General features: G+C 68.7%; 46 protein-coding genes and 1 pseudogene. 9 read left to right on the forward strand and 38 right to left on the reverse strand.

Translation table 11 applies throughout. From position 1 onward, the window contains the following. Positions 1–154: 154 nt before the first annotated feature. Positions 155–295: pseudogene (locus E3O48_RS18385) on the forward strand (hypothetical protein); the annotation flags it as partial. A 370-nt stretch (positions 296–665) separates the two neighbouring features. Here the strand turns inward: E3O48_RS18385 and E3O48_RS14050 are convergent. After that, the gene (locus E3O48_RS14050; RefSeq protein ID WP_134509216.1) at positions 666–1,148 is read right to left on the reverse strand and encodes a nitroreductase/quinone reductase family protein; all 483 of its coding nucleotides are present in this window, start codon (positions 1,146–1,148) and stop codon (positions 666–668) included. Between the two features lie 84 nt (positions 1,149–1,232). Here E3O48_RS14050 and E3O48_RS18200 point away from each other — a divergent pair, with 84 nt between their 5' ends. The 3 genes from E3O48_RS18200 (at position 1,233) to E3O48_RS14060 (ending at position 2,988) form a co-directional block, all read left to right on the forward strand. After that, a complete protein-coding gene (locus E3O48_RS18200; RefSeq protein ID WP_255453763.1) occupies positions 1,233–1,355 on the forward strand; it encodes a hypothetical protein in 123 nt (40 codons plus the stop codon). Between the two features lie 20 nt (positions 1,356–1,375). Then, positions 1,376–2,362: an NAD(P)-dependent alcohol dehydrogenase gene (locus E3O48_RS14055; RefSeq protein ID WP_241982550.1), complete on the forward strand. Its 987-nt coding sequence runs from the start codon at positions 1,376–1,378 to the stop codon at positions 2,360–2,362. 98 nt (positions 2,363–2,460) lie between these two features. Beyond that, a complete protein-coding gene (locus tag E3O48_RS14060) occupies positions 2,461–2,988 on the forward strand; it encodes a hypothetical protein (RefSeq protein ID WP_134509218.1) in 528 nt (175 codons plus the stop codon). A 40-nt stretch (positions 2,989–3,028) separates the two neighbouring features. Here E3O48_RS14060 and E3O48_RS14065 read toward each other — a convergent pair whose 3' ends face one another. The 7 genes from E3O48_RS14065 to E3O48_RS14095 form a co-directional block, all read right to left on the reverse strand. After that, positions 3,029–3,556, reverse strand: coding sequence for a GNAT family N-acetyltransferase (locus tag E3O48_RS14065; protein WP_134539717.1), 528 nt, complete (start codon positions 3,554–3,556; stop codon positions 3,029–3,031). Between the two features lie 49 nt (positions 3,557–3,605). Further along, the gene (locus E3O48_RS14070; RefSeq protein ID WP_134539723.1) at positions 3,606–4,595 is read right to left on the reverse strand and encodes a thioredoxin domain-containing protein; all 990 of its coding nucleotides are present in this window, start codon (positions 4,593–4,595) and stop codon (positions 3,606–3,608) included. A 35-nt stretch (positions 4,596–4,630) separates the two neighbouring features. Beyond that, positions 4,631–5,050, reverse strand: coding sequence for a transcription antitermination factor NusB (nusB, locus tag E3O48_RS14075; protein WP_134539725.1), 420 nt, complete (start codon positions 5,048–5,050; stop codon positions 4,631–4,633). Beyond that, complete coding sequence (gene efp, locus E3O48_RS14080) at positions 5,050–5,610, reverse strand: elongation factor P (protein ID WP_104100509.1); 561 nt, start codon at positions 5,608–5,610, stop codon at positions 5,050–5,052. Before efp ends, nusB begins: the two co-directional genes overlap by 1 nt. Positions 5,611–5,739: 129 nt before the next feature. Further along, complete coding sequence (locus E3O48_RS14085; protein ID WP_134539727.1) at positions 5,740–6,177, reverse strand: type II 3-dehydroquinate dehydratase; 438 nt, start codon at positions 6,175–6,177, stop codon at positions 5,740–5,742. A gap of 135 nt (positions 6,178–6,312) precedes the next feature. Further along, on the reverse strand, positions 6,313–7,293 hold the full coding sequence (locus E3O48_RS14090) for an SRPBCC family protein (RefSeq protein WP_134539729.1): 981 nt from the start codon (positions 7,291–7,293) through the stop codon (positions 6,313–6,315). Positions 7,294–7,377: 84 nt separating this feature from the next. Then, entirely contained in the window at positions 7,378–7,731 is a 354-nt protein-coding gene (locus E3O48_RS14095; protein WP_134539731.1) for a helix-turn-helix transcriptional regulator, read from the reverse strand. 167 nt (positions 7,732–7,898) lie between these two features. Here E3O48_RS14095 and E3O48_RS14100 point away from each other — a divergent pair, with 167 nt between their 5' ends. Further along, positions 7,899–8,615 carry a DNA alkylation repair protein gene (locus E3O48_RS14100; RefSeq protein WP_134509232.1) on the forward strand — a complete coding sequence of 239 codons (717 nt, stop codon included), beginning with the start codon at positions 7,899–7,901 and terminating at the stop codon, positions 8,613–8,615. 14 nt (positions 8,616–8,629) lie between these two features. On the opposite strand, the gene E3O48_RS14105 is transcribed toward E3O48_RS14100, so the two are convergent. The 16 genes from E3O48_RS14105 to E3O48_RS14180 all read right to left on the reverse strand — a co-directional run bounded on the left by E3O48_RS14105 (position 8,630) and on the right by E3O48_RS14180 (position 24,578). Next, positions 8,630–8,983 (reverse strand): zinc ribbon domain-containing protein YjdM, encoded by a 354-nt coding sequence (locus E3O48_RS14105; RefSeq protein WP_134539733.1) that lies wholly within the window; start codon positions 8,981–8,983, stop codon positions 8,630–8,632. 34 nt (positions 8,984–9,017) lie between these two features. Continuing rightward, complete coding sequence (locus E3O48_RS14110) at positions 9,018–9,422, reverse strand: hypothetical protein (RefSeq protein WP_134539735.1); 405 nt, start codon at positions 9,420–9,422, stop codon at positions 9,018–9,020. Between the two features lie 133 nt (positions 9,423–9,555). After that, on the reverse strand, positions 9,556–9,978 hold the full coding sequence (locus E3O48_RS14115; RefSeq protein ID WP_134539737.1) for a DUF779 domain-containing protein: 423 nt from the start codon (positions 9,976–9,978) through the stop codon (positions 9,556–9,558). A 97-nt stretch (positions 9,979–10,075) separates the two neighbouring features. Further along, entirely contained in the window at positions 10,076–11,599 is a 1,524-nt protein-coding gene (locus E3O48_RS14120) for an aldehyde dehydrogenase family protein (protein ID WP_134539739.1), read from the reverse strand. 81 nt (positions 11,600–11,680) lie between these two features. Then, positions 11,681–13,072 carry a transcriptional regulator gene (locus E3O48_RS14125; RefSeq protein ID WP_134539741.1) on the reverse strand — a complete coding sequence of 464 codons (1,392 nt, stop codon included), beginning with the start codon at positions 13,070–13,072 and terminating at the stop codon, positions 11,681–11,683. A gap of 110 nt (positions 13,073–13,182) precedes the next feature. Continuing rightward, positions 13,183–14,322 carry a 3-dehydroquinate synthase gene (aroB, locus tag E3O48_RS14130; protein WP_134539743.1) on the reverse strand — a complete coding sequence of 380 codons (1,140 nt, stop codon included), beginning with the start codon at positions 14,320–14,322 and terminating at the stop codon, positions 13,183–13,185. Continuing rightward, the gene (locus E3O48_RS14135) at positions 14,301–14,810 is read right to left on the reverse strand and encodes a shikimate kinase (protein WP_370250091.1); all 510 of its coding nucleotides are present in this window, start codon (positions 14,808–14,810) and stop codon (positions 14,301–14,303) included. Before E3O48_RS14135 ends, aroB begins: the two co-directional genes overlap by 22 nt. A 43-nt stretch (positions 14,811–14,853) precedes the next feature. Next, positions 14,854–16,062: a chorismate synthase gene (gene aroC / locus E3O48_RS14140; protein WP_134539745.1), complete on the reverse strand. Its 1,209-nt coding sequence runs from the start codon at positions 16,060–16,062 to the stop codon at positions 14,854–14,856. A gap of 4 nt (positions 16,063–16,066) precedes the next feature. Further along, positions 16,067–16,957 (reverse strand): shikimate dehydrogenase, encoded by an 891-nt coding sequence (locus E3O48_RS14145; RefSeq protein ID WP_134539746.1) that lies wholly within the window; start codon positions 16,955–16,957, stop codon positions 16,067–16,069. After that, positions 16,950–18,242 carry an endolytic transglycosylase MltG gene (gene mltG / locus E3O48_RS14150; protein ID WP_134539748.1) on the reverse strand — a complete coding sequence of 431 codons (1,293 nt, stop codon included), beginning with the start codon at positions 18,240–18,242 and terminating at the stop codon, positions 16,950–16,952. Before mltG ends, E3O48_RS14145 begins: the two co-directional genes overlap by 8 nt. 2 nt (positions 18,243–18,244) lie before the next feature. Next, the gene (gene ruvX / locus E3O48_RS14155; RefSeq protein WP_174774810.1) at positions 18,245–18,715 is read right to left on the reverse strand and encodes a Holliday junction resolvase RuvX; all 471 of its coding nucleotides are present in this window, start codon (positions 18,713–18,715) and stop codon (positions 18,245–18,247) included. 3 nt (positions 18,716–18,718) lie between these two features. Further along, positions 18,719–21,373 carry an alanine--tRNA ligase gene (gene alaS / locus E3O48_RS14160; protein WP_134539750.1) on the reverse strand — a complete coding sequence of 885 codons (2,655 nt, stop codon included), beginning with the start codon at positions 21,371–21,373 and terminating at the stop codon, positions 18,719–18,721. 51 nt (positions 21,374–21,424) lie between these two features. Next, the gene (locus E3O48_RS14165) at positions 21,425–21,679 is read right to left on the reverse strand and encodes a hypothetical protein (protein ID WP_174774811.1); all 255 of its coding nucleotides are present in this window, start codon (positions 21,677–21,679) and stop codon (positions 21,425–21,427) included. A gap of 162 nt (positions 21,680–21,841) precedes the next feature. Then, positions 21,842–22,216: a DUF948 domain-containing protein gene (locus tag E3O48_RS14170; RefSeq protein WP_134539752.1), complete on the reverse strand. Its 375-nt coding sequence runs from the start codon at positions 22,214–22,216 to the stop codon at positions 21,842–21,844. Positions 22,217–22,365: 149 nt separating this feature from the next. Continuing rightward, positions 22,366–22,995, reverse strand: coding sequence for a 30S ribosomal protein S4 (rpsD, locus tag E3O48_RS14175; protein WP_134509254.1), 630 nt, complete (start codon positions 22,993–22,995; stop codon positions 22,366–22,368). Positions 22,996–23,237: 242 nt separating this feature from the next. Further along, a complete protein-coding gene (locus E3O48_RS14180; RefSeq protein WP_134539754.1) occupies positions 23,238–24,578 on the reverse strand; it encodes a replication-associated recombination protein A in 1,341 nt (446 codons plus the stop codon). Between the two features lie 175 nt (positions 24,579–24,753). Between E3O48_RS14180 and E3O48_RS14185 the strand changes: the two genes are divergently transcribed. From E3O48_RS14185 to E3O48_RS14195, 3 genes are all read left to right on the forward strand, one after another. Further along, positions 24,754–25,554 carry a peptidylprolyl isomerase gene (locus E3O48_RS14185; RefSeq protein WP_134539756.1) on the forward strand — a complete coding sequence of 267 codons (801 nt, stop codon included), beginning with the start codon at positions 24,754–24,756 and terminating at the stop codon, positions 25,552–25,554. A gap of 89 nt (positions 25,555–25,643) precedes the next feature. Beyond that, complete coding sequence (locus E3O48_RS14190; RefSeq protein ID WP_134539758.1) at positions 25,644–26,876, forward strand: DUF349 domain-containing protein; 1,233 nt, start codon at positions 25,644–25,646, stop codon at positions 26,874–26,876. A 106-nt stretch (positions 26,877–26,982) separates the two neighbouring features. Further along, positions 26,983–27,549: a hypothetical protein gene (locus E3O48_RS14195; protein WP_134539760.1), complete on the forward strand. Its 567-nt coding sequence runs from the start codon at positions 26,983–26,985 to the stop codon at positions 27,547–27,549. Here E3O48_RS14195 and E3O48_RS14200 read toward each other — a convergent pair. The 14 genes from E3O48_RS14200 to E3O48_RS14265 all read right to left on the reverse strand — a co-directional run bounded on the left by E3O48_RS14200 (position 27,528) and on the right by E3O48_RS14265 (position 41,927). Then, complete coding sequence (locus E3O48_RS14200; RefSeq protein WP_134539762.1) at positions 27,528–29,807, reverse strand: bifunctional (p)ppGpp synthetase/guanosine-3',5'-bis(diphosphate) 3'-pyrophosphohydrolase; 2,280 nt, start codon at positions 29,805–29,807, stop codon at positions 27,528–27,530. The two genes, E3O48_RS14195 and E3O48_RS14200, sit on opposite strands and share 22 nt — an antisense overlap. Positions 29,808–29,905: 98 nt before the next feature. Next, positions 29,906–30,916, reverse strand: a complete 1,011-nt coding sequence (gene secF, locus E3O48_RS14205) for a protein translocase subunit SecF (protein WP_134539763.1) — start codon at positions 30,914–30,916, stop codon at positions 29,906–29,908. Further along, a complete protein-coding gene (gene secD / locus E3O48_RS14210; protein WP_134539765.1) occupies positions 30,916–32,637 on the reverse strand; it encodes a protein translocase subunit SecD in 1,722 nt (573 codons plus the stop codon). The genes secF and secD overlap by 1 nt, the downstream gene beginning before the upstream one ends. Before the next feature lie 62 nt (positions 32,638–32,699). Further along, positions 32,700–33,104 carry a preprotein translocase subunit YajC gene (gene yajC / locus E3O48_RS14215; protein ID WP_134539767.1) on the reverse strand — a complete coding sequence of 135 codons (405 nt, stop codon included), beginning with the start codon at positions 33,102–33,104 and terminating at the stop codon, positions 32,700–32,702. Between the two features lie 74 nt (positions 33,105–33,178). Further along, positions 33,179–34,258 carry a Holliday junction branch migration DNA helicase RuvB gene (ruvB, locus tag E3O48_RS14220; protein ID WP_134539769.1) on the reverse strand — a complete coding sequence of 360 codons (1,080 nt, stop codon included), beginning with the start codon at positions 34,256–34,258 and terminating at the stop codon, positions 33,179–33,181. Then, positions 34,255–34,878, reverse strand: a complete 624-nt coding sequence (gene ruvA, locus E3O48_RS14225) for a Holliday junction branch migration protein RuvA (protein ID WP_134539771.1) — start codon at positions 34,876–34,878, stop codon at positions 34,255–34,257. Before ruvA ends, ruvB begins: the two co-directional genes overlap by 4 nt. Continuing rightward, positions 34,875–35,477 (reverse strand): crossover junction endodeoxyribonuclease RuvC, encoded by a 603-nt coding sequence (gene ruvC, locus E3O48_RS14230; RefSeq protein WP_134509276.1) that lies wholly within the window; start codon positions 35,475–35,477, stop codon positions 34,875–34,877. Before ruvC ends, ruvA begins: the two co-directional genes overlap by 4 nt. A gap of 6 nt (positions 35,478–35,483) precedes the next feature. Continuing rightward, a complete protein-coding gene (locus tag E3O48_RS14235) occupies positions 35,484–36,248 on the reverse strand; it encodes a YebC/PmpR family DNA-binding transcriptional regulator (RefSeq protein WP_134539773.1) in 765 nt (254 codons plus the stop codon). A gap of 129 nt (positions 36,249–36,377) precedes the next feature. Continuing rightward, positions 36,378–36,920, reverse strand: a complete 543-nt coding sequence (locus E3O48_RS14240; RefSeq protein ID WP_134539775.1) for a DUF1697 domain-containing protein — start codon at positions 36,918–36,920, stop codon at positions 36,378–36,380. 9 nt (positions 36,921–36,929) lie between these two features. After that, the gene (gene pdxT / locus E3O48_RS14245) at positions 36,930–37,523 is read right to left on the reverse strand and encodes a pyridoxal 5'-phosphate synthase glutaminase subunit PdxT (RefSeq protein ID WP_134509282.1); all 594 of its coding nucleotides are present in this window, start codon (positions 37,521–37,523) and stop codon (positions 36,930–36,932) included. Positions 37,524–37,533: 10 nt separating this feature from the next. Next, complete coding sequence (pdxS, locus tag E3O48_RS14250) at positions 37,534–38,436, reverse strand: pyridoxal 5'-phosphate synthase lyase subunit PdxS (protein ID WP_134509284.1); 903 nt, start codon at positions 38,434–38,436, stop codon at positions 37,534–37,536. 71 nt (positions 38,437–38,507) lie between these two features. After that, entirely contained in the window at positions 38,508–39,116 is a 609-nt protein-coding gene (locus E3O48_RS14255; protein WP_134539777.1) for an HIT domain-containing protein, read from the reverse strand. Further along, the gene (gene thrS / locus E3O48_RS14260) at positions 39,117–41,063 is read right to left on the reverse strand and encodes a threonine--tRNA ligase (protein ID WP_241982551.1); all 1,947 of its coding nucleotides are present in this window, start codon (positions 41,061–41,063) and stop codon (positions 39,117–39,119) included. It abuts the gene before it with no gap. Positions 41,064–41,120: 57 nt separating this feature from the next. After that, on the reverse strand, positions 41,121–41,927 hold the full coding sequence (locus tag E3O48_RS14265; protein WP_134539780.1) for an HIRAN domain-containing protein: 807 nt from the start codon (positions 41,925–41,927) through the stop codon (positions 41,121–41,123). A gap of 164 nt (positions 41,928–42,091) precedes the next feature. On the opposite strand from E3O48_RS14265, the gene E3O48_RS14270 reads away from it, so the two are divergent. After that, positions 42,092–42,625: a hypothetical protein gene (locus E3O48_RS14270; protein ID WP_134539782.1), complete on the forward strand. Its 534-nt coding sequence runs from the start codon at positions 42,092–42,094 to the stop codon at positions 42,623–42,625. Positions 42,626–42,762: the final 137 nt, after the last annotated feature.

A 42,762-nucleotide genomic window follows, 5' to 3' on the forward strand; every position in this document is an offset into this window, starting at 1 on the left:
GACCGTGCTTGTGCACGTGAACGCCGCCGACCTGCAGGCCGGCACCGGCGTCGGCTGGATCGACGGAGTCCCCGCCCCGATCAACCTCACCACCGTGAAGCAACGCCTCTGCGCCGGCGGCTCCCAAACCGTGCTCTTCGGCCCCAACCAGGAAGTGCTCCGCCTCGGCCTGAACGAACGCTTCTTCAACCGCGCGCAACGCCGCGCCATCGCCGCCCGCGACGGCGGCTGCATCATCCCCGGCTGCACCTCCCCACCCCACTGGGCCGAACTCCACCACGTCATCCCCTGGTGGGCCGGCGGCCTCACCGACATCGACAACGGCGTCATGCTCTGCTGGTTCCACCACCACTACATCGANGTTCCACCACCACTACATCGACCGCGACGGCTGGAAAATCCGCATGGTCCGCGGCTCCCCCCAGATCAAAGCCCCACCCTGGTACGACCCGAAACAGAACTGGCACCCCGCCAACCAGAACCGCGCCCGCACCGCCACAGCCGCCCACCCCTGACCCGGCTCCCGGTCTCCGTGGTCACGACACGCTCGACCACCCGGTTCGTTCGACCGCCGAGTCCCGGGACCAGGTCTGGACAAGCTCGACCGCTGGGCGGCTCGACCACCGGGACGGTGCCGGCTCGGGCACCGGCGGCACCGGAACCGGTCACCTCACCGGTTCGAAGACCACCACGGCCGTCTCAGACGGGCGGCGGCTGGCGTACCCGTCGAGGTCCTTGTCCAGGACCCGCCACCGCTCCCACAGCCGCGTCCGTTCCGCTCCTGTCGCGGCGTGGGCGACGACCTCGCGCGTCCCGTCGGCGAGCTGCACCCGAGCCGTCGGGTGCGTCTGGAGGTTCAGCCACCATGCGGGCTCTGCTTCGCCCCAGCCGTTCATCGCCAAGGTCACCAAACTCGCACCATCCACGTAGTAGCCGAGGATCACCGACCGCTCCTGACCGCTGCGGCGTCCGACGGTGGTCAATCGCAGCGTGCCCCACCGCTGGGCCCGAGCCGGCCACAGCCCCAGACGCCCACCGGTGACCCGATAAAGGGTCCTGTGCACCCTCCAGGCCAGCACGACGAACCATCGCGGGGGCAACCGCGGTGCTCGCTCGCTCGCTCCCGGAGCACTGCTGGGGATCTCCATCTCGTTTCCACCTTTCGCGAAGCAGCCACCCACCAGGCACCGAACCCGCTCGGTGATTGTAGAGCCATATCCCCTTCGCGAACAGTGGCCGACCTCCCATTCAGCGCCTGGGCGGATGCCTCCGGCGGGAGTCGCCCGCTGCCACCTGACCGCGCCCGGTTGCGCGCCGTCACCGACACGGATGTCGACCGGATCGGCGGCGCCTGACCCCGCGTACACTGACCCGCATGTCCGCATCCTCTGGTTCAGCCGTTCCTGGTCGCATGCGGGCCGTCGTCTTCGACCGGTACGGTCCGCCCGAGGTGCTGAGGGTCGAGGACATTCCGGTTCCGGCGCCGGGTGCGAACCAGGTGCTGGTCAAGGTGGCCGCGACATCCGTCAATCTCACGGACTGGGAGGGGCTACGGGGCACGCCGATGTACGCGCGAATCGGCGGGCTGCGTTCCCCGGCCCGGCGGGTGCTCGGCTCCGATATCGCCGGCGTTGTCGCTGCCGTCGGGCCAGGCGTCACGCGGCTGCGCGTGGGCGACGAGGTGTACGGCGACAATCTGGGCCTCAAAGGGGGATTCGCCGAATTCGCGGTGGCGCCCGAATCGGCGCTCGCGCAGAAGCCGGCGGGGCTGACGTTCGCCGAGGCGTCGACACTTCCGCAGGCAGGCTCGATCGCGCTTCAGGGAACGGCCGACGCTCGGCAGGGCCAACGCGTGCTGGTCAACGGGGCAGGTGGTGGGGCAGGCTCGTTCGCAGTCCAGCTCGCCGCGCGTGCCGGAGCACATGTGACCGGCGTCGACAACGCGGGCAAGCTCGACTACCTGCGCGGGCTCGGCGCCGACGCCACAGTGGACTTCCACAGCACGGACTTCAGCCGGCTCGAGCCGTTCGACCTCGTGCTCGATCTCGTGGCACACCGTTCGGTGTTCGCCTACCGGCGCGCAGTGGCCAGAGGCGGCCGCTACCTCTTCGTCGGCGGCAACGTGCGCACGTTGCTGCGCGTTGTGACGGTCGGCGCTCTGCTCGGCCTGTTCAGCGGGCGCAGCCTGGGACTCCTCATCGCGAGGCAGGGGCCGGCATACTTCGAACCCGTTGCAGAGCGCTGTGTCGATGGCGATCTGCGCATCCACATCGATCGCGTCTTCTCACTCGATGGGGTAGCGGCGGCGCTCGCCTGCGTCGGCGAGGGTCGCGTCCTCGGCAAGGTGGTCGTCACGCCCTGACACCGGACGGGATGAACCGACAGCGCCTCTACGTCGTTGGTAACAGTAGCGGGCTTCGGATCCGGGCCTGCTCAGTGCAAGCGACAAAGGAGACGATTGTGCACCTCACTCGAACCGGCCGGCTACTCACCGCGGCCACCGCCACCGCTCTTGCCTTCACCGCTTTCTCGGTCGCACCGGCCTTCGCCGACGGCGGCGGCCACAGCCACGACGGCCATTCCGTCGTGCGTGTCCACCTTCTGGGAAGCCAGCCGGCTCCGGCGAGCCCGGTCATCGCCGGCATCAACCCTGGGACTGCGCCCTGGGTGAACGACCGGAGCACGGCACGCGTGCGTGCGGATGGGCGGATCACCGTCGACATTCGTGGTCTCGTGATTCCGCCGCCGCGCGGCACCGGAGTCAACCCCGTCGCATCCGTCATCGCCACCCTCGTCTGCGGCGGCGCCGTCGGTGACTCCACCGATCCCTTCGGCCTGAGCCCGGCGGGCGACGGGCGAACCCGCGACACCATCGCGGTGCCGGAGGAATGCGCGGACCCGACGGTGCTCATCCAGCCGGCGGCGAACCGCACGGTATACATCGCCTCCGGCGTGTCCAGCCGGCACGACGACCACCGCGACGACTAACACGCGAAGCGGCACCAGAACGGTGGTCCGCCGGGTCGGGTTACTGCAACTCGGCGGACACGCCGTCCGGCACCGCCGGTTCCCCATCAGTCAGGCTCCTGAACATGATGTGGAGCCCGACGAATCCCTGCTCCGGGTGCTCGAATGCACCGGGAACAGTGCCGATGACGTCGAAGCCGAGCGAGCGCCACAACCGCACCGCGGGTTCGTTCGTTTCGACCACGGCGTTGAACTGGATGCCTCGATAGCCGCGGGTCATCGCCCAGTCGACCATGTGGATTCCCAGGGCGCGGCCGACACCCTGCCCCTGGGCGTCCGGGGCCACCATGAAGCTCGCGGTGGCGATGTGGGATCCGCGCCCCGGCCGGTTCGGTCCCATGATCGCCGTGCCGACGATCCTGCCGTCGATCTCCGCGACGACGGTGCGTTCCTGGCCCAGCCAGAGCAGCCTGGCGGCATCGGAGGACAGGCCGGGCGGGTAGGCGTAGCTCTGCCCGGTGGCGACGACCGCGGCGAAGATCGGGTAGATCGACGGCCAGTCCGTGGGGACCGCGTCACGGATGTCCATGCCTAGTCCCGGGGGTCAGCTGCGACGACGACAACCACCATGAGCCGGATCACAGCCGGCCGGCGAGGAAGTCGGCGAAGGCCTGGGGATCGTCGATCGGTCCCTGGTACTGCGCACCGTCCACGAGCACGGTCGGGGTGCCCTGGATCGAGTCGATCTCCGCACCGGGGATCGGCCCGTTCAGGGCCGTCTTCGTGTTGTCCTGCGACCAGGTCAGGTAGCGTCCGCTCGCCACACAATCCGCGAAGCCCGGGTCGGCACCCTGCAACGACACCAGCTCGTCGTCGGTGAGGCCGGGCGTGTTCTCGGCCGGCTGGTTCGAGTACAGGGCGGCCAGGTAGGCGAGGGTGGCCTCCGGGCGCAGGGTGGCCTGGCAGGTGAGGGCGGCGGAGGCCCGTGAGGAGTAGTCGGTCCCGTTCGATGCCGGGTCGAGGAAGGTCAACGCGTGCAACCGCAGGGTGATGGCATCGCTGTCGACAGCGGCCCGCAGCTGAGCCCCGTTGGCGTCCTCGAACTGCTTGCAGTACGGGCACATCGGGTCGAAGTAGACGTCGACGGTCATCGGGCCGGTGCCGACAGCGAGGTAGCCTGCGTCGAAGTCCGCGGCCCCCAGCCGGCCGGTGAGGGAGTCCGGCTCGGACGGGGCTTCGGTGGAGGTATCGGAGCCGAACGGGTAGGGCGCTGCCGCTCCACCGGCGACGGCAGCGATGATGGCGCCGAAGGCGGCAGCGAAGGCGATTGCGAGCACCACGAACAACGCCGTGGCGGCGATGCCGACGTAGCCGATGATCAGGCCGGCGACGGCCAGCCCTCGCCCGGCTTCGCCCCGCTGCTTGATCTGCCCGAGGGCGATGTGGCCGGTGATGACCGCGACGAGGGAGACGAAGAACGACGACACGAGCGACACGATCGCCAGGGTGTTGGTCTTCGGCGCCGGCGGAAACGGGATGTACGGCGGCTGGCCGTAGCCCTGCGGCGGCTGGCCGTAGCCCTGCGGGAACTGGTTACCCGGCTGCGGTTCCGTCGGCTCGATGGTCATCGTGGTCCCCCTGCTCGCATACCCTTGCTGGAATACTACGCGGATGGAGCGGTCTGGGCGATCCGGCCGAGCAGTCCGTTGACGAAGCCGGCTGAGTCATCCGTTGAGAGGATCTTCGCCGACTCGACCGCTTCGTCGATGGCGACCGCGTGCGGCACGGCATCGTTGAAGAGGATCTCCCAGATGCCGATGCGCAGGATCGCGCGGTCGACGGTGGGCATCCGGGCCAGGGACCAGCCCTGCGAGTAGGTCTCGATCAGTTCGTCGATCTCCTCGCGGTGCTCGACGACCCCGTCGACGATGTCGCGCGCGTACAACCAGGAGGCCATCCGGGCGGGCTCGTTGGCGGCCCGCTCGGCTTCGATCGCGAGCGACTCCGGGATGGTCGTCTGGCGCACATCGGCGGCGTAGAGGATGTCGAGGGCGCGCTTGCGCGCCTTGGTCCGTGCGCTCACTAGTTGACGCGGCCCAGGTAGTCACCGGTGCGAGTGTCGACCTTGACGCGGGTGCCCTGCTCGAGGAACAACGGCACCTGGATCTGGAAGCCGGTTTCCACGGTGGCCGGCTTGGTGCCGCCGGTGGAACGGTCGCCCTGGAGGCCAGGCTCGGTGTAGGTGATCTCGAGCACAACGGATGCCGGCAGCTCGACATAGAGCGGGTTGCCGTTGTGCAGGGCGATGGTCACGTTCTGGTTCTCGAGCATGAAGTTCACGGCGTCGCCGACGACGACGGCCGGAACGTGCAGCTGGTCGAAGTCGGAGACGTCCATGAAGACATACGAATCGCCGTCCGCGTACAGGTACTGGAAGTCCTGGCGGTCGACGTTCTCGGTCTCGATCTTGGCGCCGGCGTTGAAGGTGCGGTCGACGGTCTTGCCGGTGACGACGTTCTTCAGTTTGGTGCGAACGAACGCACCGCCCTTGCCCGGCTTGACGTGCTGGAAATCGGTGACTGCCCACAGCTGGCCATCGATGTTGAGGACGACGCCATTGCGGATATCGGCGGTTGATGCCATGGAAGGGTGTTCCGTTCAATTGGTTCAATTAGGAAGGTGCGCGGCCGAAAGGCCTCAGACGAGTGTAGTTGGCCCCGGGGTCGCGCGCCAAAGGGAGCGTCCGGCCCGGTCAGTGGCCGACGGCCGGCGTCAGAGGGAGCGGGTGATGAAGTCCAGGGCGAGCCGGTAGGAGTCGAAGCCGAAACCGGCGATCACGCCGGTCGCCACGGCGCTGACCACGCTGGTGTGACGGAAGGTTTCCCGCGCGTGCGGGTTGGAGAGGTGCACCTCGACCAGGGTGACGCCCGCCTTGGTGACGAGAGCCGCGGCATCCCGCAGGGCGTAGCTGTAGTGGGTGAACGCGGCCGGGTTCAGGATGACGGGGATGCGCTCGTCGACGGCCTCGTAGAGCCAGTGGATCAGCTCGGCCTCGTCGTCGGTCTGGCGCACGTCGACCGTGACCCCCTCCGGGGCCGCCTCCGTGAGCATGGTGCGCAGTTGCTCGAGGTTCGCCGAACCGTAGACGTCGGGTTCGCGGCTGCCGAGGCGCCCCAGGTTCGGACCGTTCAGGACGAGGACTCTGCTCATCCACCCAGCCTAGGGGGCGGCTCGAGACCCGCGGGCCAGCGCGCACGTCACGGATGGCGCGGACTCGGCGTGCCCTGAGCGCTCGTCGAAATCGGTGCGGTCGCCGCCGTCGTTCGGCGGCGACCGCCTTCCTGACTAGGCCAGAGTCGGCTGCAACATCCCCTCCAGACGCTGGTAACTTGTCTCCATGCCGTCGGTCATGCCGGTCGCCAGGACCGCGTCGCGCTGCTCGGCGTTCGCATACGTGATCACGAGTGAGAGCAGGGTTCCACCCTCGACAGCGGTGAGGGTCAGCTCGTTGAGCGTTGCCGGGAAGTCCATTCCGATCATCGCCTCGGTTGTGACCGCCCGGTACGGCTCTTCAGACTCGAGCAGTTCGCCGGTGAAACCGAATCGTTCGTCGCCGCCATCCCGCTGCCACTCGTAGCGGTACGTGTCGCCGACCGCGGTCGCGACCTCACAGACGGGCATCGACCATCCGTCGGGCCCGAGCAGCCATTTCTTCATGAGTGCGGCATCGGTATGCGCACGCCAGACCTGGTCGACGGTGCCGCGGATGACACGTGCCACCCGCACCTGGGTGTCGCTGAGGACCTGCGCCTCCGCCTTACGCTCGGTGGCGGAAGAGGCCAGATCGGCCAGCACCGTGTCGATCTGGGCCATTGCCTGGCGGGTGCCCTCCAGCATGCCCATCTCCAGGAGTTGCTGCATGTGTTCGAGAGAGTCGAAGTGCGACGTCGTCTTCAGACGACTCCCGCCGTTCGTCTCTTCGAAAGCGAAGTCCATCCGCGTGGTCGGGAGGCCGAGGTCGGGCTGGCCGGCTGCGTCGGCGAAGCTGTCGAGCACTTCGAACGCGCGGGGAGCGTCGGCCGACGTCCACTCCCAGCAGCCGTAGTGCGCGTCTCCCTCGGGGCCGGTCATCACGTACACGCTGCGTCCGCCTGCCACGGCGTCGTGCCGAAGAAACGTCGCCGGATAGGTCGGTGGTCCCCAGAACCTCTCCAGCTGGCGCGGATCGGTGTACGCATCCCAGAGCCGACGGAGCGGGGCCGTGAAGTCGGCGACGATCGTGATGGTGAGCTGGTCGAGGTCCTTCTCGACGGAGGTGACGGGCATGATCTTCCTTTCGGTCAGGTGTCAGGTGTCAGGTGTCAGGTGTCAGGTGTCAGGTCTCAGGTCTCAGGTGTCAGGTCTCAGGTGTCAGGTGTCAGGTGGAGCGGGATCGCCTTCAGCCAGAAGGATGTCGAGACGGTCGATGCGCGCACGCCAGACCTCCTCGAAGCGATCGAGCAGGCGCTGCGCCTGGCGGATGCGCTCAAGGTTTCCCCGCACCATCCGCTCGCGGCCGCGTGCTTCCTTGGTCACGAGCCTTGCCTCCTCCAGAACGGCGACGTGTTTCTGGACGGCCGCGAAGGACATCAGGTAGGAGTCGGCCAATTGAGACACCGAGACGTCCATGACGAGTGTGCGGCGCAGGATGTCGCGCCGCGTCGAGTCCGCGAGGGCGCGGAAGATACGGTTCACATCCTGACCGGAAAGCTCTGATACAACCATTTGATTGTACGATAGTAGACGACCACGGATCCCGCAACAACGGGGAGGAATAAGTCCGGCGACCGAGACCACGTGTTGACAGCACGGCGGCGTCGGCCTGGATCGACCTGCCAGCGGCCGGATCTTCATCGTAGGCTGAATCCCACGCGTAATGGCAGGAGGCTGGGATGGCCCAGACGACGGCAACCGGAACGACGTTGACCGAGGTGTTGGCCGAATTGGCTGCTCTCGAGGACCCCAGATCCCGCGAGGTGAACGCCAGACATGGCGACGACCACGGCGTGAACCTCAGTAGGCTTCGCGTGCTCGCTAGACGGTTGAAGACCCAACCGAAGCTTGCCGGCGAACTGTGGGCGACGGAGGACACCGCGGCGCGACTTCTCTCTCTGCTGGTCTGTCGTCCGGGAACGTTCGAGCGCGACGAACTGGACGCCATGTTGCGGCAGGCGAGAACGCCCAAGGTGCAGGACTGGTTCGTGAACTACGTCGTGAAGAAGAACTCGCACGCCGACGAGCTTCGCCGGGTCTGGTTCGCCGACCCCGACCCGGTGGTCGCGAGTGCCGGCTGGGCGCTGACCTCCGAACGTATCGTGAAAGCAGCCGACGACCTCGATCTCTCCGGCCTGCTCGACACCATCGAGGCTGAGCTGCGGGATGCCCCTGATCGCCTGCAATGGGCGATGAACCAGTGCCTGGCCCAGATCGGGATCGAGCACGCCGAGTACCGCGCTCGTGCCATCGACATCGGTGAGCGCCTCGAGGTGCTCAAGGACTACCCCACTCCCCCGGGTTGCACCTCACCGTTCGCGCCCATTTGGATCACCGAGATGGTCAGTCGACAGCAGGACAGACAAGCCACCCTGCGGGCGGTCAGGATTCGCTGAAGCAGCCTGGCCGGTCAGACCTTCTTCACCAGGCTGGACTTGAGCTGCATCGGGCCGACGCCATCCACCTTGCAGTCGATGTCGTGGTCGCCGACGCCGTCGACCAGGCGGATGCCGCGAACCTTGGTGCCGACCTTGATCACGCTGGAGCTGCCCTTGACCTTGAGGTCCTTGATCACCGTGACGGTGTCGCCGTCGGCCAGGACGGTGCCGAACGCATCCGTGATCACGGCCTCTCCGGCCGGTTCGGCCTCGTCGCCGGGCTCGGCGGCCCATTCGTGCGCGCAGAGAGGGCAGACCAGCAGGGCACCCATCTCATAGCTGAGTTCGCTCGAGCATTCAGGGCACGGGGGCAGGGTCTCATTCACCTCCCCAGAGTAGTCGAGGGGTGCGGCGACCCGCTCAGGCCGTCAGGTCGCAGACGCCGTCGTCGTGCGCCACGAACATTCCCGTGATCGGGACGACCGTGCCGAATGCTGCGGCGAGTTCACCGGCCCAGGCCTGATCGGGAGCGGTCAGGGCCGCTGAACCGGGCCGTTCCAGGGTCAGGATGACGCTGCCGCCGGGGGCGAGTTCGCCGAGCAGGGCGTTCAGCCCGGCCGCCAGCACGGTCGCGCTGCCGGGCTCCGGGCGCAGCGGGATGCCGTCCACCGGGATCAGCAGGGGCAGCTGGCGGCCGTGACGGTCGAGCAGCATGAACCAGAGCTGGGGCCGGATCGCGTGCCCGACCAGGTCGCGCACGCGTTCCCTGGCCTCGTCGCTGGTCGTCACGGGGGCGGAGTCTTCGATGCGGAGGGAGAGTGTCATGCCGATCAGGATGCCCCCGGCGTGCGCCGGCGGTGCGGCTGTGCACAGGGTCGGCCCCGCCGCGGGTCCTGTGGAGGAGGACCGGGCGAACCGGTCAGGCGGACGAGTCAGGCAAGCGAGTCGGGCCGGCGAGTCAGGCGAAGGAGTCCATCAGGCGTGACCGGATCAGGAACCGCACCCCGCGCGGCGCCTCGACCGAGAACCCGCTCCCCCGACCGGGGACGACGTCGACGGTGAGGAAGGTGTGGCTCCAGTATTCGAACTGCTCGGCGGAGATCCAGAATTCGATCGACCGGGGTTCGGCCCCGGCCGGGGCGATGTCGAGGCGGCCGAGGAGCACGTCGCGGTCGGAGGTGATGAACTCCCCGGCCGGGAAGCACATCGGCGAGCTGCCGTCGCAGCAGCCGCCGGACTGGTGGAACATCAGGGGCCCGAATTCGTCCCACAGCTCCCTCAGGGTGGAGACGGCCGTGCCGCTGAGTTCGACCCGGGGCAGGTGCTCCCCCGGCACCGTGATGGTGCCGACGACGGTGGCCGTGGATGCGGGTTCGGACATGGTCTGGTTCTCCTCCGTGTGACGCGTGGCTGGGTTCGAACCGGGAGAGGGCATCCGCTGATTCGGCGGCGGCCGCTCCCCCGGCGATCCGCCCTGGTTAGAAGAAGCCGAGCGGCTTCTCGGAGTAGGACACGAGCAGGTTCTTGGTCTGCTGGTAGTGCCCGAGCGCGAGCTTGTTGTTCTCCCGGCCGATCCCGGAGCTCTTGTACCCGCCGAACGCGGCACCGGCCGGGTAGTGGTGGTAGTTGTTGATCCAGACGCGGCCGGCGTGGATGTCCCGTCCGGCCCGGTAGGCCACGTTGCCGTTGCGCGACCAGACGCCGGCGCCGAGCCCGTAAAGGTTGTCGTTGGCGATCGAGATGGCATCCTCGTAGTCGCTGAAGCTCGTCACGGCGAGCACCGGGCCGAAGATCTCCTCCTGGAAGATGCGCATCTTGTTGTTGCCTTCGAAGATGGTCGGCTGCACGTAGTAGCCGCCGCTGAGGTCGCCGCCGAGGTCGACCCGCTCGCCGCCGAGGGCCAGCCGGGCGCCCTCCTGCTTGCCGATGTCGATATAGGAGAGGATCTTCTCGAGCTGGTCATTGCTGGCCTGCGCGCCGACCTGGGTGGCGGTGTCGAGCGGGTTGCCCTGGATCGCCTTGCGGGTGCGCTCAACGGCGGTCGCGAGGAAGCTCTCGTAGATCGGCTTCTGCAGCAGGGCCCGGCTCGGTGCGGTGCACACCTCGCCCTGGTTGAAGGCGAAGAGCACGAAGCCCTCCTGCGCCTTGTCGTAGAAGCTGTCCTGCTCCTGGGCGACGTCGCTGAAGAAGATGTTGGCGCTCTTGCCGCCGAGCTCGACGGTGGCGGGGATGATGTTGGCGCTGGCGTACTGGAGGATCAGGCGGCCGGTGGTGGTCTCCCCGGTGAACGCGATCTTGCGGATGCGCGGCGACGAGGCGAGCGGCTTACCGGCCTCCAGGCCGAATCCGTTGACGATGTTGAGAACGCCGGGCGGCAGGATGTCACCGATCAGCTCGATCAGCACCATGATCGACACCGGCGTCTGCTCGGCGGGCTTCATCACGATCGCGTTGCCCGCGGCGAGGGCCGGGGCGAGCTTCCAGACGGCCATCAGAATGGGGAAGTTCCAGGGGATGATCTGGCCGACAACGCCGAGCGGTTCGTGGAACTGGTAGGAGACGGTGTCGTTGTCGAGCTCGGCGTGGTCGCCGTCCTGGGACCGGATCGCGGCGGCGAAGTAGCGGAAGTGGTCGCTCGCGAGCGGCAGGTCGGCGTTGAGCGGCTCCCGGATCGGCTTGCCGTTGTCCCAGGTCTCGGCGACGGCGAGCAGTTCGAGGTTGGCGTCGATGACGTCGGCGATCCTGTTGAGCACCGCCGCGCGCTCGGTGGCGGTGGTCTTGCCCCAGGCGGGTGCGGCCCGGTGCGCGGCGTCGAGGGCCAGTTCGATGTCTTCGGCCGTTCCGCGGGCAACCTCGGCGAACGGTTTCCCGTCGACCGGGGAGATGTCCTCGAAGTACTGGCCCTTCACGGGCTTGACCCAGCCGCCGTTGATCCAGTTCTCATACCGGGGCTTGAAGGTGACTAGCGAGCCGGGGGTTCCGGGCTGGGAATAGACGGTCATGTTCTCTCCTCGTCGACGACATTGTCGGTGGGTGCCGCGTGCTGCGGACCTGGCGTCGAGCCTAGGAAAGGGAAGGTTGCTTCACCGTTGCGGCAGGTTGCGGGCATCCTCCGCGGCGCCCGCGAGGTCGAGGTCCGCCTCGATCCGCTTCAGCCTGGCCACGACGGATGCCCGCTTGGGCGAGCGTGCGGGCAGCAGTTCGAGGCACGCGCGCCACACCTCGCTGTCGTAGGTGGCCTCGTCGGTGCGCGCATACTCGAGCAGCAACTCGGCCGAGGCGTCGCTGAGCATGGCCTCCCGCAGCCGTGCGCTGACCTCGGCACGGATCTCCTGGACGCCGGGCGCCGTCGAACTCGGCAGCACCGGCCCCCGGTACGCCCCGAGCGCCACCCGGTGCGCCCCTCGTTCGAGCAGGGCGAGCACGCGGAGGGCGTCGAGGTCGATGGCCGACTCCAGGCGGTAGGGCCGAGAGGCGATACCGATCCGCGGGGTCGCCTGTTCGAGCACCCGGCGCAACCGCACCATCTCGGCGCGGAGGTTGTCGACGGAGTTCGACTGGTCGGTAAGCAGCAGCGAGAGACGGTCGGCGGACAGGCCGTCGCGGTGCCAGGCGAGCAGGGTGAGGATCTCGGCGTGCCGCGGGCTGATCACGGCGGAGGTCGTCCCGTTTTCGAGCCGTCCGTGATCGCGGCCGAGCACGTCCAGGCGCGCGGGCAGCGTGCGGAGCGGCACCGTCGGCGGCGTGGGCGCCGGTGCGGACACGGCGGCGGCGTGGGGCCTGGTCATCCGGGGCAGGCCCGCTGGGCGGGTGAGCCGCTGGATCCGCAGCTCGGCCTCCATCGCGGCCACGGCGGCCTCCACCAGCGGGAGGGTCTGCGGTGCCACCGCCTCCGCGCCGCCGGTGATGTCGATGACGCCGAGGATCGCTCCCGTGTCCGGGTCGTGGATCGGGACCGCGGTGCAGCTCCACGGATGCGCGAGCTGGCTGAAGTGCTCGCCGCGCTGGATCTGGATGCCGTGGTCCAGGGCCAGCGCCGTGCCGGGCGCGCTGGTGCCCACCCGGCGCTCCGACCAGTCGGACCCCTCCACGAACAGCATTCCCTCGGCCTTCCGCCGAACGACGCGGTCGCCGTCGATCCAGAGCAGGCGGCCGAGTTCGTCGCCGATGGCCACGATCAGGCCGGAGGCGAAGGCGTGCCGGATCAGCAGGTTGTGCACCACGGGCAGAACGGCGGCGAGCGGATGCCGGTCGCGCAGCTCCCGGAGCTCCTCGGCGCTGAGCTCGCGCTCCGGCGCCGGCTTCGACGGGTCGAGGCGGAGGGTGAGCGACCGGTCCCAGGATTCCTGCACCAGCCGGCGCACTCCGGAGCGCACGATCCGGTCGGTGAGCGCGGCCTCGTGTGCCTGTTCCAGCTTCATGAACAGCTCGGGGCCGAGCTCGCCGGTCGGGTCAACGGTCCACGGACTCGTCACGCGAACCTCCGATCGGCTGGGTCAGGGGCGACCGAGGTCCATCCGCCGGTCGTTTGTCATTCTAGACACACGAGACCGGATGCTTGCACAGCCTGCACAACAGCCGCCAGTCAGGAACCAATCTCCTGGTAGGCGGCGAACAGGAGCGAAGCGTCCGGTCCTTCGAGCACGGTCGGCTTGCCGATATCGTCGAGCACGATGAACCGCAGCATTCCGCTGCGGGTCTTCTTGTCCCGCTGCATGGTGGCCAGGAGGGTGTTCCAGCGGCCGACCGGGTAGCTCGTCGGCAGGGTCAGGGACTCGAGGATGCGGCGGTGCCGGTCGACGGCCTCGTCCGAGAGCCGTCCGCTCAGCCGGGCCAGCTCGGCCGCGAACATCATCCCGACGGCGACGGCGGCGCCGTGGCGCCAGCCGTAGCGCTCCGCATGCTCGACGGCGTGGCCGAGCGTGTGCCCGTAGTTCAGGATCTCCCTGAGTCCGGCCTCCTTGAAGTCCTCGCCGACGACGCGCGCCTTCATCTCGATCGCGAGCTCGAGCACCCGCCGGAACTGGGGTGTGGTCGGGTCGGTCACCACGGCCACATCCGCTTCGACGATATCGAGGATCTCGGGAACCTGGATGAAGCCGGCCTTCACGATCTCGGCGAAACCGGCGAGGATCTCGTTGCGCGGGAGGTCGTCGAGCACGTCGAGGTCGCAGATCACCGCGGCCGGCGCGTAGAAGGTGCCGACCAGGTTCTTGCCTTCGGCGGTGTTGATGCCGTTCTTGCCGCCGACGGCGGCGTCGACCATGCCGAGCACGCTGGTCGGGATCTGCACGAGGCGCACCCCGCGCAACCAGGTGGCGGCGACGAAGCCGGCCAGGTCGGTGACGGCGCCGCCGCCGAAGCCGATCACGGCATCCGTGCGGCTGAAATCGGCCTGACCCATCACCTGCCAGCAGAACGCGGCAACCTCGACCCGTTTCGCGGCCTCGGCGTCGGGCACCTCGGCGATCAGCACCTCGTAGCGGCCCAGCAGGCTCTCGCGGAGGGCCACTGCCCTCGCGCCGAGGGTGGAGGTGTGCACGATCAGCACCTTGGCGACCTTGTCGCCGAGCTGTTCGCTGATGTCGCCGACGAGGCCGCGGCCCACGATGACCGGGTACGGTTCGGTGCCGCCCACCCGGATCACGGTCGTCGCCGTGGTCTCGGCGGTCGGTACGGTGGATTTCGGCTCAGTTGTTGCGGTCACGATCTCTTTCTTACCCATTTCACGACGTCTCTGGCGATGACGTCAAGCGGTCGATGTGAGGTGTCGAAGCGCACGTTCGCCAGCGCTTCGTAGAGGGGCCGGCGTTCGGCGTAGATGCGTTTCCAGTCGGCGAGGCCGTCCTTCAGCAGCGGTCGTTTCCCGCCGCCGATGCGGGCCCGGACGGCATTCGCGGAGACGCTCAGGTAGATCACGGTGCACCGGGCGAGGGCGGCCTGGCTGGCAGGGTCGAGCACGGCCCCCCCGCCCAGGGACACCACAGCGTCCTCGGCGACGGCGTCGGCGACGGCCTGGCGTTCGAGCGCGCGGAAACGCTCCTCGCCCTGCGTCTCGAAGATCTCCCGGATCGGACCGTGAGCGGCGACGATCCGGGTGTCGGTGTCGATGAACGGCAGGTCGAGGGCTTTCGCGACCCGGCGACCGACCTTCGACTTGCCGGAGGCCATCGGCCCGATCAGCACCAGGGGCAGCAACGGATGCTCCGTCACGCTCTCCGCCCCGACCCTGACCGGGTCGTCGAGCGCCGACGGCTCACAGCGAGGCGTCGCTCGACGCGCCCGTTTTGAGGTTCGCGGGAATGTGCGCCAGGTAGGACTCCAGGTTGCGCCGGGTCTCCTCGAGGGCGTCGCCGCCGAACTTCTCGAGCACCGAGTTGGCGAGGACGAGGGCGACCATGGCCTCGGCGACCACTCCGGCGGCCGGCACGGCGCAGACATCCGAGCGCTGGTGGTGCGCCGGTGCCGCCTCGCTGGTGGCGACGTCGACGGTGCGGAGAGCGCGCGGGATCGTGGCGATCGGCTTCATGCCGGCCCGCACCCGCAGCACGGTTCCGGTGCTCATGCCGCCTTCCGTGCCGCCGGCCTTGTCGCTGACGCGCTGGATGGCCCCGTCAGCCTGGACCAGTTCGTCGTGCGCGTCGGAGCCGCGGCGGGTCGTGGTGAGGAAGCCGTCGCCGACCTCGACCCCCTTGATCGCCTGGATCCCCATCAGCGCGGCCGCGAGCTGCGAGTCGAGGCGACGGTCCCAGTGCACGAACGACCCGAGCCCGGGAGGAAGGTTGTAGGCGAGCACCTCGACGACACCGCCCAGGGTGTCGCCCTCCTTGTGCGCGAGGTCGACCTCGGCGACCATGAGGGCCGAGGTGGCGGCGTCGAAGCAGCGCAGCGGGTCGGCGTCGAGCAGGTCGACATCGGCCGCGGTCGGCAGCGGTGAGCCCTCCGGGACACGGACCGGACCGATCGCGAGGGTGTGGCTGACCAGGGTGATGCCGAGTTCGGCGAGGAAGGACCGCGCGATCGCGCCGAGGGCGACCCGGGCCGCGGTCTCCCGGGCGCTGGCGCGCTCGAGCACCGGGCGGGCCTCGTCGAAGCCGTATTTCTGCATGCCGGCCAGGTCGGCGTGGCCGGGGCGGGGGCGGGTGAGCGGGGCGCCACGGCCGCGGGTGGTTGCCGAGGCGTCCACCGGTTCGGGGCTCATCACGTCGACCCATTTGGGCCATTCGGTGTTGCCGATCCGCAGGGCGACCGGCCCGCCGAGGGTGAAACCGTGCCGCACTCCCCCGGAGACGTTCAGTTCGTCCTGTTCGAAAGACATCCGGGCGCCTCGGCCGTAGCCGAGTTTGCGGCGCGCAAGATCGAGGCGGATCGCATCAAGAGAGACCGGGATTCCAGCGGGCAAACCCTCGACAATGGCGATGAGTTCGGGGCCGTGGGACTCTCCGGCGGTGAGCCAACGAAGCATGCGCTTATTCTTCCACAGGCTGTCGGGTCAGCGCGCCGCGCATCGCGGCGAGCACCGCGTCCTCGCCGGGCAACGGTTCGAACGGATCGCCGCTCACGAAGATGCGCACCTGCATGAGGGCCTGGTGCAGCAGCAGCTCCAGTCCGGAGATCACGGTGCCGCCCTCCTCGAGCCAGGAGGACGCCAGGGCGCTCGGCCACGGCGAGTAGCTCACGTCGAAGAGCAGGGCCTGCCTGCGCAGGCTGGCCGGGAAGTCGTCCCGCGGGGTGACGCCGCCGGGCAGGGTGCTGATCACGAGGTCGCCGGCGCGGCCGGGCTCGGACGTGCCGGCCCAGGAGGCGACGGTCACGACGACCCCGACGCTGCGGCCCAGTTCCACCAGCGGGGCAGCCCTGGCCGGGGTGCGCGCGAGCACCTCGACCGTTTCGGCGCCCAGCTCGGCGGCGGCGACGACCGCGGACGCCGCGGTCGCACCGGCGCCGAGAACGGTCACGTGGCTCGCGCGGCGCAGCCCGCCTTCGGCCAGGGCCCTGACCATGCCGGTGACGTCGGTGTTGAAGCCGTGCAGGGTGCGCCGGCCGTCGGCCAGTTGGACGAGCACCGTGTTCGCCGAGCCGGTCACGGTCGCGACCCGGTCCAGGCCGGCCAGGTGGCCGAGCACCTCGTGCTTCAACGGCATGGTCAGCGACAGGCCGCGCCAGTCGGAGTCGAGACCGGCGAGGAACTCGCCCAGGCTGCCTGCCGGGACGTCGATGGCGTCGTAGCGCCAGTCGAGGCCGAGCGCCGCGTAGGCGGCCCGGTGCAGGGCGGGTGAGAGCGAGTGGGCGATCGGCGAGCCGAGCACGGCGAGCCGGTTGCCTGCGGGATTTCCGGTGAACGCGGTGGAATCAACCATATTCGGGGTGCTCCTTCATCCAGGCCTGCCATTTCACCACGGCGGCCTCGTGCTCGTCCGCGGTGGTGGAGAAGATCGTCTCCCCGGTGTCGAGGTTCCAGGTGACGAAGAACAGCCAGCTGCCGTCCGCCGGGTGCAGCGCCGCGTCGATGGCGAGGTCGCCCGGGTTGGAGATCGGCCCGACGGGGAGCCCGGGGTGCACGTAGGTGTTGTATCCGTTGCCTGCGTCGGCGCGCTCGGCATCCGTCGTCGTCACGAGGTCGGTCTTGCCGGTGCCGTAGGCCACGGTGGCGTCGGACTGGAGGAGCCCGCTCTCCCACTGGGCCGGGTCGAGCCGGTTGAGGAAGACCCGGGAGACCTTGTAGAAGTCGGGGGCGAGGCCGGCTTCCCGCTGGATGAGCGAGGCGAGCACCACGGTGCGCCACCGGTCGGCCGGGGCGACCCCGGCGTCGTCCAGGGCCGTGAACTGCCGGTCCACGAGGGTATTCACGGCGTCGCGCGCCGACACCCCGGGCGGGAAGGTGTAGGTGGCCGGGAACAGGAAGCCTTCGAGGGACGTCGCCTCGGCCGGCAGCCCGAAGGAGGCCAGGTCGGCCGCGGCGGCCGTGAGATCGGCGAGCGGCAGGCTGGTGCCCTCGCTGATCAGCTGGAGCACGTCGACGGCCGCGGTGCCCTCCGGCACCACCACGGTCTGCTTGAGTTTGTTGGCCGGGTCGACCAGGGCGTCCAGCGCCGCCCGGGCGCTCATCTTCGCGGAGAGCTGGTAGGCGCCGGGCTGGAACACCGGGGCCGGAGATTCCTTGAGCAGCAGGTCGTAGAACGCGTCGAAGCTCTTGACCACGTCCTGGTCGGTCAGGGCCTGGGCGATGTCCTGCCCGGTCTCGCCGTCGTGGATCATGAAGACGACCTTCTTCTCGCCGGTGCCGGTGTAGTCGGCCGGCCCCTGCACGCTGGCGACCAGCTGGGCGATCGGCCCTTGCAGGAACGCCACCGCGCCGGCGGCGAGGCCGACCAGGACCAGGAGCACGATCAGGCAGCCCCAGGCACCCTTTCGGCTGGGTTTCTCCCGCGGCGGGGCGAGCTGCGTGCGCCGGCCGGATCGCGTGCCGCCGATGTGCGAACCGCGGACGGTGCGCCGGGAGGGGAGCGGCGCCACTGGGGCGGCGGCGACCGGGGCGGCCTCCGGGGCGTCTTCACCCGGTGCCCGCCCGCCGAGGAACGCGTCCCAGTCGACGGAGTCTGGGACGCCCGGCGGATCAACGGGCTCAGGGGGAAGATTCGACACGGTTACGGCCCTTCGGTCGGAGCTACGGGCGAGCCGGGTGGCTTTCCGAGGGCACGTTCGGTGTCCAGGGCGTGCTGCAGAATTATAGTCGCGGCAACCTGGTCGACCACTGGGCGCTGGGTCTTCGCCTTCCGCCCGGCCGCCCGGAGCACGGACTGCGCGGCGACGGTGGAGAGACGCTCGTCGACCAGCCGCACCGGCACGGGCAGGCTGCGCGCGAGCGTCTCGGCGAACCCGACGGCGTCGTTGGTGGATGCCGTCCGGTTGCCGGAGAGTGCCAGGGGCAGGCCGACCACCACTTCGATGGCGTCCAGTTCGGCGACCACGGCCACGATCCGACCCACGTCGGTGGCGCCGGAGTGGTCGCGGCTGACGGTTTCGACCGGCGTCGCGAGCATGCCGTGCGGGTCGCTCCTGGCCAGGCCGATCCGGGCGGTGCCGACGTCAACCCCGACCCGCACGCCGTGTCGCACCGGTCAGCCCGCGACGGTGGTGCGAACGGCGGCGAGGGCCGCCGGGATGGCCGCGACCTTCGTGCCGCCACCCTGGGCGAGGTCGTCTTTTCCGCCGCCGCCGCCGCCGAGGATCCCGGCGACCTGCTTGGCGAGGGCTCCCGCACGGTGCCCGGCATCCCTGGCCGCCTGGTTGGTGGCGACGATGACGACCGGCTTGTCGGCGACCACCGCGGCGAGGGCGACGACAGCCGGCTCGCTGCCGAGGCGTTCCCTGGTGGCCGTGACGAGCATCCGCAGGTCGTCGGCGGAGCCCAGGGTGCCGAGGCTTTCCGCCACGACCATGGCGGAGCCGGCACGGGCGGCGGTGGCCACCAGCGCGGGCACCTTGTCGGTGAGCGCGCGCGCCTCGAACGCGGCGATCTTCTTCTCGGCGGCCTTGAGGTTCAGGACCAGGTCGTTGATGCGCTCGGGCAGCTGTTCCTTCGGCGTCTTCAGGCTCGAGGTGAGCAGGGACACGATGGAACGCTCGGCGGCGAGGTCCCGGAACGCCTCGAGGCCGACGAGCGACTCGACCCGCCGGTTGGTGGAGCCGACGGATGCCTCGCTGACCAGGCTGATCATGCCGATCTCGGCGCTCGTGGAGACGTGGGTTCCGGCGCAGAGCTCCCGCGACCAGGGTCCGCCGATGTCGACGACGCGCACGCGGTCGCCGTACTTCTCGCTGAAGAGTGCCATGGCGCCGAGCGCCTTGGCCTCGGCCAGCGGCAACTCCCGGGTGGTGACGGGCAGGTTGTCGCGGATCGCGTTGTTGGAGATCTCCTCGATCTCGCTGCGGGTCGCCGGGGACAGCGCCTGGTTCCAGGAGAAGTCGAGGCGGAAGAAGCCGGCCTTGTTGTACGAACCGGACTGGTGGGCGTTCGGGCCGAGCACCTGGCGGAGGGCGGCGTGCAGCACGTGGGTGCCGGAGTGCGCCTGGCGGGCGCCGCGGCGCCAGTCGGGGTCGACCACGCTGGTGGCCTGGTCGCCGACGCCGACCTCGCCGCTGGTGACCTGAACCTTGTGGCTGATCAGCCCCTTGACGGGCTTCTGCACATCGATGACCTCGAGCTCGTAGCCGGTGCCGACGATGAGTCCGGCGTCGGCCTCCTGGCCGCCGGATTCGGCGTAGAGCGCGGTCTCGGCGAGGATCACCTCGGCGATTTCGCCGGCCACGGCGCTGGTGACGGAGACGCCGTCGACGATGATGCCGAGCACGGTGGACTCGGTCTGCAGCGTCTCGTAGCCGGTGAAGGTGGTCTCTCCCTCGGCGCGGAAGGCACTGTAGACGGAGAGGTCTGCGAGGTGCGTCTTCTTCGCCTTCGCGTCGGCCTTGGCCATCGCCCGCTGCTTGCTCATCAGCGTGTCGAAAGCGTCGCGGTTGACGCTCAGCCCGGCCTCCTCGGCCATCTCCAGGGTGATCTCGATCGGGAACCCGTAGGTGTCGTGCAGGAGGAAGGCGGTCTGGCCGGGGAGGACGCTCTTGTTGGCCTGTTTCGTCTTCGCGACGGCCAGGTCGAGCACGCTGCTGCCGCTGGCCAGCGTGCGGAGGAAGGTCTCCTCCTCGGCGTAGGCGGCCTGGCTGATCCGGGAGAAGTCGGCCTTGACCTCCGGGTAGGCGCTCGCCATCGCGTCGCGGGACGCCGGGAACAGCTCGGTGAAGGATGCCGTGTCGACGCCGAGGAGGCGCATCGCCCGCACGCTGCGACGCATCAGCCGGCGCAGGATGTAGCCGCGGCCTTCGTTAGACGGCATGACGCCGTCGCTCATCAGCATCAGGGAGGAGCGCACGTGGTCGGCGACGATCCGCATCCGCACGTCGTCGTCGTGGGAGGCGCCGTAGCGGCGGCCGGAGAGCTCGGCGGCGCGGTCGAGGACCGGGCGGACCTGGTCGATCTCGTACATGTTTTCGACGCCCTGCTTGAGGAATGCGACGCGTTCGAGGCCCATGCCGGTGTCGATGTTCTTCTTGGGCAGGTCGCCGAGGATGACGAAGTCGTTCTTGCCGGTGCCCTCGCCGCGGAGGTACTGCATGAAGACGAGGTTCCAGATTTCGACATACCGGTCGTCGTCGGTGGCCGGGCCGCCGTCGATGCCGTAGGCCGGGCCGCGGTCGAAGAAGATCTCCGAGCAGGGACCGGCCGGGCCGGGCTGGCCGGTGGACCAGTAGTTCGTGTCCATGCCGAGGCGCTGGATGCGCCCCTCCGGCAGGCCGAGAGCCCTCCAGTAGCGGAAGGCCTCATCGTCGTCTTCGTAGACGGTGACCCAGAGGTCCTTCTCCGCGAAACCGTAGCCGCCGTCGGCTTCCGACGTCGTCAGCAGCTCCCAGGCGTAGCCGATCGCCTGTTCCTTGAAGTAATCCCCGAAGGAGAAGTTCCCGTTCATCTGGAAGAACGTGCCGTGCCGCGGCGTCTTGCCGACCTCTTCGATGTCGTTGGTGCGGATGCACTTCTGCACGCTGGTCGCCCGCGGGTACGGAGCAGGCACGAGACCGGTCAGGTACGGCACGAACGGCACCATGCCGGCAACCGTGAAGAGCAGTGTGGGGTCGTCGCTGACGAGCGAGGCGGAGGGGACAACGGTGTGCCCGCGATCGGCGAAGAAGTCGAGCCAGCGCCCGCGAATTTCAGCAGTCTGCATGTGTTCCGTAGTTCGTTGAGACGAGATGGAGAGGGTTGCCGGGTGGGCAGCCTACGGCTTGGCCAGGTTTCCGATGGCGTTACCCGCGTCGGCGGCGACGTCGGTCGCTCCTGCGCCGGCATCGCCGATCGCGTCGCGCAGTTCGGCCTCGCGCTTGCGATAGCCCTCGGAGATGGCTTCGCCGAATTCGCGGGCCTTCGTGTCGAGGTCGCTGAAGAACTGCTTGCCCTGGCGCGTCTTGCTGGCTTCGCGGGATATGACAAGTCCGACGCCGACGCCGACGACGAACCAGATGAAGTTCTTCATGACAATGCTCCCTGAGGTGTGTGGAGACCCTGATTGCGGAGACCCGGATGCGGGGTGGGACATGCGTAGGACGGCAGTTGCGGGTCGGTCACGCCGTCGAACACGGACAGGCCGGCGAATCCCAGACTCGACCGGCACCTTTCCAGCGTAGCCGACCCGGGCCTACCTGCGCCGACGACGGGCGCCGGACGGCCGGGCGGCCAGGAAGGCGGCGCGCACACCGGCCGAGAACCCGGCCAGCTTGACCAGCGGACCGCCGACGGTCGCCGCGACCAGTGCGACCAGCGCGGAGACGTTGCCGGTGACATCCGCCACATTGCCGGTGATGGTGTCCACCCTGGCCAGTTGCTTGTTCGTCTCCTGGATGGTGGTGGTCGTTTCCTCGAGGATCGGCGTGACGTTCCGGCTCAACTCACGGATGGCCGCGGTCGTCTCGTCGAAGACGCGGCCCAGTTTCACGAGTGGAACCGCGAGCACGCCGACAAGTACCGCGAACACGGCGGCCGCGATCAGTCCGGCGATATCCCCACCTGACATTGACAACCATCCATTCCAGATTCGGCATGCGACGAGGCGCCGCAGGGCACGGCGGGACAAAAACCAAAGAGCGGACCACCCCGAAGGATGATCCGCTCTCCAGCGTAGTTCAGATGCACCGCGCGGCGGCGATGCGGCTGAATCGGGACCTAGCGGGCCGCGTAGTACTCCACGACGAGCTGGACTTCACAGGTCACGGGGATTTCGATGCGCTTCGGGCGGCGCACGAGGCGCGCCTGCAGCTTGTCGATCTCGACCTCGAGGTACGGCGGCAGCTTCGGGAGCACGTCGACGTGACCGCCGGCAGCGGCAACCTGGAACGGCTCCATGCCTTCGCTCTTGGGCTTGACGTGGATGAGCTGACCCGGCTTCACGCGGAAGGAGGGCCGGTCGACGAGCTGGCCGTCGATCAGGATGTGACGGTGCACAACCATCTGGCGGGCCTGCGCGGTGGTGCGGGCGATGGCCGAACGCACGAGGAGGGCGTCGAGACGGGTCTCGAGGATCTCGACCAGGTTTTCACCGGTCAGGCCCTGGGCGCGACGTGCCTCTTCGAAGGCGATCTTGAGCTGTGCCTCGCGGATGCCGTACTGGGCACGTAAGCGCTGCTTTTCGCGAAGGCGCACCGCGTAGTCGGAGTCCGTCTTGCGCTTGGTGCGGCCGTGCTCGCCCGGAGCGTAAGGACGCTTCTCGAGGTAGCGCGCGGCCTTGGGGGTCAGGGCGATGCCCAGTGCCCGCGAGAGGCGGGTCTTACTGCGGGTACGTGACTTGGTAGACACGGTGTCCTTTCGATGGAACTGCAAACAGAACGGGGAATCCAGGGCGCTGGCGCTCTCGAAGGAGAACGCCGGGCGTCATGGGAGATCAGAGGGGTGGTGCCACGGGATCCTCGGCTATAGAGGAATCCCCTCAACGTGGGTTCGGACGCAGCCGCATGCCGAACCGGTTGTAGGCCTGAACAGGTTACCACAGCGGGACTTCCCCGTGCGCTCCCGCCTGCGGCCTGCTGCCTGCCCGTGTGCTACTGGCCGCGGATGATCCGGCGGAGTTTCGCGAGCCGGGCGGACACCTCTCGCTCGTTGCCGTGTTCGGTGGGTTCATAGTACTGGACCGACCTGAGCTCGTCGGGCGGGTACTGCTGGGCGAGCACGCCGAGGGCGTCGTCGTGGGGGTACCTGTAGCCCTTGCCATGGCCCAGCCGTTTCGCCCCGCCGTAGTGGGCGTCGCGAAGGGGCTTCGGCACCCGGCCGGTCTTGCCGGCCCGCACGTCGGCGATGGCTTTGTCCAGCGCCAGATAGGCGGCGTTGGATTTCGGGGCGGTGGCCAAGTGCACCACGGCCTGGGCGAGCGGGATGCGACCCTCCGGCATGCCGATCAGCTGCACCGCGTCGGCGGCGGCCACCGCGATGACCAGGGCCTGCGGGTCGGCCATGCCGATGTCCTCCGACGCGAGCACGATGATCCGGCGCGCGATGAAGCGGGGGTCCTCCCCTGCCTCGATCATGCGGGCAAGGTAGTGCAGGGAGGCGTCGACATCCGAACCGCGCACGGATTTGATGAAGGCGCTGATGATGTCGTAGTGCTCGTCGCCGTTGCGGTCGTAGCGCAGCAGCGCCCGGTCCACGGCCAGCGAGACGATCTCGGTGGTGATCAGCGCCGGCTCGTCGGAGCCGGGTTCGACCGCGGTGGCCGCGGAGACGGATGCCGCCTCCAGCGCCGTCAGCGCCCGCCGGGCGTCGCCGGAGGCGAGGCGGATGATCATGGCCCTGGCATCCGGGTCGAGGGTGAACCGCCCGGCGAGGCCGCGTGGGTCGGTGACGGCCCGGTCGACGACGATGCCGAGGTCGTCGTCGCTCAAGGTTTCGAGCGTGAGCAGCAGCGACCGGGACAGCAGCGGGGAGATCACCGAGAACGACGGGTTCTCGGTGGTCGCGGCGACGAGGATGATCACGCCGTTCTCGACCCCGGGCAGCAGCGCGTCCTGCTGGGCCTTGCTGAACCGGTGGATCTCGTCGAGGAACAGGACGGTCGACAGGCCGTACAGGTCCCGGCTGGTGCGGGCCTCCTCCATCACCTGGCGCACGTCGCGCACCCCGGCGTTCACTGCGGAGAGTTCGACGAACCGGCGGCCGGAACTGTGGGCGATCGCCTGGGCCAGGGTGGTCTTGCCGGTTCCGGGCGGACCCCAGAGGATGACGGAGACGGAGCCCTGCTCCCCCGTCTTGTCGCTGGCAAGGCTGACCAGCGGGGAGCCCGGGGTGAGCAGGTGCCGCTGCCCGGCGACCTCGGCCAGCGAGGTCGGGCGCATCCGCACCGCGAGAGGGGTTGCGCCGCTGCGCAGTCCCGGTTGAACATCGACCATGAGTCCAGCGTAGTTTGTGCCGGTGACGGGGCCGATCAGGCATCGGTGGCCGCCCGCGCGGCTGGACGGGCGCCGAACGATGCTGGCGTAGAGTTCAACGTGGTCCGGGCCCGCGCGCGCGGCCCGATTTTCCCTGTCTGACCTGGCCCCTGTGGCAGCCCCTGGAGGATTCGACGTGGCACCGAACAAGAAGCAAGACCGCGAAACCCGCGAGGCCAGGTCCCGCGTCCGGGCGTACCAGGCGCGGCGTGCCGTGCACGAACACCAGGAGAAGCGGCGCGTGCGCGACAACGTGCTGGCCGGTGCCGGGGTCACCGTCGTGATCGTGCTCGCCATCCTCGCGCAGGTCTTCTTCTTCAACGGCGGACCGGGCACCCCCGCGCCGTCCGCATCGGCCGCGGCCACGCCCAGTGCCACACCGACCGCTGCCGCCGGGGCGAACACGGGCGACGTGCCCCCCAGCACGCTCGCGGAGGGCCGCAGCTGGACCGGGACGATGGACCTCAACTCCATCCCCCTCGGGATCGAACTCGACGGCGCCGCGGCCCCGCAGGCCGTGTCGTCGATGATCAGCCTGGTCAAATCCGGTTTCTATACGGGGGTGTCCTGCCACCGGCTCACCACCGGCGGATTCTCCGTGCTGCAGTGCGGCGACCCCAAGGGCGACGGCACGGGCGGTCCCGGCTACAGCTACGGACCGGTCGAGAACGCCCCCGCCGACAGCGTCTACCCGGCCGGCACCATCGCCATGGCCCGCCAGGGCGGGAACGCCTACAGCATGGGCAGCCAGTTCTTCATCGTCTATGACGACACGACCATCCCGGCGGACGCCGTCGGCGGCTACACCGTGCTCGGCCGGGTCACCAGCGGACTCGACCGGGTGAAGGCCGAGATCGTGGCCGCCGGGGTGGAGGGCGGTGCCACGGACGGCAAGCCCGTCGTCCCGACGACCATCACTCAGGTATCAGTTAAGTAGTTTCAGGCGAACAGCGGTCGGCCTTGCAATAGGCTTGACCGGGTATTGGCTCATTCGTGGGCAGACAACGACATTTAAAGGTGAGGCTCTTGACTACGACAGATCAGCAACCATGGGGTCGCGTAGACGAATCCGGCACGGTTTACGTGCGCGAGGCGACCGGCGAACGTGCCGTCGGACAGTACCCGGACGCTACCCCGGAAGAGGCCCTGGCCTACTTCGAGCGCAAGTACGTTGAGCTCAACGGACAAGTCACGCTCCTCGAACAGCGCGCCAAGGGCGGCGCTCCCGCGGCAGACATCGCGAAGTCCGTCGCGCACCTGACCGAGGCTGTGGCCGGCGCGAACGCCGTCGGCAACCTCGCTGCCCTCGCGGCTCGCCTCGGCGCCCTGGGCGGCGCCGTCACCGAACTCACCGAGCAGCAGGGCGCGGAGACGAAGGCAGCGGCCGCCGCGGCCGTCGCCGAGCGTGCCGCCATCGTGGCCGAGGCCGAGGCGCTTGCCGCCGAGGACCCGGCCAAGACGCAGTGGAAGCAGACCAGCGCCGCACTGGAGGCGCTCTTCGCGAAGTGGCAGGCGCACCAGCACGACGCACCCCGCATCCCCAAGGGCGAGGCCAACGACCTGTGGAAGCGGTTCCGTGCCGCGCGCACCACGATCGAACAGAACCGCAAGGCGTTCTTCGCCGAGCTGGACAGCGCCCACAAGGACGTGCGCAACCGCAAGCAGCAGCTGATCGAGCAGGCCGAGGCGCTTGCCCCGAAGGGCGCCGACGGCATCCCCGTCTACCGCACCCTGCTCGACGACTGGAAGTCAGCCGGGCGCAGCGGCAAGAAGCAGGACGACGCCATGTGGGCCAAGTTCAAGGCCGCCGGCGACGTGCTCTACTCGGTCAAGAGCGAGATCGACGCCCAGGACAACGAGGAGTTCGCGGGCAACCTGGCCCAGAAGCTCGAATTGCTGACCGAGGCCGAGCTGCTGCTCACCGAGACCGACCGCACCAGTGCCCGCACGGCCCTCAGCTCGATCCAGCGCCGCTGGGACGCGCTCGGCAAGGTTCCGCGCGACTCGGTGAAGGTTGTCGAAGATCGCATGCGCAAGGTCGAGGCCGCCGTGCGCAAGCTCGACGACGACCACTGGAAGCGCAACAACCCGGAGACGAAGGCCCGTGCCGAGGGTCTCGCCGGCCAACTGCACGACGCCATTGCCAAGCTCGAGTCTGAGCTGGACGAGGCGAAGGCCGGGAAGGATGCCGCAGCCATCGCCGCGGCGACCGAGGCCCTGGAGACCCGCAAGGCGTGGTTGAAGGCCATCGGCCAGTAGGGCCGCGCCGGGGCGCCCGGTTCGTCCACAGCAGTGAAAACGGGGATCTGTCCACAGATCCCCGTTTCGCTTTTCCGGCCGCCCGCGGCGGCCGCACTCTGGGCGGATGACGACCAGGTTGCGTTCCGTTCTCTCCGGCCGTGACCTGCCCGTCGCCGAGCTGTGCAGCGCCCGGCTGGACGGTGAGCTGTTCACCCTCGGCGATTTCTGGTGCCCGGTCGACGAGCTTGACGCCCCCGACACGCGGGCGCAGGCTGCGGCGCTCCTCGTGCCGCCGAGGGCGATCGCTGAACGCCTCACCGCGGCCTGGATCCTCGGGCTCGCAGCGGAGCCTCGCCGCCATCAGTTCTGCGTGGACGTGGGCGCCAGGGTGCATCTGCAGCCCTCGGCCAGGCTGATCCTGCGCGAGGTGACCTGCCCGCCGACGGACACGGCCTCGATCACCGGCCTCCGGGTCACCCGGCCCCTCCGCACGGTGGTCGACCTCGCCCGCTGGCCGGACCCCGACGTCGACGTCGTCCCGCTGATCGGCGCGCTGCTCAGGCTCTGCGGGCCGGGCGGAGCCGAGCAGGCGCTGGGGCGCTGCGACCGGGCCTACGTTCCCTTTCGGAGCCTCGCACTGGGGCGTCTCGCAGCGGCCGAGGGCTGCCGTCAGCCGTCGTTGACCCGGTAGACGTCGTAGACGGCGTCGATCCGGCGAACCGCGTTGAGCACGCGGTCGAGGTGGGTGGTATCCCCCATCTCGAAGACGAACCGGCTGATCGCGAGGCGGTCGCTCGAGGTGTGCACGGTGGCCGACAGGATGTTCACGTGGTGTTCGGAGAGCACCCGGGTCACGTCCGAGAGGAGACCCGACCGATCGAGCGCCTCGATCTGGATTTGAACCAGGAACAGGCTCTTCGAGGTCGGAGCCCAGTCCACGTCGATCATCCGCTCGGGTTCCTTGAGCAGGGACTGCACGTTGCGGCAACCGGCCTGGTGCACCGACACCCCGGCCCCGCGGGTGATGAAGCCGACGACCTTATCACCGGGAACGGGGGTGCAACAGCGCGCAAGCTTGACCAGGATGTCGGGGGCGCCGCGAACGAGGATTCCGGAGTCGCTGTTCCGGAGGGTCTGGGTTCTGCCGTGCGGGGCGAACGGGAGATCGGTCGCGTCGCTCTCCTCCACGCTCTGCAGCGTGGCGACGACCTTCTCGAGCACGGACTGGGTGGAGACGTGACCCTCGCCGACGGCGGCGTAGAGCGCCGACACGTCTTCGTACTTCATCACCGCGGCGACCTCGGCGAACGAGTCCTGGTTCATCAGCTTCTGCAGCGGAAGGTTCTGCTTCCGCATCGCGCGCGCGATGGCGTCCCTGCCCTGCTCGATGGCCTCGTCGCGGCGTTCCTTGGTGAACCACTGGCGGATCTTGTTGCGGGCGCGCGGGCTCTTGACGAAGTTGAGCCAGTCCTTGCTCGGACCGGAGTCGGGGTTCTTCGACGTGAAGACCTCGACCACGTCGCCCGTGATCAGCGGGCTCTCCAGGGGTACGAGCCGGCCGTTCACCTTGGCGCCCATGGTGCGGTGGCCGACCTCGGTGTGCACGGCGTAGGCGAAGTCCACTGGGGTCGCGCCGGTCGGCAACCCGATCACCCGTCCCTTCGGGGTGAAGACGTAGACCTCCTTGGCGCCGATCTCGTAGCGGAGGGAGTCGAGGAATTCGCCGGGGTCGGCGGTCTCAGCCTGCCAGTCCGAGATGTGCGCGAGCCAGGCCATGTCGGTGTCGCTCTGCGGGCCGGGTCCCGAGCTCTTCCCGGTGGTCTGCTCCTTGTACTTCCAGTGCGAGGCGACGCCGAACTCCGCGCGCTGGTGCATCTCCTGGGTGCGGATCTGGATCTCGACCGCGCGGCCGCTCGGCCCGAGCACCGTGGTGTGCAACGACTGGTACAGGTTGAACTTCGGGGTGGCGATGTAGTCCTTGAACCGGCCGGGCAGCGGCGTCCACCTGGCGTGGATGGCCCCGAGCACGGCGTAACAGTCGCGCACCGAGTTGACGAGCACACGGATGCCGACAAGGTCGTAGATCTCGTCGAACTCGCGGCCGCGCACCACCATCTTCTGGTAGATCGAGTAGTACTGCTTCGGCCGGCCGGCGACCTTGCCCCTGATCCGGGCGGCCTTGAGGTCGTCGACGATGGCGTCGATGACGTGCTGCACGAACTCTTCCCGCTGCGGGGTGCGCTGCTTGACCAGGCTCTCGATCTCGGCGTAGAGCTTGGGATAGAGCACAGCGAAGGAGAGGTCTTCGAGTTCCCACTTGATCGTCTGGATGCCCAGCCGGTGCGCGAGCGGGGCGTAGATCTCCAGCGTCTCGGTCGCCTTGCGCACCGCGGACTCCGCCGGCACGAAACCCCAGGTGCGCGCGTTGTGGAGCCGGTCGGCGAGCTTGATGATGAGGACACGGATGTCCTTGGACATCGCCACGATCATCTTGCGCACGGTCTCGGCCTGGGTGCTGTCGCCGTACTTGACCTTGTCGAGCTTGGTCACACCGTCGACGAGCATCGTGATCTCGTCGCCGAAGTCGGAGCGAAGCTGGTCGAGCGTGTACTCGGTGTCCTCGACGGTGTCGTGGAGGAGCGCCGCCGCGACGGTCTTGGGACCGATGCCGAGGTCGGCGAGGATCTGGGCGACCGCGACCGGATGGGTGATGTACGGTTCGCCGCTCCGGCGGAACTGGCCTTCGTGGGCACCTTCGGCGGCGGCATAGGCGCGTTCGATGATCGACAGGTCCACCTTGGGGTGGTGCATCCGCACGGTCTTCAACAGGGTGTCGACCGCGCCGGCCGGCTGGGCCCGGGAGAATATCCGGGGCACCAGGCGGCGGAGGGAGGCAGGCGGCAAAGCCGCCGACGACGCCGAGGCAGGTGGAGTCGTTATCTCGGTCATCGCGTCACCTCACTTCCTCACCCAATTATCGCCCCTCGCGGAGTTGAATCAGGTTACCGGAAGTCGGGCAGCCCCGATGACCGGCGCGGGGGCGCGGTTCACACGGAGACTTCCACCCTGGAGGCGGATCCGGCCTTGGCGCGCATGAGCAGCGCCTTCTTGTCCCGCTTGCGCACATCGGGTTCGCGGGTGCGCAGCTGAGCGTAGAGCGGCGAGGCGATGAAGATGGTCGAGTAGGCCCCGGCGATGATCCCGATCAGGAGGGCGAGGGAGATGTCCCTCAGGGTTCCGGCCCCGAGCACGAACGCGCCGATGAAGAGGATCGAGCCGACCGGCAGCACGGCGACGATCGAGGTGTTGATCGACCGCACGAGCGTCTGGTTGACGGCGAGGTTCACCGACTCGGCGAAGGTGCGCCGTGATTCCGGTCCGTCCTGCCTCGTGTTCTCCCTGATCTTGTCGAACACCACGACCGTGTCGTAGAGGGAGTAGCCGAGGATGGTGAGGAAGCCGATGACGGCGGCCGGGGTGATCTCGAAACCCGTGATGCCGTAGAACCCCGCGGTGATGACCAGGTCGTGCAGCAGGGCGACCATGGCCGCCAGCGACATCTTCCAGGTGCGGAAGTACAGCGCCATTCCGATGGCGGCGAGCACCAGGAAGATGATGAGGCCGCGAAGGGCCTGGCCGGTGATGTCCGCACCCCAGGACGGGCCGATGAAGGATGCCGTCACCTTGTCGGCCGGCACACCGTACGCGTCAGCCAGGGCGTTGCGCACCGAACGGGTGGCCTCGCTGCTGAGCTGGTCGGTCTGAACCCGGATGCCGGTGGTGCTGACATCGGACACCTTGGGCACGGCGGAGGGCACGACGCTGTTCACGGCCCTGGCTGCGATCGTCTGATCCTGCTTGGGCACATCCGACACCACGAATTCGGAGCCGCCGGTGAACTCGATGCCGAAGACGAAACCGCCGCGGAGCTGCGGCACCACGAGGGCGATCAGGATCATCACCGCCGCGACCGTGTACCAGGTCTTGCGTCGTCCGACGATGTTGAACGAACGCTTGCCGGTGTGCAGGTCGTTGCCGAACTGGGAGAAGCTGGCCATTAGGAATCCTTCCCGTCGGTCGACCGATCCGTACTGGAACCGACGAGTTCTGCCGCCTTGCGCTCGGCGATGGTTTGACGCTTCGCGGCCTCGCGGCTGGCCGAGGCCAGCTTGCCGGACGGCAACTGCGGGGAGGGAGCGAACTTGGCCCTGCCCCGGTAGGTGGCGCCGAGTGCCCGCGGGTCGAGCCCGGAGAACCGGTGGCCCTCGTTGAAGAACCGGGTCTGGGCGAGCAGTTGGAGCATCGGGTGGGTGAAGAGCATCACGACGGCGACGTCGACGATCGTCGTGAGGCCGAGGGTGAGGGCGAAGCCCTTCACGTTGCCGACGGCGACGATGAAGAGCACACCGGCGGCGAGGAAGTTCACGGCATCCGACGCCAGCACGGTGCGGAGGGCCCGCTTCCAGCCGGCCTCGACCGCGGACTCGAGTCCGCGGCCGTCGCGCAGTTCGTCGCGCACCCGTTCGAAGTAGACGATGAACGAGTCGGCGGTGATGCCGATGGCGACGATCAACCCGGCGACGCCGGCGAGGGAGAGGCGGTAGCCCTGCCGCCAGGACAGGATCGTGATCAGCAGGTAGGTGATCAGTGCCGCCACCGTCAGCGAGGCCACCGTGACCAGCCCGAGCAGCCGGTACTGCACGAGCGAGTACAGCACGACGAGGATCAGGCCGATCAGGCCGGCGATCAGGCCGCTAGCGAGCTGGGTCGAGCCGAGGGTGGCCGAGATGGTGTCCTGGCTCTGCACGGTGAAGCTGATCGGCAGGGCGCCGAACTTGAGCTGGTCGGCGAGCGTCTTGGAGGAAGCCTGGGTGAAGTTTCCGCTGATCTGCGCGTTGCCGTCGGTGATCACGGCCAGCGTGCGGGGAGCGGAGATGACCTTGCCGTCGAGCACGATGGCGAACTGGTTCTGCACGCCCGTCAGCCCGCTGAGGCGGGTGCTGACCGTGGCGAAGTCCGTGGTTCCGGTGCCGTCGAAGGCGATGTTGACGACCCATTCGCCGGTGGTGGCGCCGCTCTGGGTGGTCTTCTGGCCGTTGGTGGCGTTGGAGACGTTCTGGCCGCTGACCTCGACCGGGCCGAGGATGTACTTGACCGACCCGTCGGACTCGCAGGTGACGAGTGGTTCCTTGGCCGGCGCCACATTGGAGGTGTCGATCTTGCTGCAGTCGAACGCGTCGTACCGGGCCTGCAGGGCCGGCGTGACGTAGCTGAGGTCGCTGCCGTTGGTCGGGACCGCGGTGGGCGTGCTGGAGAGGTTCGGGTCGACCGTGGGCGACGGGGTCGCACTGGAGGTGCCGGCGCCGCCGACGCTGGCCGCCGAGGGTGCCGCCGCGACGAGAACCGGGCGGAATTCGAGCTTCGCCGAGGATTCGATCCGGTTGATCGTCGCATCATCGGGGATCCCGGGGATGGACACGACGATGTTTTGGCCGCCCTGGGTGTTGATCTCCGCTTCGGAGACACCCGCGGAGTCGATCCGCTGCCGGATGATCGACACGGCCTGGTTCAACTGTTCCTGGGAGACGGACTGACCGGACTCGAGCTTCGGCGCGAGGATGATCTGCGTGCCGCCCTCGAGGTCCAGGGCCAGCTTGGGGGCCCAGGAACCGCCTCCGGTGAGGACGCCGGCGCTGTTGAGGGCGATGAGACCGACGATGATCACACCCAGCCAGGTCAGGGAACGCCAGGCCTTCTTGACCGGAGTCGACTTTGCCACCTTGAAACTCAGCTTTCTAATCACATGCCCGCGCCGATGGCGCGGGCATGGAGAGGGGTTGGTTACGCGTCGCCCTTTTTGGGCTCTTCGTCGGATTCTGCGTCGGTGACGCGCTGGCCGAACTCGGGTTCGCCCATGACGATCGCGTCGTCCTTGTTCAGCTGGACGGTCGGGACAGGCTCAGCCTCGGACTCGGTCTCGGCCACGATGGGCTCGACGACGCGCGCGATGGTCTGGCGGTGCAGGTGCACGACGGTGCCGGGGGCGATCTCGAGGGCGACCTTGTTGGCTTCCTCATCGATTGACAGGATGGTGCCGTACATGCCGAAGTTGGTCATGACCTCGGCGCCTGCCACCATCTGGGACTGCAGTGCTGCCTGGTCCTTCTGGCGCTTGCGGCCATTGCGGAACATGAAGAAGACAAGCACGGCCAGAACGGCGAGCATGACAAGAGTCAACGGATCCATAAAACTGTGAAACCTTCCGGTTGCGGCGCGGTGGCCGAAGCGTGCGCGAGCGGCTCGTGGCGAGCCAACTCGAATTATAGGTCATCCAGGGTGAGGGCGACCGGAGGCGCGGCGCCCAGCGGATCGACGAGACCGAAGTGCCGCCAGGCCGCCGGAGTGGCCACGCGCCCACGCGGGGTGCGCGTGAGGAAGCCTATCCGCACCAGGAACGGCTCGACGACCGCTTCGATCGTCTCCGACTCCTCACCGACCGACACGGCCAGGGTGTTCAACCCGACCGGCCCACCCCCAAAACGGGTCAGGATGATCTGCATGACCTCGCGGTCGAGCCGGTCCAAGCCGATCTGGTCCACGTCGTAGAGTTCCAGCGCCGCATGCACGGCGGCCAGGTCGGCGTCTCCCCCGTGCACGAGGGCGTAGTCGCGCACCCGGCGGAGCAGGCGATTGGCGATTCGCGGGGTGCCACGGCAGCGCCCGGCGATCTCCGCCAGGGCGTCCCGGCCGATCGGGAGGTCGAGCAGCGCGGCGGCGCGGCCGAGCACCTGTTCCAGTTCCGACTCCGCGTAGAACTCGAGGTGCGCGGTGAAGCCGAAGCGATCCCGGAGAGGGTTCGGCAACAGGCCGGACCTCGTCGTGGCGCCGACCAGGGTGAACGGCGCAAGGTCGAGCGGGATGGACGTGGCGCCCGCTCCCTTGCCGACCATGATGTCGATCCGGAAGTCTTCCATCGCCAGGTAGAGCATCTCCTCGGCGGACCGTGCCATCCGGTGGATCTCATCGATGAAGAGGACCTCGCCCGGCACCAGGGAGGACAGCACCGCGGCCAGGTCGCCGGCGTGCTGGATGGCCGGGCCGCTGGACATCCGGAGGGGCCGGTTGCCCTCGTAGGCGATGATCATGGCCAGGGTGGTCTTGCCCAGCCCGGGCGGGCCGGCCAGCAGGATGTGGTCGGGTGTGCGGTTCTGCATGGTCGCGGCGGTGAGCAGGAGCTGCAACTGACCGCGCACCTTGTGCTGGCCGACGAACTCGCCCAGGCTGCGAGGGCGCAGGGCACCCTCGAAGGCGAGTTCCGCCTCGCCTTCGAGCACCGGGTTGGTCACTTCGACGCCGGGGTCGCCGGCCAGGCCGGGGTTGGTCGCGGGATTGGTGGTCATGAGCGGCGCTCCGATGCCTGCTGGGCGGGGCCGAGGCGGGCCAGGACGAGGCGGAGCAGGCTGGCCACACCGACCTGGTCAGGGTCGGCGGCTTCGGCGAGGGTCTCCTCGACCGCCTGCGCGGCCACCCGCTCCGACCAGCCCAGACCGATCAGCGCGGCCTGCACGCCCGCCGCGGCGGTGCTGGCGACCGGGCGGCCGGGCGCGGATGCGACGGTGGTGGCAGCGAGCTTGCCGGCCAGGGACAGCACGATGAGCTTGGCGGTCTTCGGCCCGATGCCGCTGACCTTGCGGAAGACGCCGTCGTCTTCGGCTGCGACCGCCTGGGCGATCTGGTTGGGGGTGAGCACGGCCAGCACGCCGAGGGCGGACTTGGGGCCGACCCCGGTCACACCGACCAGCAGTTCGAAGACCGCGAGTTCGTCGACGCCGGGGAAGCCGTAGAGGGTGAGCGAGTCTTCCCGCACGATCAGGGTGGTGGCCAGGCGCGCCTCGGTGCCCGTGCGGAGCGACAGCGCAGTGGTGGGGGTGACCTGGATGGCCAGGCCCACTCCCCCGACCTCGATCACGACCATGGAACCGAGGGCGGAGAGGACGAGGCCACGTACGGAGGAGATCACCGCTTCAGACTACGGGGCACGGGCGACACCGAGCTTCGTTCGGCGGCGCGCCACGCCCGCTGGGCCGGGGTCAGGCTGCCGGCCGGTCCGCCGGGGGCGGCGGGCAGGGTTCCGCCGGAGATCCCGGTGCGCCAGGCATGGCAGATCGCGAGGGCGAGGGCATCGGCGGCATCCGCGGGTTTGGGCACCTCGGTGAGGCCGAGCACGCGGGCGACCATGGCCCCGACCTGGGCCTTGTCGGCCGAGCCGTAGCCGGTGATCGCGGCCTTGACCTCGCTCGGGGTGTGCAGCGTCACCGGCAGGCCGCGCTGGGCCGCGAGCAGCAGGGCGACACCGCTGATCTGGGCGGTTCCCATCACGGTGCGCACGTTGTTCTGGGCGAACACCCGCTCGATCGCGACGAAGGCGGGCTTGTGCCGGTCGAGCATCTCCTCGAGTCCCCGGCTGATCAGGAGCAGCCTCTGTTCCAGCGGCAGGTCGGGGGCGCTCCGCAGCACGGTGACGTCGACGAGGGTCGCGGTGCGGTTTCCCGCCACGTCGACGACGCCCACACCGCAGCGGGTGAGCCCGGGGTCGATGCCGAGCACCCGGACACTCATCGGCCGCTACTCGTTTTCGGCTTCGAGCTCCGCCATGACCTCGGCCGACACGTCGTAGTTGCTGTAGATGTTCTGCACGTCGTCGAGTTCCTCAAGCGCGTCGATCAGCCGGAACACCTTGCGGGCGGTCTCCGCGTCGACCTCGACCTTGAGCTGCGGGATGAACGCGACGTCGGCGGAATCGTAGTCGATTCCCGCGCTCTGCAGCGCGGTGCGGGTGGCGACGAGATCGTGCACCTCGCTGAGGACCTCGAACTTGTCGCCCTCGTCGATGACCTCCTCCGCGCCGGCATCCAGGACCGCGGCGAGCACGTCGTCCTCGGTGACGTTGTTGCCCTTGGCGACGACGACGACGCCCTTACGGTGGAAGTTGTAGGCGACGCTGCCCGGGTCGGCCATGTTGCCGCCGTTGCGGGTGACCGTGGTGCGCACCTCGGCCGCGGCGCGGTTCTTGTTGTCGGTGAGGCACTCGATCATGATGGCGACGCCGTGGGCGGCGTAGCCCTCGTACATGATGGTGGAGTAGTCGACGGCCTCGCCGGTGAGTCCGCCGCCGCGCTTGACCGCGCGGTCGATGTTCTCATTCGGAACCGAGGTCTTCTTGGCCTTCTGGATCGCGTCGACCAGGGTCGGGTTGCCGGACAGGTCGATGCCGCCCATCCGCGCCGCGACCTCGATGTTCTTGATCAACTTGGCGAAGGCCTTGGCCCGACGAGAGTCGGTGACCGCCTTCTGGTGCTTCGTTGTCGCCCACTTGGAATGTCCGGACATGAATCTCCCGTTTGTCTCGCTTGGCTTCGGATCGGTGCCGGCCTGCTGCCGCCGGCCGCACTGCTGCCTGGTCGTCGCACCGATGGGGTGCTGCTCATTCTAACCCGAGGCGCCCGGTGGGGCGCCGTCTCACCCGGCCGGTGGCGCGGCGAGCAGCTTGTCCAGGGTGCGCAGGTTGCGGGTCGTCGTCGTCGTCCGGTATCTCGCCTTCCCGGTGACCTTGCTGAACGGGCTCGTGATTCCGACGCTGCGGAGCACCTGCCAGTAGAGCACCCCGTGTCCGGGCGCCGCCTGTTCGATGGCCGGGTCCAGCCCGGACGCCGCCGAGGCGAGCTCGTCGAGCACGGCCGGTTCAGAGCCGAAGACCACGTACGGATGCCAGCCCTCCCGGCCGGGATCGAACGGGTAGTCCCGCACCACCCGGGCCAGGCTGCCGGTGTCGACGAGCACGATCCACGCGTCGTAGCCGAACCTGTCGCCGAGGGCACGCTCGATCCGCGCCTTGATGGCAGGGGCATCCGTCTGGTCGGTGTCGAAGAGCACATTGCCGCTGGCGAGGACGGTGCGCACGCCGGTGTGGCCGAGTTCCTCGAACGTGTCGCGGAGGTCGTTCATCGCGATCGTGATGCCGTTGACGTTGATGCCGCGCAGCAGCGCGACGAAGCGCGTCACGGGCGGACCTCAGCCACGGAAGCCGACCCGCGCGACCGTGCCCAGGAAGTACTGGTGGAACCGGTGCTCGCCCGTGATCTCGGGGTGGAAGGAGGTGCCGAGCAGGTTCCCCTGTTCGACGGCGACGCAGCGGCCGTCGGCGAGGCCGGCCAGCGCCCTGGCCCGCGGCCCGACGGTCTCGACGACGGGCGCGCGGATGAAGACCGCGTGCACCGGGTCGGCGCCGAGAACGGGAACGTCGAGGTCGGTTTCGAACGACGCCGTCTGGGAGCCGAAGGCATTGCGGCGCACCGCGATGTCAAGCCCGCCGAGGCTTTCCTGGCCGCGGATGGCGTCGAGGACGGTGTCGGCGAGCATGATCAGGCCGGCGCAGGTGCCGAAGACGGGCAATCCCGCCTGGATCCCGGCCCGGAGCGGCTCGGCCAGGCCGAACGCGCGCGCCAGTTTGTCCATCACGCTGGACTCGCCGCCCGGGATCACCAGGCCGCTGATGCGGTCCAGTTCCTCCGGGCGGCGAACGAGTTCGACCTCCGCGCCGAGCCCCCGGAGGAGCGCGGCATGCTCACGGAAGTCACCCTGGAGGGCGAGGACTCCAACGCTCACGAACTGCGGACTACCAGCCGCGCTCGGAGAGGCGGTGCGGTGCGGCCAGGTCGGACACGTTGATGCCCACCATGGCTTCGCCGAGGCCGCGCGAGACGGCGGCGATGACGCTGGGGTCGTCGTAGAACGTGACGGCCTTGACGATGGCGTTGGCGCGGGCCTGCGGGTTGCCCGACTTGAAGATGCCGGAGCCGACGAACACGCCGTCCGCGCCCATCTGCATCATCATCGCCGCGTCGGCCGGGGTGGCCACGCCGCCGGCGACGAACAGCACGACGGGGAGCTTGCCGGTGGAGGCGATCTCGGCGACGAGCTCGTACGGGGCCTGCAGCTCCTTGGCGGCGACGTACAGCTCGTCCTTGCTCAGCGACGAGAGGCGGGCGATCTCACCCTTGATGGTGCGGATGTGCTTCATGGCCTCGGAGACATCGCCGGTGCCGGCTTCGCCCTTCGAGCGGATCATCGCGGCACCCTCGGTGATGCGGCGCAGCGCCTCACCCAGGTTGGTCGCGCCGCAGACAAACGGAACCGTGAAGTTCCACTTGTCGATGTGGTTGACGTAGTCGGCCGGGCTCAGCACCTCTGACTCGTCGATGTAGTCGACGTTCAGGGCCTGCAGCACCTGGGCCTCGACGAAGTGGCCGATCCGGGCCTTCGCCATCACCGGGATGGAGACCTCGGCGATGATGCTGTCGATCAGGTCGGGGTCGCTCATCCGGGCGACACCACCCTGGGAACGGATGTCGGCCGGCACGCGCTCGAGGGCCATGACGGCGACGGCACCGGCATCCTCGGCGATCCGGGCCTGCTCGGCGTTGACGACGTCCATGATGACGCCGCCCTTCATCATGTCGGCGAGTCCGCGCTTGACGCGGCTCGACCCAAACTGCTCGGCGGAAGTGGTTTCAGTCATAGCCTTGATTCTATTCCTTGCGTCTTGTGGGTTTCGCACGACGAAGTGTCGCGCGGAGCGTGAAGGTGGAGCTAGTTCTCGTCTTTCGGCCAGCCGTCGGCGACCTCGCGCCGCACCTCGCCGAGCAGCCGGGGAACGGCCTTCGTCCTGGCGATGATCGGGAAGAAGTTCGAGTCGAGGGCCCAACGCGGCACGATGTGCTGGTGCAGGTGTTCCGCGATGCCCGCACCCGCGACCCGGCCCTGGTTCATGCCGATGTTGAAGCCGTCACAGTGGGATACCTCGGTGAGCACGCGCATCGCCACCTGGGTCAGGCTACCGATTTCGGCGACCTCCTCGGGCGTCGCCTCGTCATACGTCGCAATGTGCCGGTACGGGCAGACGAGCAGGTGCCCGCTGTTGTACGGGAACAGGTTGAGCAGCACGTAGGCATGCTTCCCACGCGCCACGATCAGGGCCTTCTCGTCGGTCATCTCGGGGGCGCGGCAGAACGGGCAGTCGGATTCGTCCGGCTGCTGGCCGTCCTGGATGTAGACCAGGCGGTGCGGCGTCCACAGCCGCTGGAAGGCATCCGGTACCGCAGCGAAGTCGGACGAGTGCTCGATCCCCTCGAACCGGTCGTCGGCGGTCGCGGCGGTGCCGGCTGCGCCGGTGCCGACGTCGTCGTTTCCGGGGACCATCTAGCTCTGCCCCTGGCCGGTGACCTGGGCGCGGGTCTCGATCGCGGCGACGATGCGGGTGATCGCCTCGTCGATCGGAACACCGTTGTCCTGGCTGCCGTCGCGGAAGCGGAAGCTGACCGCGCCGTTGGCCTGGTCCTCCTCCCCCACGATCAGCTGGAAGGGCACCTTGGCCTTGGTGTGGTTGCGGATCTTCTTCTGCATCCGGTCGTCGGAGTGGTCGACCTGGGCGCGCACGCCTGCCGCCTTGAGCCGGCCGATGATCTCATCGAGGTAGGGCCCGTACTGCTCGGAGACGGGGATGCCGACGACCTGCACCGGGGACAACCAGACCGGGAACGCCCCGGCGTAGTGCTCGGTGAGCACCGCGAAGAACCGTTCGATCGAGCCGAACAGGGCACGGTGGATCATCACCGGGCGCTGGCGGGAGCCATCGGGCGCCGTGTACTCGAGGTCGAACCGCTCCGGCAGGTTGAAGTCCAGCTGGATGGTCGACATCTGCCAGGTGCGGCCGATCGCGTCCCGCGCCTGCACCGAGATCTTCGGGCCGTAGAAGGCCGCTCCGCCCGGGTCGGAGACGAGTTCCAGCCCGGATGCCTCGGCGACCTCGGCGAGAGTCTGGGTGGCCTCGTCCCAGGCTTCGTCGCTGCCCACGAACTTCTTCGGGTCCTTGGTGGAGAGCTCGAGGTAGTAGTCCTCGAGACCGTAGTCGGCGAGGAGTTTCAACACGAAGTTCAGGGTGGAAGTGAGTTCCTCCTTCATCCCCTCCTTCGTGGTGTAGATGTGGGCGTCGTCCTGGGTCATCCCGCGCACCCGGGTGAGGCCGTGCACCACGCCGGATTTCTCGTAGCGGTAGACCGAGCCGAACTCGAACAGCCGCATCGGCAGGTCGCGGTAGCTGCGGCCGCTGGAGCGGAAGATGAGGTTGTGGAACGGGCAGTTCATCGGCTTGAGGTAGTAGTCGACGCCCTGGCGGGTCATGTGCCCGTCGGCGTCGTATTCGGCGTCGAGCTTCATCGGCGGGAACATGCCGTCGGAGTACCAGTCGAGGTGCCCGGAGGTTTCGAACAGATTCGACTTGGTGATGTGCGGCGTGTAGACGAAGTCGTACCCGGCCTCGGCGTGGCGCTTGCGGGAGTAGTTCTCCATCTCCTGGCGGATGATGCCGCCCCTGGGATGGAAGACGGGCAGGCCGGAGCCGATCTCCTCCGGGAAGCTGAACAGGTCCAGTTCGGCGCCGAGCTTGCGGTGGTCCCGCTTGGCGGCCTCTTCCTGGCGGGCCTGGTAGGCACGCAGCTCGTCCTTGGTGGGCCAGGCCGTGCCGTAGATCCGCTGCAGCTGCGGGTTCTTCTCCGAGCCGCGCCAATAGGCGGCGGCCAGCCGGGTGAGCGAGTAGCCGTTGCCGATCATGCGCGTGTTGGGCAGGTGGGGACCGCGGCAGAGGTCCTTCCACACGGTCTCCCCCGTCTTCGGGTCGACGTTGTCGTAGATGGTCAGTTCGGCGCCGCCGACCTCGACGGACTCGTTGTCGGCTCCCAGCTCGGCGCGCGCGTCGTCCCCGCTGGGAGCGGCGCCCTTGAGCCCGATCAGTTCGAGCTTGTACGGCTCGGCGGCCAGCTCAGCCCTGGCCTCGTCGGCGGTGACGACCCGGCGCACGAACCGCTGGCCCTGGCGGATGATCCGGTCCATGGCCTTCTCGAGCGACTTGATGTCATCCGGGGTGAACGGTTCGGCGACGTCGAAGTCGTAGTAGAAACCGTCGGTGACGGGCGGGCCGATGCCGAGCCGGGCGGCCGGGTTCACGGTCTGCACGGCCTGCGCGAGCACGTGTGCGGCCGAGTGCCGAAGGATGTTGAGGCCGTCGGCGGACGACAGGGTGACGGGCTCGACGGCATCCGTCGGCGTCACCGTTGCGGCGAGGTCCCTGAGCTCGCCGTTGACGCGCATTGCGACAACGGACCGGTCGGTGAAAAGCTCAAAGCCGTCAACCACGTGTGTAACTCCTCAGTTGTGTGCGAACCTCTCCAACTTTAGCGGCGGAGGAGAAGCCTTCGACCCCCAGGGCCCGGACAGGACGGCGTCCCGGTCGTTCAGCGCGATCGTGGCGGCGCGCGGCAGCCGCCGGAACAGGTGCTCGATGGTTGCCGGCGGCGCCGCCAGAACCTTGATCAGGCCCGGCCGGTCCGCACCCGGCTTCGGGTCGAAGGCGACAGCGACCGCGTGCAGAACGGTGCCGGTGTCGATCAGGTCGGCCAGCCCCGCGGCGATCCGGGGGCTGACCTGGCCGACCCTGCGTCCGCTGGACGAGTGCACGGAAACGGCGCCGCCGGCAGCCGGATGCCCGGGCTCACGCACCAGGGAGACCATCGCTCCGGGCTGGATCAGGCCTTCGCGGGCGACGATGATGCGCGAATCGACGTTGCGCAGCCAGATGGTCCAGATCCCCAGGCCGCGCAGGTGCACATTGCTGATGCTCACGAGCAGGCCCGTCGTCGGCTCGGTCAGCCACAGCTCCCCGCCGTGCGGCTGCAGGAACAGAGTGGGCAGTCCCCCGGCGTCGGCTACGAGCAGTCTCGCCCAGTCCTGCGGCGGCAGATATCGGCTCAAAGCCATCCCCGGGCGTGTGTTCGCGGACACGGCGGGGGCGGGAGCAGCCCGCGGAGTGGGCGCGGGCACGGCATCGGAGGCGCGGCGACGGGGAACGTCGGCCCCGGCCGACCGGCCGACCGACCGGCCGGCCACCCGGATGCGCCAGGCGGCGATGCCGATGATCACGAGCAGGGACAGTGCGACCACCACGAACAGTTCCATCGATGGACCTCCACCTCGAGACTGGCGGACCCGCGCCCGCGCCGCCATCCCCAGTACGGATGACGCCGCACCGGTGCGGCCGCACGACGCTGCCCCTCCAATTGGGCGGTGCGCACGGTAGCGACGCCTTGGGAGGATCAGAGCAGGGCAGGGCAGGGAGCACAGTGAACGATTTCGACCGGAAGATCGGGCGGCGGCCCGGAGCCAGACCCGCTTGGTTTGTCGTGGACTTCGTCGCGTCACACGTGTCGATGGTGTCCCTCGGTGCCGCGAAGCGAAGGCACCGAACCTACGAGCCCGTGCCGATCACGGAGACGGTCTTCTATCCGATCGACGGGCTGCAGGAGATCGTCGGCGAATCCCATTACTACGCCGGCATTCACCGTGTCGTGTCGGCCTGGAAAGACTCGGGTGCCGCCGATGCGCCGATCCTGGCCATCCTGCGGCCCGAACCCGGCAACCCCGTCGACGCCCATGCGGTGCGCGTCGATCTGCGGTTCGGCGATGTCACGGAGACCTGCGGGCACATCCCCGCCTATCTCGCGGCCGGCTGGGGCAGGGGACTGCGGCCGCACCTGGAAGCCGGGCGCCAACCGGTGGCCCACGCGTCGGTGTTCGGCGGCACCCTGGAGAAGCCCGATTACGGTGTCTGGCTGTCGACGGAGCGGGCGCTGCGGCGGCCCAGGCTCCGTCCCTGACACCGCGCACCGAGGTGCGCGATCAGCTCCGGGCAAAAAAAAAACCCCCGGGAGGCCGGGGGTTTGTCTGTGGGCGATACTGGGATCGAACCAGTGACCTCTTCCGTGTCAGGGAAGCGCGCTACCGCTGCGCCAAT

The organism is Cryobacterium sp. HLT2-28, assembly GCF_004402495.1.
Taxonomy (GTDB): domain Bacteria; phylum Actinomycetota; class Actinomycetes; order Actinomycetales; family Microbacteriaceae; genus Cryobacterium; species Cryobacterium mannosilyticum.

Coding starts and splice junctions, on each gene's coding strand:
- E3O48_RS14050 (WP_134509216.1), bottom strand. CDS start 1,148: ATGGAGATCCCCAGCAGTGCTCCGGGAGCGAGCGAGCGAGCACCGCGG.
- E3O48_RS14055 (WP_241982550.1), top strand. CDS start 1,376: ATGTCCGCATCCTCTGGTTCAGCCGTTCCTGGTCGCATGCGGGCCGTC.
- E3O48_RS14065 (WP_134539717.1), bottom strand. CDS start 3,556: ATGGACATCCGTGACGCGGTCCCCACGGACTGGCCGTCGATCTACCCG.
- E3O48_RS14070 (WP_134539723.1), bottom strand. CDS start 4,595: ATGACCATCGAGCCGACGGAACCGCAGCCGGGTAACCAGTTCCCGCAG.
- efp (WP_104100509.1), bottom strand. CDS start 5,610: ATGGCATCAACCGCCGATATCCGCAATGGCGTCGTCCTCAACATCGAT.
- E3O48_RS14085 (WP_134539727.1), bottom strand. CDS start 6,177: ATGAGCAGAGTCCTCGTCCTGAACGGTCCGAACCTGGGGCGCCTCGGC.
- E3O48_RS14090 (WP_134539729.1), bottom strand. CDS start 7,293: ATGCCCGTCACCTCCGTCGAGAAGGACCTCGACCAGCTCACCATCACG.
- E3O48_RS14095 (WP_134539731.1), bottom strand. CDS start 7,731: ATGGTTGTATCAGAGCTTTCCGGTCAGGATGTGAACCGTATCTTCCGC.
- E3O48_RS14100 (WP_134509232.1), top strand. CDS start 7,899: ATGGCCCAGACGACGGCAACCGGAACGACGTTGACCGAGGTGTTGGCC.
- E3O48_RS14110 (WP_134539735.1), bottom strand. CDS start 9,422: ATGACACTCTCCCTCCGCATCGAAGACTCCGCCCCCGTGACGACCAGC.
- E3O48_RS14115 (WP_134539737.1), bottom strand. CDS start 9,978: ATGTCCGAACCCGCATCCACGGCCACCGTCGTCGGCACCATCACGGTG.
- E3O48_RS14120 (WP_134539739.1), bottom strand. CDS start 11,599: ATGACCGTCTATTCCCAGCCCGGAACCCCCGGCTCGCTAGTCACCTTC.
- aroB (WP_134539743.1), bottom strand. CDS start 14,322: ATGGGTAAGAAAGAGATCGTGACCGCAACAACTGAGCCGAAATCCACC.
- aroC (WP_134539745.1), bottom strand. CDS start 16,062: ATGCTTCGTTGGCTCACCGCCGGAGAGTCCCACGGCCCCGAACTCATC.
- E3O48_RS14145 (WP_134539746.1), bottom strand. CDS start 16,957: ATGGTTGATTCCACCGCGTTCACCGGAAATCCCGCAGGCAACCGGCTC.
- alaS (WP_134539750.1), bottom strand. CDS start 21,373: ATGCAGACTGCTGAAATTCGCGGGCGCTGGCTCGACTTCTTCGCCGAT.
- E3O48_RS14165 (WP_174774811.1), bottom strand. CDS start 21,679: ATGAAGAACTTCATCTGGTTCGTCGTCGGCGTCGGCGTCGGACTTGTC.
- E3O48_RS14170 (WP_134539752.1), bottom strand. CDS start 22,216: ATGTCAGGTGGGGATATCGCCGGACTGATCGCGGCCGCCGTGTTCGCG.
- E3O48_RS14180 (WP_134539754.1), bottom strand. CDS start 24,578: ATGGTCGATGTTCAACCGGGACTGCGCAGCGGCGCAACCCCTCTCGCG.
- E3O48_RS14195 (WP_134539760.1), top strand. CDS start 26,983: ATGACGACCAGGTTGCGTTCCGTTCTCTCCGGCCGTGACCTGCCCGTC.
- E3O48_RS14200 (WP_134539762.1), bottom strand. CDS start 29,807: ATGACCGAGATAACGACTCCACCTGCCTCGGCGTCGTCGGCGGCTTTG.
- secF (WP_134539763.1), bottom strand. CDS start 30,916: ATGGCCAGCTTCTCCCAGTTCGGCAACGACCTGCACACCGGCAAGCGT.
- yajC (WP_134539767.1), bottom strand. CDS start 33,104: ATGGATCCGTTGACTCTTGTCATGCTCGCCGTTCTGGCCGTGCTTGTC.
- ruvB (WP_134539769.1), bottom strand. CDS start 34,258: ATGACCACCAATCCCGCGACCAACCCCGGCCTGGCCGGCGACCCCGGC.
- ruvC (WP_134509276.1), bottom strand. CDS start 35,477: ATGAGTGTCCGGGTGCTCGGCATCGACCCCGGGCTCACCCGCTGCGGT.
- E3O48_RS14235 (WP_134539773.1), bottom strand. CDS start 36,248: ATGTCCGGACATTCCAAGTGGGCGACAACGAAGCACCAGAAGGCGGTC.
- pdxS (WP_134509284.1), bottom strand. CDS start 38,436: ATGACTGAAACCACTTCCGCCGAGCAGTTTGGGTCGAGCCGCGTCAAG.
- E3O48_RS14255 (WP_134539777.1), bottom strand. CDS start 39,116: ATGGTCCCCGGAAACGACGACGTCGGCACCGGCGCAGCCGGCACCGCC.
- thrS (WP_241982551.1), bottom strand. CDS start 41,063: ATGCGCGTCAACGGCGAGCTCAGGGACCTCGCCGCAACGGTGACGCCG.
- E3O48_RS14265 (WP_134539780.1), bottom strand. CDS start 41,927: ATGGAACTGTTCGTGGTGGTCGCACTGTCCCTGCTCGTGATCATCGGC.